Source organism: Streptomyces altiplanensis (genome assembly GCF_053591575.1).
The window spans coordinates 1-50,069 of the sequence record NZ_JBSFUB010000052.1; the positions used below are offsets into that span (position 1 = coordinate 1).

Annotated in this window: 44 protein-coding genes and 1 riboswitch; of the genes, 11 read left to right on the top strand and 33 right to left on the bottom strand. The window is 71.7% G+C overall.

The window, feature by feature from the left end; genetic code table 11:
- Nucleotides 1–72: 72 nt before the first annotated feature.
- The 12 genes from ACWD0Y_RS21955 to ACWD0Y_RS22010 form a co-directional block, all read right to left on the bottom strand.
- Nucleotides 73–831: a DUF3159 domain-containing protein gene (locus ACWD0Y_RS21955; protein ID WP_093798605.1), complete on the bottom strand. Its 759-nt coding sequence runs from the start codon at nt 829–831 to the stop codon at nt 73–75.
- Nucleotides 832–834: 3 nt separating this feature from the next.
- The gene (locus tag ACWD0Y_RS21960; RefSeq protein WP_450262011.1) at nt 835–1,233 is read right to left on the bottom strand and encodes an OB-fold nucleic acid binding domain-containing protein; all 399 of its coding nucleotides are present in this window, start codon (nt 1,231–1,233) and stop codon (nt 835–837) included.
- 97 nt (nt 1,234–1,330) lie between these two features.
- Nucleotides 1,331–2,017, bottom strand: coding sequence for a response regulator (locus tag ACWD0Y_RS21965; protein WP_450262012.1), 687 nt, complete (start codon nt 2,015–2,017; stop codon nt 1,331–1,333).
- A 49-nt stretch (nt 2,018–2,066) separates the two neighbouring features.
- The gene (locus ACWD0Y_RS21970) at nt 2,067–4,610 is read right to left on the bottom strand and encodes an ATP-binding protein (RefSeq protein WP_450262013.1); all 2,544 of its coding nucleotides are present in this window, start codon (nt 4,608–4,610) and stop codon (nt 2,067–2,069) included.
- Nucleotides 4,611–4,756: 146 nt separating this feature from the next.
- A complete protein-coding gene (locus ACWD0Y_RS21975; RefSeq protein WP_450262014.1) occupies nt 4,757–5,491 on the bottom strand; it encodes an ABC transporter ATP-binding protein in 735 nt (244 codons plus the stop codon).
- Between the two features lie 68 nt (nt 5,492–5,559).
- A complete protein-coding gene (locus tag ACWD0Y_RS21980; protein WP_450262015.1) occupies nt 5,560–6,237 on the bottom strand; it encodes a potassium-transporting ATPase subunit C in 678 nt (225 codons plus the stop codon).
- Nucleotides 6,238–6,241: 4 nt separating this feature from the next.
- Nucleotides 6,242–8,362, bottom strand: coding sequence for a potassium-transporting ATPase subunit KdpB (kdpB, locus tag ACWD0Y_RS21985; RefSeq protein WP_450262016.1), 2,121 nt, complete (start codon nt 8,360–8,362; stop codon nt 6,242–6,244).
- Nucleotides 8,359–10,038 carry a potassium-transporting ATPase subunit KdpA gene (kdpA, locus tag ACWD0Y_RS21990; RefSeq protein ID WP_450262017.1) on the bottom strand — a complete coding sequence of 560 codons (1,680 nt, stop codon included), beginning with the start codon at nt 10,036–10,038 and terminating at the stop codon, nt 8,359–8,361. Before kdpA ends, kdpB begins: the two co-directional genes overlap by 4 nt.
- Before the next feature lie 8 nt (nt 10,039–10,046).
- A complete protein-coding gene (gene kdpF, locus ACWD0Y_RS21995; RefSeq protein WP_450262018.1) occupies nt 10,047–10,136 on the bottom strand; it encodes a K(+)-transporting ATPase subunit F in 90 nt (29 codons plus the stop codon).
- Between the two features lie 294 nt (nt 10,137–10,430).
- The gene (locus ACWD0Y_RS22000) at nt 10,431–11,201 is read right to left on the bottom strand and encodes a DUF3710 domain-containing protein (RefSeq protein WP_450262019.1); all 771 of its coding nucleotides are present in this window, start codon (nt 11,199–11,201) and stop codon (nt 10,431–10,433) included.
- Nucleotide 11,202: 1 nt separating this feature from the next.
- Nucleotides 11,203–11,718, bottom strand: a complete 516-nt coding sequence (gene dut / locus ACWD0Y_RS22005; RefSeq protein ID WP_344490385.1) for a dUTP diphosphatase — start codon at nt 11,716–11,718, stop codon at nt 11,203–11,205.
- Nucleotides 11,715–12,257, bottom strand: a complete 543-nt coding sequence (locus tag ACWD0Y_RS22010; protein ID WP_093803255.1) for a PaaI family thioesterase — start codon at nt 12,255–12,257, stop codon at nt 11,715–11,717. The genes dut and ACWD0Y_RS22010 overlap by 4 nt, the downstream gene beginning before the upstream one ends.
- 124 nt (nt 12,258–12,381) lie before the next feature.
- On the opposite strand from ACWD0Y_RS22010, the gene ACWD0Y_RS22015 reads away from it, so the two are divergent.
- Nucleotides 12,382–12,840 (top strand): DUF3093 domain-containing protein, encoded by a 459-nt coding sequence (locus ACWD0Y_RS22015; RefSeq protein ID WP_450262020.1) that lies wholly within the window; start codon nt 12,382–12,384, stop codon nt 12,838–12,840.
- A gap of 9 nt (nt 12,841–12,849) precedes the next feature.
- On the opposite strand, the gene ACWD0Y_RS22020 is transcribed toward ACWD0Y_RS22015, so the two are convergent.
- The 4 genes from ACWD0Y_RS22020 to ACWD0Y_RS22035 form a co-directional block, all read right to left on the bottom strand.
- Nucleotides 12,850–13,704 carry a hypothetical protein gene (locus ACWD0Y_RS22020; RefSeq protein WP_450262021.1) on the bottom strand — a complete coding sequence of 285 codons (855 nt, stop codon included), beginning with the start codon at nt 13,702–13,704 and terminating at the stop codon, nt 12,850–12,852.
- 12 nt (nt 13,705–13,716) lie between these two features.
- Nucleotides 13,717–14,013 (bottom strand): DUF4193 domain-containing protein, encoded by a 297-nt coding sequence (locus ACWD0Y_RS22025; protein WP_028814145.1) that lies wholly within the window; start codon nt 14,011–14,013, stop codon nt 13,717–13,719.
- Between the two features lie 393 nt (nt 14,014–14,406).
- Nucleotides 14,407–15,645 carry a sensor histidine kinase gene (locus ACWD0Y_RS22030; RefSeq protein WP_450262022.1) on the bottom strand — a complete coding sequence of 413 codons (1,239 nt, stop codon included), beginning with the start codon at nt 15,643–15,645 and terminating at the stop codon, nt 14,407–14,409.
- A 6-nt stretch (nt 15,646–15,651) separates the two neighbouring features.
- Complete coding sequence (locus tag ACWD0Y_RS22035) at nt 15,652–16,305, bottom strand: response regulator transcription factor (protein ID WP_093798616.1); 654 nt, start codon at nt 16,303–16,305, stop codon at nt 15,652–15,654.
- A gap of 344 nt (nt 16,306–16,649) precedes the next feature.
- On the opposite strand from ACWD0Y_RS22035, the gene ACWD0Y_RS22040 reads away from it, so the two are divergent.
- Complete coding sequence (locus ACWD0Y_RS22040; protein WP_176709981.1) at nt 16,650–16,823, top strand: hypothetical protein; 174 nt, start codon at nt 16,650–16,652, stop codon at nt 16,821–16,823.
- Nucleotides 16,824–16,915: 92 nt separating this feature from the next.
- Here ACWD0Y_RS22040 and ACWD0Y_RS22045 read toward each other — a convergent pair whose 3' ends face one another.
- Nucleotides 16,916–17,716 carry an inositol monophosphatase family protein gene (locus tag ACWD0Y_RS22045; RefSeq protein WP_450262023.1) on the bottom strand — a complete coding sequence of 267 codons (801 nt, stop codon included), beginning with the start codon at nt 17,714–17,716 and terminating at the stop codon, nt 16,916–16,918.
- 44 nt (nt 17,717–17,760) lie between these two features.
- Nucleotides 17,761–18,900, bottom strand: a complete 1,140-nt coding sequence (locus ACWD0Y_RS22050; protein ID WP_450262024.1) for a ferrochelatase — start codon at nt 18,898–18,900, stop codon at nt 17,761–17,763.
- A gap of 108 nt (nt 18,901–19,008) precedes the next feature.
- Here ACWD0Y_RS22050 and ACWD0Y_RS22055 point away from each other — a divergent pair, with 108 nt between their 5' ends.
- Nucleotides 19,009–20,253 (top strand): MFS transporter, encoded by a 1,245-nt coding sequence (locus ACWD0Y_RS22055; protein WP_450262025.1) that lies wholly within the window; start codon nt 19,009–19,011, stop codon nt 20,251–20,253.
- The gene (locus ACWD0Y_RS22060) at nt 20,216–21,532 is read left to right on the top strand and encodes a D-arabinono-1,4-lactone oxidase (protein WP_450262026.1); all 1,317 of its coding nucleotides are present in this window, start codon (nt 20,216–20,218) and stop codon (nt 21,530–21,532) included. The genes ACWD0Y_RS22055 and ACWD0Y_RS22060 overlap by 38 nt, the downstream gene beginning before the upstream one ends.
- 36 nt (nt 21,533–21,568) lie before the next feature.
- Here ACWD0Y_RS22060 and ACWD0Y_RS22065 read toward each other — a convergent pair whose 3' ends face one another.
- Nucleotides 21,569–22,546, bottom strand: a complete 978-nt coding sequence (locus ACWD0Y_RS22065; RefSeq protein WP_450262043.1) for a hypothetical protein — start codon at nt 22,544–22,546, stop codon at nt 21,569–21,571.
- Nucleotides 22,547–22,985: 439 nt separating this feature from the next.
- On the opposite strand from ACWD0Y_RS22065, the gene sepH reads away from it, so the two are divergent.
- Nucleotides 22,986–24,059: a septation protein SepH gene (gene sepH, locus ACWD0Y_RS22070; RefSeq protein WP_450262027.1), complete on the top strand. Its 1,074-nt coding sequence runs from the start codon at nt 22,986–22,988 to the stop codon at nt 24,057–24,059.
- A 63-nt stretch (nt 24,060–24,122) separates the two neighbouring features.
- Here sepH and ACWD0Y_RS22075 read toward each other — a convergent pair whose 3' ends face one another.
- Nucleotides 24,123–24,950, bottom strand: a complete 828-nt coding sequence (locus ACWD0Y_RS22075) for a sulfurtransferase (protein WP_450262028.1) — start codon at nt 24,948–24,950, stop codon at nt 24,123–24,125.
- 251 nt (nt 24,951–25,201) lie between these two features.
- On the opposite strand from ACWD0Y_RS22075, the gene ACWD0Y_RS22080 reads away from it, so the two are divergent.
- Nucleotides 25,202–25,978 (top strand): VOC family protein, encoded by a 777-nt coding sequence (locus tag ACWD0Y_RS22080; RefSeq protein WP_450262029.1) that lies wholly within the window; start codon nt 25,202–25,204, stop codon nt 25,976–25,978.
- On the opposite strand, the gene ACWD0Y_RS22085 is transcribed toward ACWD0Y_RS22080, so the two are convergent.
- From ACWD0Y_RS22085 to ACWD0Y_RS22100, 4 genes are read right to left on the bottom strand one after another with little or no spacing between them, the layout of a single operon-like run.
- Nucleotides 25,953–26,639, bottom strand: coding sequence for a thymidine kinase (locus ACWD0Y_RS22085; protein ID WP_450262030.1), 687 nt, complete (start codon nt 26,637–26,639; stop codon nt 25,953–25,955). The genes ACWD0Y_RS22080 and ACWD0Y_RS22085 overlap by 26 nt on opposite strands.
- A gap of 44 nt (nt 26,640–26,683) precedes the next feature.
- Complete coding sequence (locus ACWD0Y_RS22090) at nt 26,684–27,871, bottom strand: alkaline phosphatase family protein (protein WP_450262031.1); 1,188 nt, start codon at nt 27,869–27,871, stop codon at nt 26,684–26,686.
- Nucleotides 27,871–28,458 (bottom strand): DUF5998 family protein, encoded by a 588-nt coding sequence (locus ACWD0Y_RS22095; protein WP_093803257.1) that lies wholly within the window; start codon nt 28,456–28,458, stop codon nt 27,871–27,873. The genes ACWD0Y_RS22090 and ACWD0Y_RS22095 overlap by 1 nt, the downstream gene beginning before the upstream one ends.
- Before the next feature lie 52 nt (nt 28,459–28,510).
- Complete coding sequence (locus tag ACWD0Y_RS22100) at nt 28,511–31,471, bottom strand: bifunctional acetate--CoA ligase family protein/GNAT family N-acetyltransferase (protein ID WP_450262032.1); 2,961 nt, start codon at nt 31,469–31,471, stop codon at nt 28,511–28,513.
- 145 nt (nt 31,472–31,616) lie between these two features.
- Here ACWD0Y_RS22100 and ACWD0Y_RS22105 point away from each other — a divergent pair, with 145 nt between their 5' ends.
- Nucleotides 31,617–31,898 carry an HPr family phosphocarrier protein gene (locus ACWD0Y_RS22105; protein ID WP_093803258.1) on the top strand — a complete coding sequence of 94 codons (282 nt, stop codon included), beginning with the start codon at nt 31,617–31,619 and terminating at the stop codon, nt 31,896–31,898.
- Nucleotides 31,899–32,051: 153 nt separating this feature from the next.
- Here the strand turns inward: ACWD0Y_RS22105 and ACWD0Y_RS22110 are convergent, their stop codons facing one another.
- The 4 genes from ACWD0Y_RS22110 to ACWD0Y_RS22125 form a co-directional block, all read right to left on the bottom strand.
- The gene (locus ACWD0Y_RS22110; protein WP_450262033.1) at nt 32,052–32,741 is read right to left on the bottom strand and encodes a GntR family transcriptional regulator; all 690 of its coding nucleotides are present in this window, start codon (nt 32,739–32,741) and stop codon (nt 32,052–32,054) included.
- A gap of 170 nt (nt 32,742–32,911) precedes the next feature.
- Nucleotides 32,912–33,751 (bottom strand): M23 family metallopeptidase, encoded by an 840-nt coding sequence (locus ACWD0Y_RS22115; protein WP_450262034.1) that lies wholly within the window; start codon nt 33,749–33,751, stop codon nt 32,912–32,914.
- Between the two features lie 13 nt (nt 33,752–33,764).
- A riboswitch (cyclic di-AMP (ydaO/yuaA leader) is annotated at nt 33,765–33,934 on the bottom strand.
- Between the two features lie 228 nt (nt 33,935–34,162).
- Entirely contained in the window at nt 34,163–35,530 is a 1,368-nt protein-coding gene (locus ACWD0Y_RS22120) for a M16 family metallopeptidase (protein ID WP_450262044.1), read from the bottom strand.
- A 20-nt stretch (nt 35,531–35,550) separates the two neighbouring features.
- The gene (locus tag ACWD0Y_RS22125) at nt 35,551–36,924 is read right to left on the bottom strand and encodes a M16 family metallopeptidase (RefSeq protein ID WP_450262035.1); all 1,374 of its coding nucleotides are present in this window, start codon (nt 36,922–36,924) and stop codon (nt 35,551–35,553) included.
- 215 nt (nt 36,925–37,139) lie between these two features.
- On the opposite strand from ACWD0Y_RS22125, the gene ACWD0Y_RS22130 reads away from it, so the two are divergent.
- Nucleotides 37,140–39,593 (top strand): DNA gyrase/topoisomerase IV subunit A, encoded by a 2,454-nt coding sequence (locus ACWD0Y_RS22130; protein ID WP_450262036.1) that lies wholly within the window; start codon nt 37,140–37,142, stop codon nt 39,591–39,593.
- Nucleotides 39,594–39,625: 32 nt separating this feature from the next.
- Here ACWD0Y_RS22130 and ACWD0Y_RS22135 read toward each other — a convergent pair whose 3' ends face one another.
- Nucleotides 39,626–40,681 (bottom strand): CobW family GTP-binding protein, encoded by a 1,056-nt coding sequence (locus ACWD0Y_RS22135; protein ID WP_450262037.1) that lies wholly within the window; start codon nt 40,679–40,681, stop codon nt 39,626–39,628.
- 139 nt (nt 40,682–40,820) lie between these two features.
- On the opposite strand from ACWD0Y_RS22135, the gene ACWD0Y_RS22140 reads away from it, so the two are divergent.
- Nucleotides 40,821–42,572 carry a sensor histidine kinase gene (locus tag ACWD0Y_RS22140; protein ID WP_450262038.1) on the top strand — a complete coding sequence of 584 codons (1,752 nt, stop codon included), beginning with the start codon at nt 40,821–40,823 and terminating at the stop codon, nt 42,570–42,572.
- On the top strand, nt 42,569–43,249 hold the full coding sequence (locus tag ACWD0Y_RS22145; protein WP_093798633.1) for a DUF7342 family protein: 681 nt from the start codon (nt 42,569–42,571) through the stop codon (nt 43,247–43,249). Before ACWD0Y_RS22140 ends, ACWD0Y_RS22145 begins: the two co-directional genes overlap by 4 nt.
- Before the next feature lie 60 nt (nt 43,250–43,309).
- Here ACWD0Y_RS22145 and ACWD0Y_RS22150 read toward each other — a convergent pair whose 3' ends face one another.
- The 3 genes from ACWD0Y_RS22150 to ACWD0Y_RS22160 form a co-directional block, all read right to left on the bottom strand.
- On the bottom strand, nt 43,310–44,902 hold the full coding sequence (locus tag ACWD0Y_RS22150; protein WP_450262039.1) for a solute symporter family protein: 1,593 nt from the start codon (nt 44,900–44,902) through the stop codon (nt 43,310–43,312).
- Between the two features lie 41 nt (nt 44,903–44,943).
- Nucleotides 44,944–45,441, bottom strand: a complete 498-nt coding sequence (locus ACWD0Y_RS22155; RefSeq protein ID WP_450262040.1) for a DUF485 domain-containing protein — start codon at nt 45,439–45,441, stop codon at nt 44,944–44,946.
- A 667-nt stretch (nt 45,442–46,108) separates the two neighbouring features.
- Complete coding sequence (locus ACWD0Y_RS22160) at nt 46,109–48,229, bottom strand: DNA gyrase/topoisomerase IV subunit B (protein WP_450262041.1); 2,121 nt, start codon at nt 48,227–48,229, stop codon at nt 46,109–46,111.
- Nucleotides 48,230–48,663: 434 nt separating this feature from the next.
- Between ACWD0Y_RS22160 and ACWD0Y_RS22165 the strand changes: the two genes are divergently transcribed.
- On the top strand, nt 48,664–48,894 hold the full coding sequence (locus ACWD0Y_RS22165) for a DUF7455 domain-containing protein (protein WP_344490462.1): 231 nt from the start codon (nt 48,664–48,666) through the stop codon (nt 48,892–48,894).
- 106 nt (nt 48,895–49,000) lie between these two features.
- On the opposite strand, the gene ACWD0Y_RS22170 is transcribed toward ACWD0Y_RS22165, so the two are convergent.
- Complete coding sequence (locus ACWD0Y_RS22170; RefSeq protein WP_450262042.1) at nt 49,001–49,831, bottom strand: S1 family peptidase; 831 nt, start codon at nt 49,829–49,831, stop codon at nt 49,001–49,003.
- Nucleotides 49,832–50,069 lie beyond the last annotated feature (238 nt).

Sequence of the window (50,069 nt, forward strand, 5' to 3'; positions counted from 1 at the left end):
TATCTTGGTTTCGTTTTCGTCGTTCCCTGCGCGTGCGGCCCCCGGGCCCCACTCACGTACGGACCGGGAGGATCAGGTCTCGTGCCGCGCCGCGGCGGCCGCGGCCGCCTTGCGCTCCTTCTCGGCCTTCTCCTGCGCCTCCATCTCGGCGAACACGTCGATGGGCGGCGGCGCCTTCGCCAGGAAGACCCAGGTCAGGTAGACGGCGAGCAGGAACGGCGGGATCTTCAGCGCGACCAGGACCCAGCCGAGCTGGGTGGTGTCCGCCCACCAGTACAGCGGGAAGAGGATCGCGCACTTGCCGAGCAGGATCAGGCCCCAGGCCCAGCTCGCCTTGGCGTACGCCTTCTTGCGCCCGGGGTTGCGCGTCCGCCAGGAGAGGTTCTCCTTGAAGATCGGGCCGAGGATCAGGCCGATCAGCGGGACGCCCGCGAGCGTGGTCACGATGTACGCGAGGGCGAGGCCCAGGGTGTAGATCATGCCCGGCAGGTAGAAGTCCTTGGCGTTGCCGGTCATCATCGCGAAGACGACACCGAAGGCGACTCCGAAGACCCCGCTGAAGGCGTGCTTGACGGTGTCCCGGCGGATCAGCCGTACGGCGACGAGCAGCAAGGACACCGTGAGGGCGGCGATGGCCGAGACGTGCAGGTCCTTGTTGATCGTGAAGATGGTCACGAACAGCAGGCCGGGGAGCACGGTCTCCACCATGCCCCTGAGGCCGCCGAAGGCCTCGAAGAGGGCGGCCTCCGTGACGGCCTTCGCGTCCTGGGCGTCCTGAGCGGCTGCTGCGCTGTCGTGATCCGTCGCGGTCGGCTTGTCGAGAGACGTCACCGGCTACTCCTGTCCGAGCGGTCGGAGTTCGTATTTGGGATTGAAGAGCACCCGGCGGCCGTGACTCATGGAGACCCGGCCCGAGGCGATGAGCCTGCGGCCCGGTTCTATGCCCACGATGGAACGGCGGCCCAGCCACACCACGTCCAGCGGCGCGGTGCCGTCGAACAGCTCCGCCTCCAGGGCGGGTACACCGGCGCGAGGGCGCAGGGTGACCGTGCGCAGGGTACCGGTCACCTTCACCACCTGGCGGTCGTCGCAGTCGCAGATGCGGGAGCACCCCGCGGCCTGGGCGTCCTCCTGCAGCTCCGCGGAGTGCAGGTCCTCCTGCGAGGTGGACAGCCGGTCGAGCATCCGGCGGAACCTGCCGGCCGGCTTCTCCGAACGTGGTACGGCACTCATACACGAAGCGTACCGGGGAGCGGGCCCGCCCGGATCACACCGGACCGGCCCCGCATCGCACCGGACCGGCCCCGGATGGCACCGGGCCGGCGCCGCCTCACCGCTCGAAGCGGTATCCCATGCCGGGTTCGGTGACGAAGTGCCTGGGGTGCGAGGGGTCCGCCTCCAGTTTGCGGCGCAGCTGCGCCATGTAGACCCGCAGGTAGTTGGTCTCGGTGCCGTACGAAGGGCCCCAGACCTCCTGGAGGAGCTGCTTCTGGCTGACCAGGCGGCCCGTGTTCCGTACGAGCACCTCCAGGAGGTGCCATTCGGTGGGCGTCAGCCGTACGTCCCTGCCGTCGCGGTGCACCTTCTTCGCGGCCAGGTCGACGGTGAAGTCGCCGCCCGCGTCGACGAGCACGTCGTCCTCGGTGGCGCCGGCCGGCTCGGCCCTGCGGACCGCGGCGCGGAGCCTGGCGAGCAGCTCGTCCATGCCGAAGGGCTTGGTGACGTAGTCGTCGGCCCCGGCGTCCAGCGCCTCCACCTTCTCGTCGGAGGTGTGGCGGGCGGAGAGCACCAGGATCGGTACGCGCGTCCAGCCGCGCAGCCCCCTGATCACCTCCACGCCGTCCATGTCGGGCAGGCCGAGGTCCAGGACGACCACGTCGGGGTGGCGGGCGGCCGCGAGCCGGAGCGCGGTCGCTCCGTCGGGGGCCGCGTCGACTTCGTACGTGCGCGCCTTCAGGTTGATCACGAGGGCGCGCACGATCTGCGGCTCGTCGTCGACCACGAGCACCCGGGTCATGGAATGCCTGCCTTTCTGCGGGACATGCGGAACAGCGTGGGCGCCCGGGTCATGAGGTGACCTGGGCGGGAAGACCGGGGCGTGCCGGGGAGTGTCCCGGGGCCGCCCTGAGGGTGAGGACCATCGTCATGCCGCCTCCGGGCGTGTCCTCGGCGGTCAGCGTGCCGCCCATGGACTCGACGAAGCCGCGGGCGACGGCGAGACCGAGGCCGACCCCGGCCCCGCGCGGGGCGTCGCCGTAGCGCTGGAACGGCTCGAAGATCCGCTCCTTGCCGTCGTCCGGCACGCCGGGTCCGCGGTCCGCGACGCGCAGCTCGACACGGTCGCCGAGCGCGCTCGCGGCGACGGAGACGGGGGTGCCGCCGGGACTGTATTTGACGGCGTTCTCGACGATGTTGGCGACGGCGCGTTCGAGGAGCCCCCGGTCGACGGCCACCATCGGCAGGGACTCCGGGATGTCGAGGCCGACGCTCTCGGCCGGCACGCCGACCAGGGCCATCGGAACGACCTCGTCGAGGTCGGTCTCGCGGAGGAGCGGGGTGACGGTGCCGGTCTGGAGCCTGGACATGTCGAGGAGGTTGCCGACGAGGTGGTCGAGGCGGTCCGCGCCCTCCTCGATGCTCGCGAGCAGTTCCGCCTCGTCGGCCTGCGACCAGGCCACGTCGTCGGAGCGCAGGGACGACACGGCGGCCTTGATCGCGGCCAGCGGTGTACGCAGGTCGTGGCTGACGGCGGCGAGCAGGGCGGTGCGGATGCGGTTGCCCTCGGCGAGCTTGCGCGCCCCCTCGGCCTCCCCGACCAGGCGCTGCCGGTCGAGTACGACGGCGGCCTGGGCGGCGAAGGCGCCGAGCACCCGGCGGTCCTCGGCGGGCAGCACGCGGCCGGAGAGCGCGAGCGCCATGTGGTCGCCGATGGGCATGTCCACGTCGGCGTCCTCGGGGCGGCCGAGCGGCCTGGGCCCGACGCCGGCGGCGCAGGTCCAGGGGTCGACGTCGCTCGCGCGTTCCAGCAGCGCCACGGACTCCATGGCGAAGGTCTCCCGGACCCGCTCCAGGAGGGCGTCCAGGGTCGTCTCGCCGCGCAGGACGCTGCCCGCGAGGAAGGAGAGGATCTCGGACTCGGCGCGCAGCCGGGCGGCCTGGTGGGTGCGGCGGGCGGCCAGGTCGACCACGGAGGCGACCGCGACGGCCACCGCGAAGAAGATCACTATGGCGACGATGTTCTTCGGGTTGCTGATCGTCAGGGTGTGGGTGGGCGGCGTGAAGTAGTAGTTCAGCAGGAGCGAGCCGACGGCGGCCGAGGCGAGCGCGGGCAGCAGTCCGCCGAGCAGGGCCGCGACGACGGTGAGGAAGAGGAAGAGCAGGACGTCGTTGGCGAGCCCGGGGCCGTTCTCCATGCTGGTGAGCAGCAGCGAGAGCAGGACGGGCGCGACGACGCCGACCAGCCAGCCGGAGACGATCCGGGCCCGGCCGAGGCGGGCGCCGCGGGCGACGGGCAGGCCCCGGCCCTTGGCGACGTGGTCGTGGGTGACGATGTGGACGTCCAGGTCGGGTCCGGACTCGCGGGCCACGGTGGCGCCGACGCCGGGGCCGAAGACGTACTGCCAGGTCTTGCGTCGGCTGGAGCCGAGCACGATCTGGGTGGCGTTGACACCGCGGGCGAACTCCAGCAGCGAGGAAGGGACGTCGTCGCCTATGACGTGGTGGAAGGTGCCGCCGAGGTCCTCGACGAGTGTGCGCTGTACGGCGAGTTCCTTGGGCGAGGCCGAGGTCAGCCCGTCGCTGCGGGCGACGTAGACGGCGAGGATCTCGCCGCCGGAGCCCTTGGCCGCCATGCGCGAGGCGCGGCGGATGAGCGTACGGCCCTCGGGTCCGCCGGTGAGGCCCACGACGATGCGCTCGCGCGCCTGCCAGGTGGAGCGGATGTTGTGCTCGCCGCGGTACTGCTGGAGGTACTCGTCGACGCGGTCGGCGACCCACAGGAGCGCCAGTTCGCGCAGCGCGGTGAGGTTGCCGGGGCGGAAGTAGTGGGACAGGGCGGCGTCGAGCTTGTCCGGCTTGTATATGTTGCCGTGGGCCATGCGGCGGCGCAGCGCCTGGGGCGACATGTCGACCAGCTCGATCTGGTCGGCGCGGCGGACGACCTCGTCGGGTACGGTCTCCCGCTGCCGTACGCCGGTTATCGACTCGACGACGTCGCCGAGGGACTCCAGGTGCTGGATGTTGACCGTGGAGATGACGTCGACGCCCGCCTGGAGCAGTTCCTCGACGTCCTGCCAGCGCTTGGCGTTGCGCGAACCGGGGACGTTGGTGTGGGCGAGTTCGTCGACGAGGGCGACGGCGGGACGGCGTTCGAGGACCGCGTCGACGTCCATCTCGGTGAAGACCGTGGAGCGGTACTCGATCGTGCGGCGCGGGATGTGCTCCAGACCGTGCAGCATCACTTCGGTGCGCGGCCGGTCGTGGTGCTCGACGAAGGCGACGACGCAGTCGGTGCCGCGCTCGACCCGGCGGTGGGCCTCGGAGAGCATGGCGTACGTCTTGCCGACACCCGGCGCCGCGCCGAGGTATATCCGAAGCTTGCCGCGTCCCATGGCCCCATTGTCTTCCAGCGAGGTGCTGCGGCCCGATGGGCCGGCTCTGGTGAAGCTACATCCCCGGAATACGACAAAACAGGCGGAGGGCGGGGATCAGGTGCGTATTGACACGACTCTGACGCCCGTCGGCGGCCCTCTCGGACTCAGACGTGCTCGACGAGGTGGCCGTCGCCGAGTTCGAGCACCCGGTCGGCGAGCCCCAGGAGCTGGGCGTCGTGCGTGGCGACCAGCGCGGTGACGCCCTCACTCCGTACGACCGCCCGCAGCAGCTCCATCACGGCGAGGCCGGTCTCCGCGTCGAGCTGGCCGGTGGGCTCGTCCGCGATCAGCAGCGCCGGCTTGTTGGCGAGCGCGCGGGCGATGGCGACACGCTGCTGCTGGCCGCCGGAGAGCTCGCCGGGGCGCTGCGCCGCGTGGTCGGCCAGGCCGACGAGGTCGAGCAGCAGCTCGACGCGCTCCTCGCGCGCCTTGGGGTCGGTCCTGCGCAGCCGCATGGGTACGCCGACGTTCTCGGCGGCGGTGAGGATGGGGATCAGGCCGAAGGACTGGAAGATGAAGCCGATGCGGTCGCGGCGCAGTGCGAGCAGGCCGTCCTCGCCGAGGCCCGCCAGTTCCGTGCCGTCGACGACGACGCGGCCCCGGTCGGCGGCGTCGAGGCCGCCGACCAGGTTGAGCAGGGTCGTCTTGCCGGAACCCGACCGGCCCTTGAACGCGACGAGCTCGCCGCGCGGCACGCGGAAGGAGACACCGCGCAGCGCGTGGACGGCCGCCGCCCCCGTGCCGTAGGAGCGGTGCAGGTCCGTCACCTCGACCATGGGCCCCGCGGCCGGATCCGCGGTCACGGCCGTGCCGACGCCGCCCCTGGTGCTCTCGCCCATACGTGCTCCCCCGTGCGGTGGTCCGGCCGGGCGCCAGTATGGTCACGCCGGGTCCGGACCCGCAACGGTCAGCGCCCGGCCACGAGTTCCCTGAGCGCGATGTTGAGCCCGAGGACGTTCACCCGGGGCTCCCCCATGAAGCCGAGGGTCCGTCCTTCGGTGTGGTCCTCGACCAGCTTCTCCACCTGCCGGGCGTCCAGGCCGTTCCTCTCGGCGACGCGGGGCACCTGGAGGGCGGCGTACCGGGGGGAGATGTGCGGGTCCAGTCCCGAGCCGGAGGAGGTGACGGCATCGGCCGGCACGTCCGCGGGCCCGACCCGGTGACCGGCTGTGGAGTTGTCCCTGATGACGGCGGCCCTGGCCTCCTTCACCCAGGCGATCAGCTCCTCGTTGTCGCCGGAGCGGTTGGTCGCGCCGGAGAGGAGGAGCTTGTACTGCGTGTTGACGGTATTGGCGCCCAGCCCGTTGGACGGGCGTGGCTGGAACCACTTCAGGTCGGGGGCAGGTGTCTCCTGGCCGGGCTCGAGGGGCAGGTCATAGCGCTGGCCGATGAGTTCGGAGCCGACGACCCTGCCTCCGGACCTGACTTCTGAGCCGTTGGCCCGGTGCGGGAAGAGGGCCTGCGCGGCGCCGGTGACGGCGAGCGGGTAGAGGACGCCGCAGAGGGCGGTGAGGACGAGCAGGGCCCGGAGCGCGGCGCCGAGCAGCCGTACGGAGTTTCCCGGGTTTCCCGGTGAGTTGTTCATGACGTCACCCGATGCCGGGGATGGAGGAGATGACCAGGTCGATGATCTTGATGCCGATGAACGGCGTGACCAGGCCGCCGAGGCCGTAGACGCCGAGATTGCGCCTGAGCATCCGGTCGGCGCTCATCGGCCGGTAGCGCACGCCCTTCAGGGCGAGCGGCACCAGCGCGACGATGACCAGCGCGTTGAACACGACCGCGGAGAGGATCGCGGACTCGGGCGAGGCCAGGCCCATGATGTTGAGCCTGTCCAGGCCCGGGTACACGGCCGCGAACATGGCCGGGATGATCGCGAAGTACTTCGCGACGTCGTTGGCGATCGAGAACGTCGTCAGCGCGCCGCGCGTGATGAGCAGCTGCTTGCCGATCCCGACGATCTCGATCAGTTTGGTCGGGTCCGAGTCCAGGTCCACCATGTTCCCGGCCTCCTTGGCGGCCGAGGTGCCGGTGTTCATCGCCACGCCCACGTCCGCCTGCGCGAGGGCCGGGGCGTCGTTGGTGCCGTCACCGGTCATCGCGACGAGCTTGCCGCCGGCCTGTTCCCGTCTGATGAGGGCCATCTTGTCCTCGGGGGTGGCCTCGGCGAGGAAGTCGTCGACACCGGCCTCCTCGGCGATGGCCCTGGCGGTCAGCGGGTTGTCACCCGTGACCATGACCGTCCTGATGCCCATCCGGCGCAGCTCGTCGAACCGCTCCCGCATGCCCTCCTTGACGACGTCCTTGAGGTGGACGACGCCCAGTACCCGGGCACCGTTCCCGTCCTCGCGGGCCACCAGCAGCGGCGTACCGCCGGCCTGGGAGATCCGGTCGGCGAGCGCCCGCGCGTCACCGGCCACCTCGCCGCCGTGTTCCTCGACCCAGGCCACGACCGCCCCGGTCGCGCCCTTGCGGACCCTGCGCCCGTCGACGTCCACACCCGACATCCGGGTCTGTGCGGTGAAGGGCACCCACGCGGCGCCCGTGAGCTCCCCCTGGTGGCGTTCGCGCAGTCCGTACTTCTCCTTGGCCAGTACGGTGATCGAACGCCCCTCGGGGGTCTCGTCGGCCAGCGAGGAGAGCTGTGCGGCGTCCGCGAGTTCGGCCTCGGCAACGCCCTTGACCGGCACGAACCCGGCGGCCTGCCGGTTTCCCAGCGTGATGGTGCCGGTCTTGTCGAGCAGCAGGGTCGACACATCGCCCGCCGCCTCGACCGCCCGCCCCGACATCGCCAGCACGTTGCGCTGTACGAGCCGGTCCATGCCGGCGATGCCGATCGCGGAGAGCAGCGCGCCGATGGTGGTCGGGATCAGGCAGACGAGCAGCGCGATCAGCACGGTCATCGGCTGCTCGGCGCCCGCGTGGGCCGCGAACGGCTGGAGTGTGACGACCGCGAGCAGGAAGACGACGGTCAGGGAGGCGAGCAGGATGTTCAGGGCGACTTCGTTGGGCGTCTTCTGCCGGGCCGCGCCCTCGACCAGGCCGATCATCCGGTCGACGAAGGTCTCGCCCGGCTTCGTCGTGACCCTGATGACGATGCGGTCGGAGAGGACCTTCGTACCGCCGGTGACGGCCGACCTGTCGCCGCCCGACTCCCGGATGACCGGGGCGGACTCGCCCGTGATCGCGGACTCGTCGACGGACGCGACCCCTTCGACGACATCGCCGTCGCCGGGGACGGTGTCGCCCGCCTCGCAGACCACCAGGTCGCCGACGCGCAGGCCGGTGCCCGGCACCCGCTCCTCGGCGGGGCCGTTCAGCCGTCGCGCCACCGTCTCGGTCCTGGCCCTGCGCAGGGTGTCGGCCTGCGCCTTGCCCCGGCCCTCGGCGACGGCCTCCGCGAGATTGGCGAAGACCGTGGTCAGCCACAGCCAGGCGGTGATCGCCCAGCCGAACCAGTCGGTGGGGTCGGCGAGGGCGAAGGCGGTGGTCAGTACCGATCCCACCCACACCACGAACATCACGGGTGACGTGACCATCACCCGCGGGTCGAGCTTCCTGATCGCGTCGGGGAAGGACGTGAGCAGTTGCCCCGGATCGAACAGACCTCCGCCGACACGGCCGCCGGCGGCATCGGGCCTGTGCCCGGCCGGCGCGTCCGGGTGCGGCGCGTCCTGGTGCGGCGCGCGGGCCGCGGTGTCGGTACTCATGACGCGAGCCCTTCGGCGAGCGGGCCCAGTGCGAGGGCCGGGAAGTAGGTCAGACCGGCGATGATCATGATGGTGGAGACCAGCACCCCGCTGAAGAGCGGCTTGTCGGTACGGAGGGTGCCCGCGGTCTCCGGCACCGGCCGCTGCTCGGCGAGCGAGCCCGCGAGTGCCAGGACGAACACCATCGGGAGGAAGCGGCCGAGCAGCATCGCGACACCGATGGTGCTGTTGAACCACTGCGTGTCGGCGTTCAGGCCGGCGAAGGCGCTGCCGTTGTTGCTGGCGCCCGAGGTGTAGGCGTAGAGGATCTCGGAGAAGCCGTGCGCGCCGGAGTTGGTCATCGAGCCGGCCGGGGTCGGCAGCGCCATCGCGGCCGCGGTGAAGGAGAGCACCAGCGCCGGGGTGATCAGGATGGAGCAGGCGGCGAACTTGATCTCGCGGACGCCGGTCTTCTTGCCCAGGTACTCGGGCGTACGGCCGACCATCAGCCCCGCGACGAACACCGCGACGACCGCCATGACCAGCATGCCGTAGAGGCCGGAGCCGACACCTCCGGGCGCGATCTCGCCCAGCTGCATGCCCAGCATGGTGATGCCGCCGCCGAAGCCGGTGTACGAGGAGTGGAAGGAGTTGACGGCGCCGGTCGAGGTGAGTGTGGTGGCCACCGCGAAGACCGACGAGCCGCCGATCCCGAAGCGGGTCTCCTTGCCCTCCGTCGCACCGCCCGCGAGGTCGAAGGCGGGGCCGCCGTGGTGGAACTCGGTCCACATCATCAGGGCGGTGAAGCCGAGCCAGATGGCCGCCGTCGCGGCGAGGATCGCGTAGCCCTGACGCAGGTTCCCGGTCATGCGGCCGAAGGTCCGGGTGAGCGCGAACGGGATGAGGAGGATCAGGAAGATCTCGAAGAGGTTCGAGAAGGGGGTCGGGTTCTCGAAGGGGTGGGCGGAGTTGGCGTTGAAATAACCGCCGCCGTTGGTGCCCAGCTCCTTGATGACCTCCTGCGACGCGACCGCGCCGCCGTTCCACTGCTGCGCACCGCCCGTGCTGTGCCCGTCCAGGAACTGCCCGACCTCATGGATCCCGGCGAAGTTCTGGATCGCGCCGCACGCCACCAGCACGAGCGCGCCGATCACCGAGAGGGGCAGCAGGACGCGGACCACTCCGCGCACGAGGTCGGCCCAGAAGTTGCCCAGCTCACCGGTGCGGGACCCGGCGAAGCCCCGTACGAGAGCCACCGCGACGGCCATGCCGACCGCCGCGGAGACGAAGTTCTGCACGGCGAGGCCGCCGGTCTGCACGACGTGGCCCATGGCCTGTTCGCCGTAGTACGACTGCCAGTTGGTGTTGGCGACGAAGGACGCGGCGGTGTTGAACGCCTGGTCCGGATCGATGGAGGAGAAACCGAGCGAGCCGGGGAGGGAGCCCTGGACGCGCTGGAGCAGATAGAGGAAGAGGACGCTCACCGCGGAGAAGGCGAGGACCCCGCGCAGGTACGCGGGCCAGCGCATCCGCGCGGTGGGGTCGGCGCCGACCGCCCGGTAGATCCACTTCTCCACCCGCAGATGGGCCGGAGAGGAGTAGACGCGGGCCATGTGGTCGCCGAGGGGCCGGTAGACCAGGCCGAGCGCCACGACGAGCGCGAGGAGCTGGAGCACGCCGGCGAGGACAGGACTCATGACGGGGCTCAGAACCTCTCCGGGTGCACGAGGGCGAGGACGAGGTAGCCCAGCAGGGAGACGGCCACGACCAGCCCGACGATGTTCTCGGCAGTCACAGCTTCGTCACCCCCTTGGCGACGAGTGCCACCAGCGCGAAGACCGCGAGTGTGGTGACGACGAAGGCCAGGTCGGCCATCGGGTGCTCCTGGATGAGGTACGGATTGTCTGACCTCCCGAGGAAACCCCCTCCCCCGCCGGACCGGGCCGTCCGTTGACACCTCCCATACGGCCGGGGGCGCCGCGTTGACGAGATCCATGCGGAACGCAGAAGCCGGTGGGCCGCACCCCCGGTTCGGGAGTACGGCCCACCGGCCTCTCTGCTGTGGTTCGGCTTCGCCGGACCAGGACGGTCAGCGCACCTCGGTGATCTCGGGACCACGCTGCAGCTGTCCCATCCCGCCGGAGAAGCGCGAGCCCTCCTGCTCCTCCTGCTGGACGCCCTCGGGCACCATCTGCGCGTCGTTCGGCAGCTTGAGGACGATCGGGTCACGCGGCGCCATCGGCCCCTCGCCCCGTACGACCACGGTGTCCTTGAAGACGTGCTCCAGCACGCCCGCGGCCTCCGGGTGCACCGCGCCCTGGCCGGAGATCACTCCGCGCAGGAACCAGCGCGGCCCGTCGACGCCGACGAAGCGCACCATCTGCACGCCGCCCGTGCCGTCCGGCAGCTGTACGGGCACCTGGGCCCGCAGCTCCCAGCCCAGCGGGCCCTCGACCTCGTCGATGACGCCGCCCTGCTGGGTGATGCCCGACGCGATCTCCTCGCGGACCTCGCCCCAGATGCCTTCCTTCTTGGGTGCCGCGAAGGCCTGGAGCTGGACGGCGCTGTCGCGCAGCACGACCGTCGCCGCGACGATCGCGTCACCCGCGACCTCGACCCGCAGTTCCATGCCCTCGACTCCGGGCACGAACATCCCGCCCAGGTCGACCCGGCCCTCGCCGGGCTCCATGACCTCGGACACGTCCCACGGACCGTCCGGGCGGGGCGCCGGCGGCAGGTTCACCCTGCGGGCCGACCCGTCGCCGTCGGCGGCCTCGTCAGGCTCGACGTCGTCGACGACCTGCTCGGCCTCGCCCGCCATGTCCTGGGCGGATTCGCTCTTCTTGCGACGTCCGAACACGTCACTGTCCTTCCCGGTCGGATACGACCGATGCGTATCGATTCCCACCCGTCCGGCCGTCCACGGCGGCATGACCGCCGGTGGAACCGAAGCCCCCCTCGGCCCGCGCCGATCCGGGAAGCTCCGCGACCTCGTGGAAGCGCACCTTCTCGACCTGCTGGACGACCAGTTGGGCAATCCGGTCGAAGCGCTCGAACCGCACACTTTCGCGCGGGTCGAGATTGACCACGATCACCTTGATTTCCCCACGGTACCCGGCATCCACCGTCCCCGGGGCATTCACGAGGGCGACTCCGCAGCGGGCGGCGAGACCGGACCGCGGGTGCACGAAGGCCGCGTACCCGTCGGGCAGCGCGACAGACACCCCGGTGGGGAGGACCGCGCGTTCGCCGGGAGCGAGTTCGGCGGCTTCCGTGGTGACCAGGTCGGCTCCCGCGTCGCCCGGATGTCCGTACGAGGGCAGCGGTACGTCGGGGTCGACCCGGCGGATCAGCACGTCGACAGGGTTACGGGTCACGGGTTCACCTCGAAGGCGCGGGCGCGCCGGGCCTGGTCGGGGTCGGCCATCGCCGCCCGGATCTCCTCCGGGCGGCCGTTCTCGATGAAGTGGTCGACCTTGACTTCGATGAAGAGGGCGTCGGCGCGGACGGCCACGGGCCCGTCGGGGCCGCCGATCCGTCCGGTCGCCGTGGAGTAGATCTTGCGACCGTGCACCGCGGTCACCTCGGCGTCGAGGTGCAGCACGGTGCCGACCGGCACGGGGCGTACGAAATCGGTCTCCAGCCGGCCGGTCACCGCGATCACCCGCAGCAGCCAGTTCAGCGAGCCGAGCGTCTCGTCGAGCGCCGTGGCCAGTACGCCGCCGTGCGCGAGCCCGGGAGCACCCTGGTGGGCGGCCTTGACCGTGAACTCGGCCGAGACCTGTACGCCTTCACCGGCGCGAGCCTGGAGGTGCAGCCCGTGGGGCTGGCCCCCGCCGCAGCCGAAGCAGTGCTCGTAGTGCGCGCCGAGGAGCTCTCCGGGCGGCGGTGCGTCGGGGTGCCTGACCGGGGCTATGGCGTCGGCCGGGGGGATCAGGGCCGCGGGCCCGGGGGCCGTCTCCCGGGGGTTCTCAGTACTCACAGGCGCAGACCTTACCCGCGCGGGTACGCGCAGGTCGCGCCGTGTCAAGCTTGGTTTCATGCAGCCTTCAGCCCCGCAGTACGCAGAACGTCTGACCGCACCCCGTTCCTGGTGGGTCATCGCCGGGCTCCTCGGCATCGCGGGCGGGCTGATGCTGCTGCCCCTGGGCGTGCTGCCGATGCTCGGCGGGCTGATCGGCGCCGGCGCGCTCGCCGCCGCGGGTGTGAGTGCGTACGGCTCCCAGCAGATCCGGGTCGTCGGGGACGCGCTGATCGCGGGCAACGCCCGCATCCCGGTCTCCGCGCTCGGCGAGGCCGAGGTGCTGGGCGCCGAGGAGGCCCGCGCCTGGCGGTCCCACAAGGCCGATACGCGCGCCCACATGCTGCTGCGCAGCTACATCCCGGGAGCGCTGCGCGTGGAGGTCACCGACCCGGCCGATCCGACGCCGTACCTGTACCTCTCGACCCGTGACCCCGAGGGCCTGGCCGCGGCTCTCGCGGCCGTACGGGCGGGCTGAGCGGGGCGGCTAGCCCTCCAGCTCCTTGCGGCCCCGACCGGGCTCGACCGGGGGCTGCTCCAGGGGCGGCAGCTCGGGCAGCGCGTCCCAGGGGATCTGGGTCCGGCGCAGGTCCGCGCGGACCCGTTCGGCGAGCTTCCTGGTGTCGCGCCGGTTCATCACGGCGCCGACGGCGGCGCCGACCATGAACGGCATGAGGTTCGGCAGGTTGCGGACCATGCGTTTCATGATCTGCTGCCGCAGCTGGCGCTTCATCTGGCTGCCGAGCGCGGTGTCGTACGTGGCCGGTCTGGTCACGTCGATGCCCCGCTCGTGGGACCAGGCGTTGAGGTAGGCGGTGGAGCGCTGGGCGAGGTTTCCGGGCGGCCGCATGCCGTAGACCTCGTGCAGCTCCGCGATGAGTTTCAGCTCTATCGCGGCGACGCCGGTGATCTCGGTAGCCAGCTCGGCCGGCATGGCGAGGGGTACGGGCAGCATGGCCGCCGCACCGACGCCCGCCCCCACGGTGGAGGTGCCGTTGGCCGCACCCGCCACCAGTCTGTCGGCGATCTGTTCCGGGCCGAGGCCCGGGAACTGCTTGCGCAGGGTCGGCAGGTCACGTACGGGAACGCGCGGCGCGTTCTCGATGATCCGGTCGGCGAGGAAGCCGATACCGGCCTTCGCGCTCTCGCCGCCCCTCCGTACGCCCTGCCTGACAGCCGCCAGGCGCCGGGCCCCGGCCGGGGACCCTTCCGCCACTTCGAGCGAGGCCGTCAGGCCCCGCTCGTCGTCACGTGCGCCGACGGCCGCGCTCACGTCTTGCTGCGCCTCCGGGGAATCCTTCCTCCGGAAGCGCTTCTTCCTGGACGGTGTCGCGCCTGCCACGGCCGGCCCGACCTAGTCGCAGTCGCGGCAGATCGGCTGACCGTTCTTCTCCCTGGCCAGCTGGGAACGGTGGTGCACGAGGAAGCAGCTCATGCAGGTGAACTCATCGGCCTGCTTGGGCAGGACACGCACGGCGAGCTCTTCGTTGGAAAGGTCGGCGCCGGGCAGTTCAAGCCCTTCCGCCGCCTCGAATTCGTCCACGTCAACGGCCGATGCCGTCTTGTCGCTCCGACGCGCCTTGAGCTCTTCAAGACTGTCGGAATCGACGTCGTCATCGGTCTTGCGTGGGGTGTCGTAATCCGTTGCCACTGTCGCTCTCCCCCTCTGGGTAGTTGCGGTGTCTCAGCGCACGTAACGCGTGAGAGGCCGGACTTGTGCCCGACCTGAGGCGGAGATTTTGCCTCACATCAAGGTCTGTTACTCAATCGACACCCAACCGGTCCCCTGCGGAGTGGTCGGTTTGGATGGCGATCGGGACCGTACACGGTCCGAATGTCGCACTTCACGGGCGCCACCCCGTGTACTTCCCGTGATGCCACCCCCAGGAAACCCGGACTTTTCCCTGCTTTCCGGGGGAGTTGGCGATCACGGAGTGTAGATGGCCGGAAATCCGAGCCTGTGATAGATCACACACAGAACCCTCCGGACCAGGTCTTGAAAATTCCGCTTAAAGCGAACGGATTGACGCCTGCGCGAAACGTCTCAGATCGGGAGGGTGACGCGCATCACCAGGCCGCCGCCCTCGCGGGGCTCCGCGATGATACGGCCTCCGTGGGCCCTCGCGACGCTCCGCGCGATGGACAGGCCCAGACCCACGCCCTTGTCGCTGCCGGTGCGCTCCGTACGCAGGCGTCTGAACGGCTCGAAGAGGTTGTCGATCTCGTACGCGGGAACCATTGGTCCCGTGTTCGAGACCACCAGGAGCGCCTGGCCGGGCCGGCTCTCGGTGGTGACCTCGACCCAGCCGTCCTCGGGGACGTTGTAGCGCACGGCGTTCTGCACCAGGTTGAGGGCGATCCGCTCCAGCAGTACGCCGTTGCCCTGCACGACGGCGGGCGCCCGCTCGCCGCGGATCTCCACACCCTTGGCCACCGCCTCGCCGTGCACTTGGTCGATGGCGCGTGAGGCGACCTCGGCCAGGTCCACCGGCTTGCGCTCGATGATCTGGTTCTCGCTGCGGGCGAGCAGCAGCAGGCCCTCCACGAGTTGCTCGCTGCGCTCGTTGGTGGCCAGGAGCGTCTTGCCGAGCTGCTGGAGCTCGGGGGGCGCCCCCGGATCGGACAGGTGGACCTCCAGCAGCGTCCTGTTGATCGCGAGCGGCGTGCGCAGCTCGTGCGACGCGTTGCCCACGAACCGCTGCTGGGCGGTGAACGCCCGCTCCAGGCGGTCGAGCATCTCGTCGAAGGTGTCGGCGAGCTCCTTCAGCTCGTCGTCGGGGCCGTCCAGCTCGATCCGCCGGGTCAGGTCCGTTCCGGCCACCCTGCGGGCCGTACGCGTGATCCTGCCGAGCGGGGACAGGACGCGTCCCGCCATCGCGTAACCGAAGGCGAAGGCGATGATGCTGAGTCCGAGCAGGGCGAGCAGCGAGCGGCTGAGCAGCTCGTCGAGCGCCTGCTGGCGCTGGTCGTTGACGCAGGCGTTCATGGCCGCGTTGAACTGCTCGGGCGAGGCGTTGTCGGGCAGGCCCAGTCCGCACACCGCGCTCTCGACCTTGCCGCTCACGATCTTGAAGGGGAGCTCACTGCCCACCGCGAGGGCCTGGGCCGCCAGCAGGTAGATGATCGAGAGCAGCAGGATGCCGGCGATCAGGAACATGCCGCCGTACAGCAGGGTGAGCCGTATCCGGATGGTGGGGCGCAGCCAGGGGAAGGAGGGCTCGTGCTCCCTCGGGTCCCAGGTCGGTTTCGGCGGCGCCACGGGCGGCGCCGGAGTCGATGCCATCACGCGTCAGATCCGGTAGCCGGAGCCGGGCACCGTCACGATGACCGGCGGCTCGCCGAGCTTGCGGCGCAGCGTCATCACCGTGACGCGCACGACGTTGGTGAACGGGTCGGTGTTCTCGTCCCAGGCCTTCTCCAGCAGCTGCTCGGCCGAGACGACGGCACCCTCGCTGCGCATCAGCACCTCCAGCACCGCGAACTCCTTCGGCGCCAGCTGGATCTCCTGGCCGTCGCGGAAGACCTCGCGGCGGTTCGGGTCGAGCTTGATGCCGGAGCGCTCCAGGACGGGCGGCAGCGCGACCGTCGTACGGCGCCCGAGGGCCCGTACCCGCGCGGTCAGCTCGCTGAAGGCGAAGGGCTTGGGGAGGTAGTCGTCCGCGCCGATCTCCAGGCCCTCGACGCGGTCGCTGACGTCACCGGAAGCGGTGAGCATCAGCACACGGGTGGGCATGCCGAGCTCGACGATCCTCCGGCAGACGTCGTCACCGTGGACCAGCGGGAGGTCACGGTCGAGCACGACGACGTCGTAGTCGTTGACCCCGATACGTTCCAGGGCGGCGGCGCCGTCGTACACGACGTCGACGGCCATGGCCTCCCGGCGCAGTCCGGTGGCCACCGCATCGGCGAGCAGCTGCTCGTCCTCGACGACGAGTACGCGCACGTCGCATTCCTTCCGCTGACTGCCCATGCGGGCAGGGGTGTGTCCCATTGGCTGTGTGCTGCCATCCTGCCCCTTTCGGCCATAAACCGGCGGTAAGGCGGTACGCCGGGGAAGAGCCCCCGGGGGTCCGCACGAGCGAACCCGGTCGGGCATGGGTGGGGATTTCCATGATTCCTGGGCCAGTTGAGGTTTTCCCGGGGCGGCCTGTGGGGAGGACGACTGCACACCCACGATCACGCCCTGTATGTGGCACGCCACAACCTGCTCTGTCCCCCTGACGGAGAGTGATCATCCCACCCCCGGCACACCCCCGTGCCACCGACCCATGACGAGGGGGCGCACCCATGGACGCTTTCACCGCAGGCCTGCTGCAGCGCATAAAGGCCACGGAATCAGACCTCACGATGGCTCGCGAGACGGGCGACGACTTCCTGGCGGAGGTGGAGCAGGCGGAGCTCGAGGACCTGCACCGCCTCGCCGCGGAGCACGGCGTGCAGGTGGGCGCCGTGAGCGCCTGACCCGTCGGCCGACCGTACGGAGCACGCGAAGGGCCCCGGCGCCAGGAAAGGCGCCGGGGCCTTTTCGTGTCCTGCCGGGGCTCCGCCGCTCCCTAGTCGTGCCAGGCGCCGAAGTCCTCCAGCAGGGCCTGGAGCGGCTCGAAGACGCCCGGCGGAGCCGCGATCGTCAGCTCCCCGGACGGGCGCTCACCGGGCCGCCCACCCGTCAGCGCGCCCGCCTCCCGGGCGATGAGGTCCCCCGCCGCCAGGTCCCACGGGCTGAGGCCGCGCTCGTAGTAGCCGTCCAGACGTCCCGCCGCCACATCGCTCAGGTCGATCGCCGCCGATCCGCCGCGACGGATGTCCCGCAGCCTCGGGATCAGCTTCTGGGCGATGTCCGCCTGGTGGCTGCGGACCGTGGCGACGTAGTTGAAGCCCGTCGAGACCAGGGCCTGGTCGAGCGGCGGCGCGGGCCGCACGCGCAGCGCGGCGCCGTTGGCGTACGCGCCGCCGCCGAGCACCGCGTGGTACGTCTCGCGGCGCATCGGCGCCTCCACGACGCCCACCAGGGTCTCGCCGTCGCGTTCGGCCGCGATGGACACCGCCCAGGTAGGCAGCCCGTACAGGTAGTTGACCGTGCCGTCGAGCGGGTCGATCACCCAGCGCACCCCGCTCGTGCCCTCGCTGCTCGCGCCCTCCTCGCCCAGGATCCCGTCGTCGGGGCGGTGTTCGGCGAGGAAGCCGGTGATCAGCTTCTCGGCGGCGATGTCCATCTCCGTGACGACGTCGATGGGGCTGGACTTGGTGGCGGCGACGCCCAGGTCCGCGGGCCGGCCGTCCCGCAGCAGTTCACCGGCGCGCCGGGCGGCCTCCAGGGCGAGTTCGAGCAGCTCGGACGTGAGGGGATCGGTCACGGCTCTCCTTTGTGCGCAGGGGTGCGGCAGGGATGCGGCAGGGGTTACGCGTACGGACTGTCGGCGCCCGCGGCTGCGGGCCTGGGGGACCTGGCCGGGCAGCAGCCGACCGGGCAGAGGTCGTGGCTCGGGCCCAGGGCTCCCAGCGCGCACCGCTCCACCGCGAGCCCCCGCTCGGCGGCCGCCCGCTCCAGCACCAGCTCACGCACCGCGGCGGCGAAGCGCGGATCGGCGCCGACGGTCGCGGACCGCCGGACGGGCAGGCCGAGTTCGGCGGCCTTGGCGGTGGCCTCGGTGTCGAGGTCGTACAGGACCTCCATGTGGTCCGAGACGAAACCGATCGGAACCATCACGACCGCGGGCACGCCCGCGCCGTGCCGCTCCTCCAGGTGGTCGCAGATGTCCGGCTCCAGCCACGGGATGTGCGGTGCCCCGCTGCGCGACTGGTAGACGAGCTGCCAGGGGTGCGCGACGCCGGTCTCCTCGCGCACCGCCTCGGCGATCACCCGGGCGACGTCCAGGTGCTCGGCGACGTACGCGCCGCCGTCACCGTGCCCCTCCACCGGGCCCGACGTGTCCGCCGCGGCGATCGGGATGGAGTGCGTCGTGAAGGCGAGGTGGGCCCCAGCCCGTACGTCGTCGTCCAGTTCCGCCAGGGACTCGAGGACCCCGTCGACCATGGGACGTACGAAACCCGGGTGGTTGAAGTAGTGGCGCAGTTTGTCGACGCGCGGCGGCTCGATTCCCTCGGCCTCCAGGGTGGCGAGCGCCTCGGCGAGGTTCTCGCGGTACTGGCGGCAGCCGGAGTACGAGGCGTACGCGCTCGTGGCGAGCACGGCGATGCGGCGGCGTCCGTCCGCGGCCATCTCGCGCAGGGTGTCGACGAGGTAAGGCGCCCAGTTGCGGTTGCCCCAGTAGACCGGCAGGCCGTCCGGGCCGCCCACGCCCTGCTCGGCGAAGTCCTTGCGCAGGGCGTCGAGGAGGGAGCGGTTCTGCTCGTTGATCGGGCTGACGCCGCCGAACAGGAAGTAGTGCTGTCCCACCTCCTTGAGCCTCTCCTTGGGGATGCCCCGGCCGCGGGTGACGTTCTCCAGGAAGGGGACCACGTCGTCCGGGCCTTCGGGGCCGCCGAAGGAGAGGAGCAGCAGGGCGTCGTAAGGGGCGGGATCGCGCTGATCGGGCATGGGTCCGATCCTGCCACTCGCACGCGGTGACGGTGAAACCGCCGTGCGGCACACCGCCCGGCGGACGTAAGCTGTGAATCCCATTTGTACGCCTTACCGGAGCATCCCTTGCCCAGTCCGTACCGCGCGATTTTCGCCGCCCCAGGCACCAAGGCGTTCTCCGCCGCCGGCTTCTTCGGCCGGATGCCGCTGTCCATGATGGGCATCGGCATCGTCACCATGATTTCCCAGCTCACAGGGGCGTACGGGCTCGCGGGCGCCCTCACCGCCACCCTCGCGACGGCGGCCGCCGTCCTGGGCCCGCAGATCTCCCGCCTCGTCGACCGGTACGGGCAGCGCCGCGTTCTGCGTCCCGCCACCCTGGTCGCGGTCGCGGCGGTCGCAGGGCTGCTGATCTGCGCCCAGCAGGGCGCCCCCGACTGGGCGCTGTTCGTGTTCGCGGCCGGCGCCGGCTGCGTGCCGAGCGTCGGCTCGATGGTCAGGGCGCGCTGGGCCGAGATCTACCGCGGCTCCCCGCGCGAACTCCACACGGCGTACTCCTGGGAGTCGATCGCCGACGAGGTCTGCTTCATCTTCGGCCCGATCATCTCCATCGGGCTCTCGACCGCGTGGTTCCCCGAGGCGGGCCCGCTGCTCGCCGCCGTCTTCCTGGTCGTCGGCGTCTTCTGGCTGACCGCCCAGCGCGCCACCGAGCCCGTCCCGCACCCGCGCGACGAGCACACCGGCGGCTCCGCGCTGCGCTCCCCCGGGCTCCAGGTCCTGGTGGCCACCTTCGTGGCGACCGGCGCGATCTTCGGGTCGGTCGACGTGGTGACGGTGGCGTTCGCGGAGGAGCAGGGGCACAAGGCCGCGGCCAGCCTCGTCCTCGCCGTGTACGCGCTCGGTTCCTGCCTCGCGGGAGCGGTCTTCGGGCTGCTGCACCTCAAGGGCGAGGCGTCCACCAGGTGGCTGGTGGGGGTCTGCGCGATGGCCGTGAGTATGATCCCCCTCCTACTGGCCGGGAACCTGCCGTTCCTGGCCGTGGCGCTCTTTGTTGCGGGCCTTGCCATCGCGCCGACGATGGTGACCACCATGGCTCTCATCGAGCAGCACGTACCGCGCGCCAAACTGACCGAGGGCATGACCTGGACGGGAACCGGGCTCGCCGTCGGTATCGCTCTCGGTTCCTCGGCCGCAGGCTGGGTGGTCGACGCGGCGGGGGCGGAGTCGGGGTACGCGGTGCCCGTCGCGGCGGGAGCGCTCGCGGCCGTGGTGGCGTTCCTGGGGTTCCGCCGGCTCCGCAGGCCGGCACAGAAGCGGGGAGGGTACGGGGCAGATGGCCACCACATCCAGGACGGCGAGCACGTGGCGTAACTGGGCCGGGAACGTCACCGTCCGTCCGGTACGGGAAGTGACCCCCGCCTCGGCCGGGGAGCTCGCCGAAGCCGTGCGCAGGGCCGCCGAGGACGGCCTGAAGGTGAAGCCGGTCGGCACGGGCCACTCGTTCACGGCGGCCGCCGCGACCGACGGTGTGCTGATCCGGCCCGACCTGCTGACCGGCATCCGCGACATCGACCGCGTGGCCGGGACCGTGACCGTGGAGGCCGGCACCCCGCTCAAGCGCCTGAACGTGGCCCTGGCCAGGGAGGGCCTGTCGCTCACGAACATGGGCGACATCATGGAGCAGACGGTGGCCGGCGCGACCAGCACCGGCACGCACGGCACCGGCCGCGACTCGGCCTCGACGTCCGCGCAGATCCGCGCCCTTGAACTCGTCACGGCCGACGGCTCGTTGCTGACGTGCTCCGCGGAGGAGAACGCCGACGTCTTCGCGGCCGCCAGGCTCGGGCTCGGCGCGCTGGGCGTCGTCACCGCGATCACCTTCGCCGTGGAGCCCCTCTTCCTGCTGAGGGCCCGCGAGGAACCGATGACCTTCGACCGGGTCACCGCCGACTTCGAAGCGCTGCACGCGGAGAACGAGCACTTCGAGTTCTACTGGTTCCCGCACACCGGCAACTGCAACACCAAGCGCAACAACCGCAGCGCGGGCCCCACGGCCCCGCCCGGCAGGATCAGCGGCTGGGTCGAGGACGAGCTCCTGTCCAACGGCGCCTTCCAGGTGGCCTGTTCGGTCGGCCGGGCCGTTCCCGCGGCCATACCCGTGATCGCCAGGCTCTCCAGCCGCGCGCTCTCCGCGCGTACGTACACGGACATCCCGTACAAGGTCTTCACCAGCCCGCGCCGCGTGCGCTTCATGGAGATGGAGTACGCCGTCGCGCGCGAGGCCGCGGTGGAGGCGCTGCGCGAGGTGAAGGCGCTGGTCGAGCGCTCGCCGCTGCGCGTGAGCTTCCCGGTGGAGGTACGGACGGCCCCGGCGGACGACATCACGCTGTCCACGGCGTACGGCAGGGACACGGCGTACATCGCGGTGCACCTGTACCGGGGCACCCCGTACCAGGCCTACTTCACCGCGGTCGAGCGGATCATGACCGCGCACGGCGGCCGGCCGCACTGGGGCAAGGTGCACACGCGCGACGCCGCGTACCTGGCCGAGGTCTACCCGCGCTTCGCCGAGTTCACGGCGGTGCGCGACCGGCTGGACCCGCAGCGGCTCTTCGCCAACGACTATCTGCGGCGGATCCTGGGCGACTAGGGCGGCCGGTCCTGCGGGCCCGTTCCCCTCCCGGCCCTACGGGGCGGGGGTACCGGCCTGCGCGCCGCTGTCCGCCGTGGTGCCGCCGCCGTCGCTGTCGCCGCCCGCCGCCGGGTCCTCGTCGGCGCCGTCGCTCGCGCCGCCGCCCTCGTCGCCGCCCTCACCACCGGTGGTTCCGGACGGCGTCGGGGTCGGAGTGGGCGTCGGGGTCGCTTCGCCCGTCCCGCCCGTCGAACCGCCGTCCGTCGTCGTGGGTGGCGTCCTGCCGGGGCCGGTCGAGGCACCGCCGTCGCCGTCGCCCCCCGCGCCGGTACCGGTGCCGGTGTCGCCGGAGTCCTGGCCGGGGCTTTGGCCGTCGCCGGTCCCGGTGCCGGGCGTCGCGGAGCCGCTGCCCGGAGTCTCCTCGGGGGCCTGCGACGGCGGGGCCTCCTTCTGGCGCTGGTGCTGCTCGCCGCCGCCGCCGCGGAAGACGGTGCCGACGGTGCTGCCCCTGCCGCCGCCGAGGCCGTCGCCCGTGATCAGCTCGTACGCCGTGATACCGCCCATCGCCACGACGAACACGGCGACGGCCGCGACGACGGAACGCTTCCAGCCCCGCACCCGCGTGCCGTGCGTGGTGGCCTCGCTGAACTCCTCGTCCGGGAGACCGGCGTTCGAGAGGTCCGTCGGCACCGTGACGGTGCGCAGCACCCGCGTCCGCGTCGCGTCCCCGTCCTCCTGCCCGTGCCCGCGCGGGTCATGCGCCGGTACTTGACGGGCCTTCGGCTTCGCATGGACCGTGACCTCGCGGATCTGCTCCCCGGTGCGCCGGAAGAGGTGCTGGAAGACCGTGCCGCCGCTGGTCGCGACGACACTGACCACTCCCGCGCCGATGATCGTCCCGTACACACCGAGCTGGGAGGCCAGTACCGCCGCCACCACGGCGGCCACCGCGCTTCCCGCCACCTGAGCGACACTCAGGTCCAATCGCGGATTTTTCGGTTCATCACTGTTGTTTTCCGGCCTACCGCCCATGCCCAGCCTCTGCTTGCCCATCTCACCCATCTGGTCCACCTTGCAACATGAAGGGACATTTGGGCGAAGTGGATAGTTCCGCTTCAAGCGATTCTGTGAAACAGGCCACTACAGAGGCCCTGCGGCAACGGACCGGCGCCCTCAACTCCCGCACGCGTGGAGAACTTCGGTGGCGCGCCGGTCCACCCTCATGGTCCGAATGGAGTACTGTGGCGAGCCCTGGGTCCGGCCTCCATCACGGGCACCGAATGCTCACAGTGACGAGTCGGTCACTATGAGTGGCGAAATGGTAACCGTGCCATAACGGCGATCCAGGGCTGATGCCCGACACGCCGGGCAACTGGGCAAGGTTGTGGCAGGCTGCACCCGGGCAGGCCACACTCGACTAGCGGAAGCAGCGACGCACGTGACGTCGGCAGGCACCACCCGGGAGGTTCCCATGCCCGAACTGCGTGTCGTGGCCGTCTCGAATGACGGCACACGACTGGTGCTGAAGGCTGCTGACAGCACGGAGTACACACTTCCGATCGACGAGCGGCTGCGTGCCGCGGTGCGCAACGACCGCGCCCGCCTCGGCCAGATCGAGATCGAGGTGGAGAGCCATCTCCGCCCTCGCGACATCCAGGCCCGGATACGGGCCGGTGCCTCCGCCGAGGAGGTCGCTCAGCACGCGGGCATCCCGGTGGACCGGGTCCGCCGTTTCGAAGGCCCCGTACTGGCCGAACGCGCCTTCATGGCCGAGCGCGCCCGGAAGACCCCGGTGCGCCGTCCCGGCGAGAACACCGGGACCGGGCCCCAGCTCGGCGAGGCGGTGCAGGAGCGGCTGCTGCTGCGCGGCGCCGACAAGGAAACCGTTCTGTGGGACTCCTGGCGGCGCGACGACGGCACGTGGGAAGTGCTCCTGGTCTACCGCGTCGCGGGCGAGCCCCACTCCGCGAGCTGGACGTACGACCCGCCCCGGCGGCTCGTACAGGCCGTGGACGACGAGGCGCGCGCGCTGATCGGCGAGACGGACGACACCACCATGGTGGCCGCGCCGGAGCCGAGCTTCCCCTTCGTGCCGCGGATCGCGCGACTGCCCCGGGACCGGCCGCTGGACCGTGCGCTCGACCGGCAGCTGGAGCGGCCCGCCGTACCGTTGCCCGCGCCCGAGCCGCAGCAGGAGGGCGCCGGCGGTGAGCGGGATTCGCTGACCAGTCTGCTGGAGGCGGTGCCGAGCTTCCGCGGTGACATGGTGGTGCCCGAGCGGCCCGCTCCGCCCGCGGAGCCGACGACCGAGCCCGACGCCGCGCAGGAGCCGGAGGCCGAGGAGACCGCCGCGTCCGCCGCGTCCGGAGCCGGGGCGGCGTACGCCGATGTGCTCATGCCGCGCGCCGTCGCCGGCCACCGGGACCGGCTCACCGGCACGACGGACCGTCAGGCCGAGGCCGACGGGGTCCGGCCCGGACGACGGGCGGCCGTACCGAGCTGGGACGAGATCGTCTTCGGCACGCGCCGCAAGAAGCAGGAATAGACGCCGGACGCCTTGGGGCGAGGGGCCCGTACGGATCGCGTACGGGCCCCTCGGCCTGCGCGGTTACCGGGGGTCGGGTCCGGTGGCCACGGGGCGGGACGCGTCGGCGCACCACTCGGACCACGACCCCACGTACAGCGCCGCCGGAATGCCCGCGACCTCCAGGGCCAGCACCTGCTGTGCCGCGGAGACGCCCGAGCCGCAGTAGACGCCGACCGCCCGCGCTTCGCCGGCGCCCAGCGACGTGAAGCGGGCGGCCAGTTCGGGGGCGGGGAGAAGGCGGCCGTCGGGTCCGACGTTCTCCATGGTCGGGGCGGAGACCGCGCCCGGGATGTGGCCGGCGACCGGGTCGATCGGCTCCACCTCGCCCCGGTAGCGCTCGGCCGCCCGCGCGTCGAGCAGCAGGCCGGTACGGGCGAGCTCGGCGGCGCCGTCCGCGTCGAGGAGCGCCACGGCGCCGGGGGCCGGCCGGAAATCACCGGCGGCCGGGGCCGGGACCTCCGATTCGACCGGACCCGTCCACGCCGCGAGGCCGCCGTCCAGCACCCTGACATCCTGGTGGCCCGCCCAGCGCAGCATCCACCAGGCGCGTGCCGCGGCCCAGCCCTGCCCGCCGTCGTACACCACGACCGGGGTGTCGTGACGGACGCCCGCGCGGCGCATGACCGCGCCGAAGTCCTCGACGTCCGGGAGCGGGTGGCGGCCGCCGGAGCCGGGCGGGCCGGCGAGTTCCGCATCGAGGTCGACGAAGACGGCTCCGGGGATGTGTCCCGCCTCGTACGCGGCGCGGCCGTGCGGCCCGCCCATCTGGTAACGGACGTCCAGGAGGACCGGCGGCCGCTCTCCCGTGGTCTCGCTCGCGAGTTCGGCTGCGGTGATGATGGCATTCATAGGTGCCATCCTCGCGCAGCCTCCGGTACGGCCGACACCGTACGACGGCGGCGCCGAACCGGACGGGAGGCGCCGAATCAGGCATTCTCTTGCGGGAACCCGCAGAAAGCGGCGCGGCCGGGACGCGTCGTACGCCAGGTGGTGCAAGCATCTGCACGGGCGCTTCCCTTCATCCCTTCACCGCTTCACCGCTTCACAACGGAGCGCCCGTTCCCGCACGACCACCACGATGGTCCGAGGAGAGAGTGACGATGACGGAGGCAGCGACCCGGCGGCACACGCCCGGTGAGCCCTGCTGGGTGAGTCTGATGGTGCACGGCCTGGCCACCACCCGGGAATTCTACGGAGCGCTGTTCGGCTGGGAGTTCCGGCCCGGACCGCAGCAGCTCGGCCCGTACGTACGGGCCGAGCTCGACGGCAAGGAGATCGCGGGCGTCGGGCAGCTGCCGCCCGACCGGCATCTGCCCATCGCCTGGACGCCGTACCTCGCCACCGACGACGCCGGTGTCACGGCCGAGTCCGTCAGGAGCCACGGCGGCACGGTCGGGGTCGGTCCGGTCGACGCGGGCGACGCGGGCCGGATGGCGATCTGCTCCGACCCCGCCGGCGCGGTCTTCGGCCTCTGGCAGGCCGCGGCCCATCCGGGGACGGCCCTCGCCGGTACCCACGGCACTCCGGTCTGGAACGAGCTGGTGACGCGCGAGACGTCGGTGGTCGGCAAGTTCTACGCGGCGGTCTTCGGCTACGAGGCGGAGACGGACGTCGGTGCCGACCTCGACCGGCTGACGCTGCGCCTCGACGGCCGCCCGGTGGCGTCCGTGCGCGGCGTGGGCGCCGCCCTGCCGCGTGACAGGGGGCCGCACTGGATGACGTACTTCGAGGTCGGGGACACCGACGGGTCGGCCCGTCTGCTGGAGGAGCTCGGCGGGCATGTGCTGCAACCGCCCCGGGACGACGCGCGAGGAAGGTCGGCGGTCGTCTCGGACCCGGAGGGAGCTGTGTTCACGATCGTGACGACGGCCGGCTGACGGAGTCGGCGAGGGACGGGTCGACGGGCAGCACGTCGGGCGACAGGGCCGCGGCGTGCGCGGCCGCGGCCGTCGTCCGGCGCCTGTGGTGGCGGCGGCACAGCACCTCGTAACCGACCTCGTCCGGCGACTGGTTGACGTCGCCGACGACGACCTGGGCGCCCTCGACGACCATCTCGCCGCCGATCGTACGGGCGTTGTGCGTGGCCCTCGCGCCGCACCAGCACAGCGCCTCGACCTGGAGCACCTCCACCCGGTCGGCGAGTTCGACCAGGCGCTGCGAGCCGGGGAAGAGCTTGGAGCGGAAGTCGGTGGTGATCCCGAAGGCGAAGACGTCGAGCTCCAGGTCGTCGACGACGCGGGCCAGTTGGTCGATCTGCTCGCCTGCGAGGAACTGGGCCTCGTCCACGATCACGTAGTCGGCGCGGTTGCCCTGGGAGAGGTGGGCGACGAGGTACGCGTAGAAGTCGAAGCCCTCTGCGGCCTCGACGGCGTCGGTGACCAGGCCGAGGCGGGAGGAGAGCTTGCCCTCGCCCGCCCGGTCGTCACGCGTGAAGATCATGCCCTGGAGGCCGCGCGCGGACCGGTTGTGCTCGATCTGAAGAGCCAGGGTGCTCTTTCCGCAGTCCATCGTTCCGGAGAAGAACACCAGCTCGGGCATGAGGGGTTGAGGGCCTTTCAGGTCAGTGCGTGGGAGTGCGGGGGTTACGAGCGGACTTCGAGGAGCGGGACGAGCTGCTCGGCGGGCGTCATGGAGCCGTGCATGCCCACCATCGCGGACTCGTGCGGCTCCCGGCGCGACGCGGTGACCACGACGTCGTCGTGGGCCGCGGCGACGACGTCGCCGATGCGTCCGTACACCCGCTCGTCGACCGCCGGGCCGAACCAGCCGGCCGCGATCGCCTCGTCCCTGCTCGCCACCCAGAACTGTTCGCCGAGCACCTCGCGCCAGACGGTCAGCACATCGTTCTCGGCGCCCGGGACGGCGTACACATGACGGGCCCGGCCCTCGCCGCCCAGCAGGGCGACGCCGGCGCCCAGCTCCCAGTCCTCGTCGAAGTCGATGCGCGACTCCTCGTCGAAGGGGATGTCGATCATTCCGTGGTCGGCGGTGATGTACAGCGCCGCGCGGGGCGGCAGTTGTTCGGCGAGGCGCTGGGCGAGCCGGTCGACGTACATCAGCTGGCCGCGCCAGGCGTCGGAGTCCATGCCGAAGCGGTGGCCCTTGCCGTCGACCTCGCTGTAGTACGTGTAGACCAGCGAACGGTCGCCCGCCGCCAGCTGCTCGGCGGCGAGGTCCATGCGGTCCTCGCCGGTGAGCTTGCCGCGGAACGTGCCGCCGCTCAGCGCGATCTTGGTGAGCGGGGTGTGCTGGAAGTCCGGGGACGACACCTGCGCGGTGTGCACGCCCGCGGCGTCGGCGAGCTGGAAGACCGTGGGGTACGGCTGCCAGACGTGCGGGTCGGTCCACGGCTTCCAGCGCAGCTGGTTCATCAGCGCGCCGGTGTCCGGGTCGCGGACGGTGTAGCCGGGCAGGCCGTGCGCGCCGGGCGGCAGTCCGGTGCCGACGGAGGCGAGCGAGGTCGCGGTGGTGGCGGGGAAGCCGGCCGTGAGCGGGCGTCCGGTGCCGCCGCGCGAACTGCCGAGGAGGGAGTGGAGGTACGGGGCCTCGTCCGGGTGGGCCTTGATCTGCTCCCAGCCGAGACCGTCGATCAGGAACACGCAGTTCCGGTCGGCGGGCGTGAGTTCGGGGATCGCGGCGGTCGCCCCGGGGACGTCCATGCCCGCCGCGAGGGTCGGCAGGAGGTCGGCGAGCGAGCCGCTGCCGTACTCGGGGGCGGGCGCGGTGCCCAGGGCGAGCGGAACCGGGTCGGACCAGACGGGCTGCGCCATCAGCGGTCGGCCGCGGCGGTCGCTTCGGAGAGCGCCTGGGCGAACGCGAGCGTCTGGCGGACGGCGTCCGGTCCGTCGCCGGCCTCGCTGACGCGCAGGCTGAGGTCGTCGGCGGTGGTGCTGCCGGTGTAGCCGTGGTCCGCGTCACAGTTGGGGTCGCCGCAGGCGGCGGGCTCCAGGTCGATGCGGGAGACCGCGCCCCAGCCGATGGTCAGGACGACCTCGCGGGGCAGGGTGCCCGGAACGTACTTCTCCGGGTTGGCGACGACGCGGCTGACCACGACCGACGAGATCCGGTCGAGCTTGACCGACTCGGTGGAGGTGGTGGCGTACGGCGCCGGGGAGGTGGCGTCGGCGGCCTGCTCGTCGGTGTGGCTGACGATGAAGCGGTTGCCGGTCAGGACGAGCACCGTGACGTGGCGGCGGACCTCGTTGGAGTCGAAGGTCGTCTCCTGGTGCACCAGGTATGAGGAGACCGGCTCGCCGCCGACAGCGGCCTCCACCGCTTCGGCCACGAGGGCCGGGTAGTAGCCGCTGCGCTCGATGGCCGCGCGCAGCCCCTTGGTCGTCGTACCGGTCTTCGCCATGCCCTCCATCCTACGGGGCTCCGGGGGACGCGATGCCGGGCCTGTGGACGGCTCAGTAGCTCGGGAGGCGGCGGGGGCCGAGGTCGTCGCGGGCGGGCGGGGACGCGAGGCGCACGGAGGCGCCGAGCACGGACAGGCCGTGCGGGGCGACGACCACGGGTTCCAGGGAGACCCCGACCACCTCGGGGTGGTCGTCGACCAGGCGCGAGACGCGCAGCAGCAGCTCTTCGAGCGCGGCGGTGTCGACGGGGTCCGAGCCGCGCCAGCCGAAGAGGAGCGGGGCGGTGCGGATCGACCTGATGAGTTCGGCGGCGTCCCGGTCGGTGGCCGGGACCAGCCGGTGTCCGATGTCACCGAGCAGCTCGGAGGCGGCTCCGGCCAGCCCGAAGGAGAGCACGGCGCCGGCCGCGGCGTCGATGGAGGCCCGTACGACGGTGTCCACGCCGCGGGGGGCCATGGCCTGGACGACGGGCTGGAGCTCCTCGGGTTTGCCGAGCGCGTCGGTCAGCTCGCTGTAGGCCCGGCGCAGTTCCTGCTCGTCACCGAGGTCGAGGCGTACGCCGCCGAGGTCGGGGCGGTGGCGCAGGTGCGGGGCGGTGGTCTTGAGGGCGACGGGGTAGCCGAGCCGCCGGGCCGCCGCGACGGCGGCGTCGGGCCTCGGCGCGGGCAGGGCCGGCCGTACGTCGATGCCGTACCGCGCGAGGAGCTCCCGGGCCGCGCCGTCCCCGAGGGACATCCCTCCGGGGGCGGCGCCGCCCTCGCTCAGCAGCGCGGCGATCCGGCCGGCGGCCCCGGCCTCGTCGATGTCGTCGTACTCGGGCACCCGCCCGGGATCGGCGGCCTGCCGCCGCCACTGCGCGTACTTGACGGCCTCCGCGAGTGCGCGCACGGCGCGTTCGGCGGCGGGGTAGGCGGGGATCCGCCGCCCGTCGCCCGCGCCGTCCGCCCCGGAGCGGCCTTCGGGTGCGTCCCCGGGCGCAGGCAGACCCGGCCCGTCCGGCGTTCGGCGGCCGGGGTCCGGGGCAGCGCCCCGGACCGGGGAGGGGTGGGCCGGGGAGGAGTCCCGCGCGGCGGCCCCCGCCCCCGGGCCACCCGGAGGCATCGGCTCCGGCGCCGGACGGGCCGTGCTCGTCGCCGCGGCGAGCGCGTCCGCCAGGGCCCCCATCTCCACGTGCACGACCGCCACCGGCTTCGCCTCCCCCGTCGCCGCCGCCTCCCGCAGCGCCGCCGCCAGGACCTCCCCGTCGCCGGATTCCGTCGCACCGTTCTCGCCGACCCACGGGATCGCCGTGACCACGACCGCGTCGCACATCCCGTCCGCCAGCGCCCGGGCCAGCGCCGCGCGGAAGTCCGCCGGGGTCGCGGCCGTCGTCAGGTCGAGCGGCCGCAGCGGCCGCAGCCCTTCGGCGAGGCAGGCGTCGTACGTCAGGAGGCCCAGGGACTCGGAATTGCCGAGGATGGCGACGCGCGGCCCGGCCGGCAGCGGCTGCCCGGCGAGCAGCAGTCCCGCGTCGACGAGTTCGGTGACGGTGTCGACGCGGATGACCCCCGCCTGCCGCAGCAGCGCGGAGACCGTCGCGTCGGGGATGCGCGTGGCGGGCACCGCGTGCCCCGGCGGCGTACTGCCGCTGTGGCGCGCGCCCTTGACCACGACGACCGGCTTCGCCGCCGCCGTGCGCCGGGCGAGGCGCGTGAACTTGCGCGGGTTGCCGATGGACTCCAGATAGAGGAGGACGACGTCGGTGTCGGGGTCCTCGTGGCCGTACTGGAGGAAGTCGTTGCCGGACACGTCCGCCCGGTTGCCGGCGGAGATGAACGAGGACAGGCCGGCGCCCCGCCGGTAGAGCCCCGACAGGAGCGCGATGCCGATCGCTCCGGACTGCGTGAACAGGCCGATGCGGCCGCGCGCGGGCGGCTCCGGCGCGAGGGAGGCGTTGAGGCGCACCGCCTCGGAGGTGTTGATGATCCCGAAGGCGTTGGGCCCGATGATGCGCATGCCGTACGAACGGGCCTGGCGCACCAGTTCGCGCTGGCGCGCCCGGCCCGCGGCCCCGCTCTCGGCGTATCCGGCGGAGAGGACGACCAGCCCCTGCACGCCGCTCTCGCCGCAGTCCGCGACCACCTCCGGCACCCGTTCGGCCGGTACGGCGACGACGGCGAGGTCGACGGCCTCGCCGATCCCGGCGACGGAGCGGTGCGCGGGGACGCCGTCCAGCTCGGTGAGGTCGTCCGGGAAGGCCCGGTTCACGGCGTACGTACGGCCCGTGTATCCGGCGGCGAGCAGGTTGCGCAAGGCCGTGCGCCCCACCCCGCCCGGCGCGCGCCCGGCCCCGACGACCGCGACGGAGCCGGGGGCGAGGAGGCGCTGCACGGAGCGGGACTCCGCGCGGTGCTCGCGGGCGCGCTGGACGGCGACGGAGCGGTCGGTCGGCTCCAGGCCGAATTCGAGGTGGACGACGCCGTCCTCGAAGCTGCGCTCCTGGGTGTAGCCGGCGTCCGTGAAGACCTTGATCATCTTGGAGTTGGCGGGGAGCACCTCCGCCATGAAGCGCCGGATTCCGCGCTCGCGCGCGACCGCGCCGATGTGTTCGAGGAGGGCGGAGGCGACCCCGCGCCCCTGATGGGCGTCCTGGACCAGGAAGGCGACTTCGGCCAGGTCGGCGTCGGGGCCGGACGAGGGGCGCCCCTGCGCGTTGATGCGGTCGTACCGGACCGTGGCGATGAACTCGCCGCCCACCGTCGCCGCGAGGCCTACCCTGTCCACGTAGTCGTGGTGGGTGAAGCGGTGGACGTCCTTGTCGGAGAGGCGGGGGTACGGCGCGAAGAAGCGGTAGTACTTCGACTCGTCCGACACCTGCTCGTAGAAGCTGACCAGGCGCTGCGCGTCGTCGGGGGTGATGGGGCGGATCCGTGCCGTACCCCCGTCGCGCAGCACCACGTCGGCTTCCCAGTGGGCCGGGTACGCGTGGTGCCCGTTGCGATCCGGCGGGGTCTGCTCCATCGGAGGCTGCATGACGAAAGCCTACGGGTCGCGGGCCCGCTCGGGGCGAGGCAGGCTGGGGCCGCCGCGCGCGGCCGGTGCAGGGCGACGGGCACGGCTCCCCCGCACGACATGAGAGACTGGTCTAGACAACCGTTAGAACATGAAGGGCAACACCATGGTTGAGCGCCGTGTCACCGTCGGCTGGGCCGAAGGCCTGCACGCCCGGCCCGCCTCCATCTTCGTTCGCGCAGCGACCGCCTCGGGCGTCCCCGTGACGATCGCCAAGGCCGACGGCAAGCCGGTCAACGCGGCCTCCATGCTCGCGGTGCTCGGCCTGGGCGCGCAGGGCGGCGAAGAGATCGTGCTCGCTTCCGAGGCCGACGGCTCCGACGCCGCCCTCGACCGCCTGGCGAAGCTGGTCTCCGAGGGCCTGGACGAGCTTCCCGAGACCGTCTGACCACTCGGACGGGCGCATTCTCACGAAGGAGCCGCGGCACCCCGAATTCGGGGCGTCGCGGCTTCTTCGTTTTTATGCGGAGACATGCGTCAGGAATTCCGGGCAGCAGGAAAAGACCCCGCCGATTCGCTTTCTTTGTATACGGCACGTCTGTTAATTGTGTCCGCCCCCGGTGTTTACGGCATGTTGCGAAGTCCTCACGCGCTCCTGCCGTGGGCCGGGGCGCCGCAACCGGTGCGCGGCCACCGCCCGTTCGGCGTGCAGGGCCGTCAGCGCCCGGGCCCGCCGCGCGTCGCCGCGCGCCACGGCGTCGACGATCGCACCGTGTTCGGCCCAGGACTCGACGGGACGGGCGGGCTGCTCGACGGCGTACATCCAGGTGATCTTGTGCCTGAGCTGGGTGAGCAGGGCCGTGAGGCCGGGGCTGCCGGACGCCTGGGCGAGCGTCTCGTGGAACCAGCCGCCCAGGGAGCTCAGGTCCTCGCCCTCGCCCCGGCGGGCCCGCTCCTGACCCAGCCTGACCAGGCCGCGCAACACCTTGAGGTGCGCCTCGGTGCGCCGCTGGGCGGCGCGGGCCGCTCCCAGCGGCTCCAGCAGCATCCTGACCTCCAGGAGGTCCGCGGCCTCCTGCTCGGTGGGTTCGGCCACGCAGGCGCCCGCGTGCCGGCGGGTGGTGACGAACCCCTCGGACTCCAGCGTGCGCAGGGCCTCGCGGACCGGGACGCGCGAGACGCCGTAACGGCGCGCCAGCAGCTCTTCGGTGAGCCGGCTGCCCCGCTCGAAGACGCCGGAGACGATGTCGTCACGGATCGCCGTGCATACCGATTGCGCGGGAATGCGCATGAGCGGACCTCCGCCTTGTCCCCCGCGAAACGCGGTCGATTGACACCTGTTCGGCGACTCTATTGCAGCGGTGCGCAATTTCCGACGGGCGGCGGGAATTCATGGATATCTTTTGGCCAACGCCGAAGGCCCCGGCGGGAAGCCGGGGCCTTCGGGAAAACCGGGGTGCGTCAGACGTTCACGCCGTGCGCGCGCAGGTACGCGACCGGGTCCATGTCGGAGCCGTACTCGGGAGACGTACGGGCCTCGAAGTGCAGGTGCGGGCCCGTCGAGTTGCCGGTCGAACCCGAGATGCCTATCTGCTGGCCCGGGGCGACGGCCTGGCCGACGGAGACGCCGATGGACGACAGGTGGCCGTACTGCGTGTACGTGCCGTCGTTCATCCTGATGACGATGTTGTTGCCGTACGCCCCGCCCCAGCCGGCCTCGACGACGGTGCCCGCACCGACGGCCACGACGGAACTGCCGGACGCGGCGCGGAAGTCGATGCCGGAGTGGCTGCCGGAGGACCAGAGCGAGCCGCCGCTCTGGTAGCCGGTGGTCACGACGGAACCGGCGACCGGAAGGGTGTAGGCGGTGAGGCGCTCGCGCTCCGCCGCACGGGCGGCACGCTCCTCGGCCTCGCGCTCCTCGCGTTCCTCGCGCTCCTTCTCGGCCTTCGCCTCGGCCCTGGCTTCCGCCTTGCGCCTGGCTTCCGCCTTGCGCTCCGCCTCGGCCTTGCGCTCGGCCTCCGCCTTGTCGGCGGCGTGCTGCTGCGCCTCGGCCTGGGCGGCGATCCGGTCGGCGAGGGAGTCGCCGATGACGAGGGCCTCGGTCAGGCCGGTCGCCTCGACGGAGTGGGCCGCGTCGGCGCCGGCACCGGAGCCGGCGGCGAGGGCCGGAGAGGCCAGGCTCCCGATGGCGCCGGTCGTCGCGAGGGTGGCAACGCCCGCGAGGTTCGCGCTCCTGCGCGTCAGACGGCCCGGACGGCTCGGACGACGGTGCTTCCCGGTGGCACGGGTGAACGCCATGGAGTGGCTGGTCCTTTCCTTCCTTCTCGCCTACCGGGTTAGCTGACGGGTTCGGAGCAGGAAGGTCTCCTACGGACCCCTCTCCGTACGTGCGCACGGAAGGACGTCCGATTCACCCCAGGGACGGTTTGGGTCCCCGGCTCCCCAGGCTCGCGCCTGACGGGGACTCGGCGATGACTGCCCGGTGCCGCGGATGCGGCTCACTGCTGACGGACAGCCGGACCGACGCTAAACGGGAGATCTTTCAATCACCAAAAAGACATCGCACTTTGTAACGCACCCCACAGACCAGAAAGGCAACTCCGCAACAAAACGGACATACACAAAGGACCCCGGCGGCCTGTCGGCCACCGAGGTCCCTCTACCTCCCGTTTTGAGGGAGTTGCGCAATCGGCTCGGACGGGCGGACCGTCAGCCGGCGACCACCGTCACGTCACCGATGCCGAGCGCCCTGACGGGCTCCTCGATCTGCGACGCGTCCCCGACGAGGACCGTGACCAGACGGTCCTCGGGGAAGGCGCTGACGACCGCCGCGGTGGCCTCCACCGTGCCCGTCCCGGCGAGGCGGGCGTACAGCTGGGCCTGGAAGTCGTCCGGCAGGTGCTGCTCGACCTGGTCGGCGAGCGTGCCGGCGACGGCGGCCGCCGTCTCGTACTTGAGCGGTGCGACACCCACCAGGTTCTGCACGGCGACGTCGCGCTCGGCGTCGGTGAGGCCCTCGGCCGCGAGGGTGCGCAGCACCTTCCAGAGGTCTTCGAGCGCCGGCCCCGTGGACTCCGTGTCCACCGAGCCGCTGATCGCCAGCATCGACGCGCCCGACCCGTCCGGCGCGGAGCGCAGCACCTGGCCGAAGGCGCGCACGCCGTACGTGTAGCCCTTCTCCTCGCGCAGGACGCGGTCCAGGCGGGAGGTGAGCGTGCCGCCCAGGCAGTACGTGCCGAGGACCTGGGCCGGCCAGACGCGGTCGTGCCGGTCGGGGCCGATCCGGCCGATGAGCAGCTGCGTCTGGACCGCGCCGGGGCGGTCCACGATGACCACACGGCCCGTGTCGTCGGCCGTCACCGGCGGTACGGGGCGGGGCTCGGCGGTGTCGCCCTTCCACGCCCCCAGGGTGTCGGCCAGTACGGCGTCCAGGTCGGTGCCGTCGAGGTCGCCGACGATCACGGCGGTGGCGGTCGCGGGACGCACGTGCGCCGCGTAGAAGCCCTTCACGGCGGCGGCGTCGATGCGCTTCACCGTCTCCTCGGTGCCCTGGCGCGGCCGCGACATGCGCGAGGTGGCCGGGAACAGCTCCTTGGAGAGCTGCTTGGCGGCGCGGCGGGACGGGTTGGCCGTCTCGTGCGGGATCTCGTCGAGCCGGTTGGCCACCAGCCGCTCGATCTCGCCGTCCGCGAAGGCGGGCGCGCGCAGCGCGTCGGCGAGCAGGCCGAGCGCCTTGGGCAGCCGGGAGACCGGGACCTCCAGGGAGACCCGGACGCCCGGATGGTCGGCGTACGCGTCGAGCGTGGCGCCGCAGCGCTCCAGCTCGGCGGCGAACTCCTCGGCGGAGTGCTTGTCGGTGCCCTCGGAGAGGGCCCGCGACATGATCGTGGCCACGCCGTCGAGGCCCTCGGGCTCGGCCTCCAGGGGGGCGGCGAGGAAGACCTCGACCGCCATGACCTGCTGGCCGGGGCGGTGGCAGCGCAGGACGGTCAGGCCATTGGGCAGGGAGCCGCGCTCGGGGGCGGGGAACGCCCACGGCGTGGGGGTGCCCGCCTGCGGCCGGGGGTGGAATTCCATGCTCACGGCTGCGGTGTCGGTCACTTGTCCGCCCCTTCCTGCGTACCGGCCGCACCGGCGGCGTCTGCGGTGTCGTCGGCTGCGTCCGCCGCGTGTGTCGGTTCGTACACCAGGACCGCCCTGTTGTCCGGGCGCAGGCGGGCCCTGGCCGCCGCCCGGACCTCCTCCGCCGTGATCTCCAGGACGCGCTGGACGGCGGTCAGCGCGAGCTGGGGGTCGCCGAACAGGACGGCGTACCGGCAGAGTTCGTCGGCGCGGCCCGCGACCGTACCGAGCCGGTCGAGCCACTCGCGCTCCAGCTGGGCCTGCGCGCGCTCCATCTCCTCGGGCGTGGGGCCCTCGGCGGCGAAGCGGGCCAGTTCCTCGTCGACGGCGCGCTCGATGTCGGGCACCTCGACGCCGGCCGACGTCTTGACGTCCAGCCAGCCGAGCGAGGGGGCGCCGGCGAGGCGCAGCAGCCCGAAACCGGCGGCGACGGCCGTCCGGTCGCGGCGGACCAGGCGGTTGTGCAGCCGGGAGGACTCGCCGCCGCCGAGGACGGTGAGGGCCAGGTCGGCGGCGTCGGCCTCACGGGTGCCGTCGTGCGGCAGCCGGTAGGCCGCCATCAGCGCGCGGGCCGGGACCTCTTCGTGGAGCTCCTCGCGGAGCTCCTCGCCGATGATGTCGGGCAGCGTCCCGTCGCGCGGCGGCTGCTTGCCGTCGTGGGACGGGATGGAGCCGAAGTACTTCTCGATCCAGGCGAGCGTCTGCTCCGGGTCGATGTCGCCGACGACCGAGAGCACCGCGTTGTTGGGCGCGTAGTACGTACGGAAGAAGGCGCGCGCGTCCTCGAGGGTCGCGGCGTCCAGGTCGGCCATCGACCCGATCGGCGTGTGGTGGTACGGGTGGCCCTCCGGGTAGGAGAGGGCGGTCAGCTTCTCGAACGCGGTGCCGTACGGAACGTTGTCGTACCGCTGGCGGCGCTCGTTCTTGACGACGTCGCGCTGGTTCTCCATGGACTCCTCGTCGAGCGCGGAGAGCAGCGAGCCCATCCGGTCGGCTTCCAGCCACAGAGCCAGCTCCACCTGGTGGGCGGGCATCGTCTCGAAGTAGTTGGTGCGCTCGAAGCTGGTCGTGCCGTTGAGCGAACCGCCCGCACCCTGCACCAGCTCGAAGTGGCCGTTGCCCTTGACCTGTGCCGAGCCCTGGAACATCAGGTGCTCGAAAAGGTGAGCAAGACCGGTACGGCCCTTGACCTCGTGGCGCGAGCCCACGTCGTACCAGAGGCAGACCGCGGCGACCGGGGTCAGGTGGTCCTCGGAGAGCACCACGCGCAGGCCATTGGCCAGCCGGTGCTCGGTCGCTGTCAGGCCGCCGGAACCGGCCTGCGCTGTGGCCGTGTGACCCATGGGCATGTACGTCCCTTCGATCGCGATATGGAGAAGTCCTGCCACTGTATGCAAGCGCACTGACGCCTGGCGAAGTTCCCGGCCGGTGTACACCCTCAGGGAACGCCCGGGCAGGCGCTACGGACGGGTCGGGGTCGGCGTTGTCAGTGGACCGGTCCACAATGGTCGGCATCAGACCCAAGAAACCACCCCGACAGAACCGCGAAGGAGCCGCAGCCGCGATGGCCCGCCGCAGCACGAAGACCCCGCCGCCGGACGATGCGTTCGAGGAGAAGATCCTCGATGTCGACGTCGTCGACGAAATGCAGGGCTCCTTCCTCGAGTACGCGTACTCGGTGATCTACTCGCGAGCGCTGCCCGACGCCCGCGACGGCATGAAGCCGGTGCACCGACGCATCGTCTACCAGATGAACGAGATGGGGCTGCGGCCCGACCGCGGCTACGTGAAGTGCGCCCGCGTCGTCGGCGAGGTGATGGGAAAGCTGCACCCGCACGGTGACGCCTCGATCTACGACGCGCTCGTACGGATGGCCCAGCCCTTCTCCATGCGCCTGCCCCTGGTCGACGGGCACGGCAACTTCGGCTCCCTCGGCAACGACGACCCGCCGGCCGCCATGCGGTACACGGAATGCCGGATGGCCGACGCCACGTCGCTGATGACGGAGTCCATCAACGAGGACACGGTCGACTTCAACCCGAACTACGACGGGCAGGAGCGGGAGCCGGTCGCGCTTCCCGCGGCGTACCCGAACCTGCTGGTCAACGGCGCCTCCGGGATCGCCGTCGGCATGGCGACGAACATGCCGCCGCACAACCTGGGCGAGGTCGTCGCCGCCGCCCGGCACCTGATCAGGCACCCCGGCGCGGATCTTGAGACGCTGATGCGTTTCGTGCCCGGGCCCGACCTGCCGACCGGCGGCCGCATCGTCGGCCTCGGCGGCATCAAGGACGCGTACGAGAAGGGGCGCGGCACCTTCAAGATCCGCGCGACGGCCACCGTGGAGAACGTGACGGCGCGCCGCAAGGGCCTGGTCGTCACCGAACTGCCGTTCACGGTCGGTCCGGAGAAGGTGATCGCCAAGATCAAGGACCTGGTCTCGTCGAAGAAGCTCCAGGGCATCGCGGACGTCAAGGACCTCACGGACCGCATGCACGGTCTGCGTCTGGTCATCGAGATCAAGAACGGCTTCGTCCCCGAGGCCGTCCTGGAGCAGCTCTACAAGCTGACGCCGATGGAGGAGACCTTCGGCATCAACAACGTGGCGCTGGTGGACGGCCAGCCGCTGACGCTGGGGCTCAAGGAGCTGCTGGAGGTCTATCTCGACCACCGCTTCGAGGTCGTACGCCGCCGCAGCGAGTTCCGCCGCACCAAGCGGCGCGACCGGCTGCACCTGGTCGAGGGCCTGCTCGTCGCGCTGCTCGACATCGACGAGGTCATCCGCCTCATCCGCTCCAGCGACAACTCGGGGCAGGCGAAGGAGCGGCTGATCGAGCACTTCTCGCTGAGCGAGATCCAGACGCAGTACATCCTGGACACGCCGCTGCGCCGGCTCACCAAGTTCGACCGGATCGAGCTGGAGAGCGAGCGCGACCGGCTGAACGGCGAGATCGACGAGCTGACCGGGATCCTGGAGTCGGACGCCGAGCTGCGCAAGCTGGTCTCGGCGGAACTGGCGGCGGTGGCGAAGAAGTTCGGCACCGACCGGCGCACGGTACTGCTGGAGTCCGGGAGTTCGCCGGTCGCCGCGGTGCCGCTGGAGGTCGCGGACGACCCCTGCCGCGTCCTCCTGTCGTCGACCGGGCTGCTGGCCCGTACGGCCAGTGGCGAGCCTCTCGCCATGGACGACGCCCGGCGCGCCAAGCACGACGTGATCGTCTCCGCGGTGCCCGCCACGGCGCGCGGTGACGTGGGCGCGGTGACCTCGGCCGGGCGGCTGCTGCGGCTGTCGGTGATCGACCTGCCCCAGCTGCCGGACACGGCGTCCGCGCCGAACCTCTCGGGCGGGGCGCCGGTCGCGGAGTTCCTGTCCCTGGAGCCGGACGAGTCGCTGATCTGCCTCACCACGCTCGACGAGTCCTCGCCGGGGCTCGCACTCGGCACCGAGCAGGGCGTGGTGAAGCGGGTCGTCCCGGACTATCCCGCGAACAAGGACGAGCTGGAGGTCATCACTCTCAAGCAGGGTGACCGGATCGTCGGCGGGGCCGAGCTGCGCACCGGCGAGGAGGACCTGGTCTTCATCACGGACGACGCCCAGCTGCTGCGCTATCCGGCGGGGCAGGTGCGGCCGCAGGGCCGTGCGGCGGGCGGTATGGCGGGCATCAAGCTCGCCGACGGCGCCAAGGTGATCTCCTTCACCGCGGTCGACCCGGCGGCGGACGCCGTGGTCTTCACGGTGGCCGGCACGGCCGGCACGCTGCTCGGCGACTCCGAGACGTCGGCGAAGCTGACGCCGTTCGACCAGTACCCGCGCAAGGGCCGGGCCACGGGCGGCGTGCGCTGCCAGCGGTTCCTCAAGGGCGAGGACACGCTGGTCCTGGCCTGGGCGGGCGCGGCTCCGGCGCGCGCCGCCGCGAAGAACGGCACGCCGGTGGAGCTGCCCGAGCAGGACCCGCGCCGCGACGGCTCGGGCACGCCGCTGACGACGGCGGTGGCGGCCCTGGCGGGCCCGGTCTAGCCCCTGGGCCCCCGGCCCCGGCTTCCCCCCGGTCAGCCCTCGCCCTGTACGTACCGCAGGACGCCCCACATGCTGTGCTCGTCGGCAGCGGCGGGGGCGTCCCGCGGGCCGTCCGCCCGGCAGGACGCCAGTTCCTTGCCCAGCGCCCCGGCGTCCGTCCCGGATCCGATGAGCACGAGCTGGGTGAGTCTCGGCTCCTCGCCTCCCCAGGGCTCGGGGTAGAAGCGCAGGAAGCGGCCGACGGCGTGCACCCCGTACCGGTTGCGGGCATCGGCCGCACCGAAGTCGACGTACCCCTTGATCCGGTAGAGCCCCTCCGGCCTGGTGTCGAGGAACTCCATGAGCCGGCGCGGGTCCATGGGCACGTCGGAGGTGAAGGAGACGCTCTCGTACGCGGCGTGCAGGTGATCGTCGTGACCGTCCTCGGAGTCCTCGCTCCGCAGGTCGTCGAACGACAGCTGCCGCGCCTTCTCCTCGCCGTCCGGCCGTACCGCCGGGTCGAAGAGCAGCTGCGGATCGATCCGCCCGTACGACGCGCGGACCACGGCGGCACAGCCGCTGAGGGCACCGACGGTGTCGAGGACGCGCGCGAGCCGCTCCTCCCCCACCCGGTCCGTCTTGTTCAGCACGACGAGGTCGGCGAGGGCGAGATGGCGGTCGATCTCGGGATGACGCTCCCGGGTCGCGTCGAACTCGGCCGCGTCGACGACCTCGGCGAGCCCCCCGTACACGATCCGCTCGTTCTCACTGGCCAGGATCATCCGGACGAGTTCCTGCGGCTCGGCGAGACCGCTCGCCTCGATGACGATCACATCGAGGCGGGCGGCGGGGCGGGTCAGCCTCTCCAGGTACGCGTCGAGCTCACTGGCGTCGACGGCGCAGCACAGGCAGCCGTTGCCGAGCGAGACGGTGGAGTCCCCGAGCTGCCCGGCGACCGCCATGGCGTCGATCTCGATGGCCCCGAAGTCATTGACGATCGCACCGATCCTGGTGCCCCTGCTCTGCCTCAGCAGATGGTTGAGCAAGGTGGTCTTGCCGGATCCCAGGAAGCCCGTGAGGACGATGACCGGGATCTGCTTCTTGCTCACCAGGAGGCCTTTCTCGTAGCGCGGGGACCGGCCGCCCCAGGATATTGGCGCTCCGGCCGGCCCTGCGAGCCGCCCAAGGGGCGAGCGCGCGGCCACGGGATTTCGGAAAGGCGAGCCCGGCGCTCTACCGTTCGTAGACATGAGCGCCGCACCGACCGCCCCCGCCAGACGTTTCCGTCTGGGCTGGCCCCAGCGCGTCTTCTCGCAGGTCCTCCTGATGCAGCTGGCCATCGCCGGCGGCGTCGCCGTGCTCGCCACCGGCCTCTTCCTCGCCCCGCTCAGCGATCAGCTCGACCACGAGGCGATGCGGCGCGCGCTCGCGATCGCGCAGACCACCGCGGCCCAGCCGCAGCTGGCCGACACGCTCGCCGGCTCCCGGCCCGCCGCCGAAGGGCCCGTACAGGCCGGGGCCGACCGCATCAGACGCTCCACCGGCGCCGAGTACGTCGTGGTCATGGACGAGCGCGGCGTCCGCTGGTCCCACACCGACACCGGCCAGATCGGCAAGGTCGTCTCCACCGACCCCAGCGAAGCGCTCGCAGGCCACGAGGTCATGGAGATCGACGAGGGTACGCTCGGCCGCTCCGCCCGCGGCAAGGTCCCGCTGCGCGACGCCGGCGGCGAGATCGTCGGCGCGGTGTCGGTCGGCATCGAGTACGACAGCGTCCGCGCCCGGCTGCTGGGGGCGATCCCCGGGCTGCTGGCGTACGCGGGCGGAGCCCTGGCCGTCGGCGCGGTGGCGGCGTACCTCATCTCCCGCAGGCTCCAGCGGCAGACCCATGACCTCGCCTTCTCCGACATCTCCGCGCTGCTGGCCGAGCGCGAGGCGATGCTGCACGGCATCCGCGAAGGTGTCGTCGCCCTCGACGCCGAGGGCAGGATCCGGCTGATGAACGACGAGGCCCAGCGGCTGCTCGGGCTCGGCCCCGAGGTCACCGGGCGGCCGCTCGACGAGGCCCTGGGCGAGGGGCGTACGGCGGATGTGCTGGCGGGGCGGGTGACCGGCGAGGACCTGCTGACCGTGCGCGGTCAGCGCGTGCTGGTCACCAACCGGATGCCGACGGACGACGGGGGCGCCGTGGCGACCCTGCGCGACCGTACGGAGCTGGAGCGGCTCGGCCGTGAGCTGGATTCGACCCGCGGCCTGATCGACGCCCTGCGCGCCCAGGACCACGAGCACGCCAACCGGATGCATACGCTCCTGGGGCTGCTGGAGCTGGGCATGCACGAGGAGGCGGTGGAGTTCGTGACGGAGGTCGCGGCGGTGCACCGCGCCACCGCCGAGCAGATCACCGAGAAGATCCATGATCCGCTGCTGGCGGCGCTGCTGGTCGGCAAGGCCACGGTCGCCGCGGAGCGCGGGGTCGCGCTGCGGCTCTCGGACGCGACGCTGCTGCCCGACCGTCTGGTGGACCCGCGCGGTCTGGTCACGGTGGTCGGCAACCTGGTGGACAACGCGCTGGACGCCTCGGCCGGTTCCCCGGACGCCCGCGTCGAGGTCGAGCTGAGGGCGCGGGGGCGCACGGCCGTGCTGCGGGTGGCCGACACCGGGCCGGGGATCCCCGCTGAGCAGCGGGAGCTGGTCTTCACGGAGGGGTGGTCGACCAAGGAGCTGCCCGCACACGGCAAGCGCGGCCTCGGCCTCGCGATGGTGCGCCGGCTGGCGGAGCGGCAGGGCGGCAGCGCCCGGGCCGGCGAGGGGGCAAAGGGCGGTGCCGAATTCACCGTCGTACTGCCGGAGGCACTGACGGACGCCGGACCGGCCGGCGCCGTGCCGACCGGCGCGGAACCGGACGGCACGGGGGTGGGCGGCACGGGGGTGGGCGCAGCAGGACTGATCGGCGGCGGGCCGGACACGGTGGCGCCGGACACGGCAGGAGAGACGCGATGATCGACGTTCTGGTGGTGGACGACGACGTCCGGGTCGCGGAGATCAACGCCGCCTACGTGGCCAAGGTGGCGGGCTTCCGCGTCGTCGGCCGGGCGCACTCCGCCGCCGACGCACTGGCACAGCTGCGCGCGCACCACGTCGACCTGGTGCTCCTGGACCACTATCTGCCGGACGGGAACGGGCTCGCGCTCGTACGGGAGCTGCGCGGGCTCGGCCTCCAGACCGACGTGATCATGGTGACGGCGGCGCGCGACATCGGGACCGTACAGGCGGCGATGCGCCAGGGAGCCCTCCAGTACCTGGTGAAACCCTTCAACTTCGCCGGGCTGCGCACCAAGCTGGAGGCGTACGCCGGGCTGCGCCGGACCCTCGACGGGGGCGGCGAGGCGGAACAGGCCGAGGTCGACCGTATCTTCGGGGCACTGTCCGTGACCGGCTCCCCCGACCTTCCCAAGGGGCACTCGCCGACCACCGCGGAGCTGGTCCGCCAGGTGCTGCTGGCCGCCGGGGGCCCGCTGTCCGCCCAGGAGATCGCGGAGCGGGCGGGCATGAGCCGGCAGACCGCGCAGCGCTATCTGAAACTGCTGGAGCGGTCGGGACGGGTGCGCCTCAGCCTCAAGTACGGCGAGACGGGCCGCCCGGAGCACCGGTACGCGTGGACGGCCGGCAGCCGCTGAGCGCGTGCGGGCCCCGCCGCCCTGCCGTCCGCCTCCCGTCTCCTGCCTCCCGCCGCCCGGTCAGGCCGCGCCCGCCCCCGTCAGTGAGCGCACCTCTGCCTCCGCGTACCTGGCCTCGTCCGGCGGACCGGTCGACAGCGCCGTACCGGCCCAGCCCGCGAGGAAGCCCAGCGGGATCGAGACCAGGCCCGGATTCTGCAACGGGAAGAGCTGGAAGTCGACGCCCGGGAAGAGCGCCTCGGGGCTGCCGGAGACGACCGGCGAGAGCAGCACGAGCAGCACGGCCGGGACCAGGCCGCCGTACACCGACCAGACCGCGCCGCGGGTGGTGAACTTCCGCCAGAACAGCGAGTAGAGCAGCACCGGCAGATTGGCGGACGCGGCGACCGCGAAGGCCAGGCCGACGAGGAAGGCGACGTTCAGGTCGCGGGCGAGCAGGCCGAGGCCGATGGCCACGGCCCCGACACCGGCCGCCGCGACACGGGCCACCGCGACCTCGCTGTGCTGCCTGGCGTGGCGGCGCCTGAGCGAGGCGTACAGATCGTGGGCGACGGAGGCGGAGGACGCCAGCGTGATGCCGGCCACGACCGCCAGGATGGTGGCGAAGGCGACGGCCGCGACGACGGCGAAGAGAACCGCCCCTCCGGTGGAGCCGGCGCCGCCGCCCAGGTCGAGCGCCAGCAGGGGAACCGCCGTGTTCCCGGCGGCGTTCGACGCCCGGACCTCGTCGGATCCGACCACCGCCGCCGCGCCGAAGCCGAGCACGATCGTCATCAGGTAGAAGCTGCCGATGAGGCCGACGGACCAGACGACCGAGCGGCGGGCGGCGCGCGCGGTCGGCACGGTGTAGAAGCGGGACAGGATGTGCGGCAGCCCGGCCGTACCGAGGACGAGCGCGAGACCGAGGCTGATGAAGTCGAAGCGGGCCGTCCAGTCGCCGCCGTACCGCAGGCCGGGTGCCAGGAAGTCCGTGCCGTGACCGCTGCGCTCCGCGGCGGAGAGCAGCAGCTGGTTGAAGTCGCCGTGGAAGCGCACCAGGACGAGCACGGTGAGCGCGACCGTACCTGCCATCAGCAGCACTGCCTTGACGATCTGGATCCAGGTGGTGGCCCGCATCCCTCCCAGCGACACGTAGATCACCATCAGCGCGCCCACGCCGATGACCGTCCAGGAACGCGCGGCCTCGCTGTCCCCGCCCAGCAGCAGCGCGACCAGGCTGCCCGCTCCCACCATCTGCGCCACCAGATAGAGAACGGACACGGTGACCGAGGAAGTTCCCGCCGCGATACGGACGGGGCGCTCGCTCATCCGCGCGGCGATGACGTCGGCGAGGGTGAACCGGCCGCAGTTGCGGACGAGTTCGGCGACGAGCAGCAGGACGACGAGCCACGCGACGAGGAAGCCCACGGAGTAGAGCATGCCGTCGTAACCGTAGAGGGCGATCAGACCCGAGATGCCGAGGAAGGAGGCGGCGGACATGTAGTCGCCCGCGATGGCGAAACCATTCTCCATGGGGGAGAACAGCCGTCCCCCCGCGTAGAACTCCTCAGCGGAGCCGTGCCGGTTGCGGCCCGCCCAGGTCGTGATCGCCAGCGTCACCGCGACGAACGCGCAGAACAGCAGCAGCGCGAGCGTCTGGTGCTGCGTGGTCATGGCCGGGCCTGTCGTCGCTGAGCCCGTCACCGCCGTGCTTGTCACCGGTCGGCCCCCCGCGTCAGTTCCTGGGTGTCCCAGCGGAGATCGAGCGCCGCGCGGTCCCTGCGCAGCCGCGCGTGACGTGCGTACGCCCAGGTCAGCAGGAAGGTGGTGAAGAACTGTCCGAGCCCGGCGACCATCGCGACGTTCACCGCGCCCACGACGGGGCGGGCCATCAGGTCGTGCGCGGTGGTCGCCGCGACGACGTAGGCGAGGTACCAGGTGAAGAACGCAAGGGACGCGGGAACGACGAACCGCCGGTAGCGGCTGCGCACTTCCTGGAAGGCGGCGCTGCGCTGCACCTCCAGGTAGATCTCGGCCGCGCTGTGGCCGGGCCCCGGGCCGCCGGGCGCGGGCGGCGCGACCGGCGTGGGGGCTCCCGTACCGTCCAGCTCGCCCCACCCGGAGGCAAGCGCGTCGTACCAGGGATCGTCGAACCGCACCGCTGCGGTCTCGCGCCCTTCGTGCTTCTCCACCGAACAGTTCTCCTTGTCCACGCACGGATTGTCCGCGTGCCAAGGATGGACAGAGTGGGAAGATCCAGGACTCTTCAATCCTTTCTCTTCACCCCTTCAGGTGACGGATGTCCCGGGCGGCTGTGCGAGTCCGTGCCGGTGGGCATACCGCGCCGCCTGTGCCCGGTCGCGCCCTCCCGCCTTGGCGAAGAGGCCCGACCTGGATCCGGGCGGCCCCAGGTGCACCACCGGTGCGGAGAGGCGGGGTGCCAGGACGCCGTGGATCTCCCGGGCGATACGGGCCCGCTCGGCCGGGGCCACGGGCCTGCCGCGCCGAGGCACAGGGAGTACCCGACGAGCGCGATCCCCAGCCCGGGCAGGGCGGGAACCACGGTCCGGCCGCCGGGACGACGGCCGCGACGCCCCGGAAGGCTTCCGGGCCGTACGCCGTACGCCGTACGCCGTACGCCGTACGCCGTACGCCGTCCAGAGGATCCAGGTGGTCGTCGCGACCCGGACCAGGACGTCGGTGACCATGCGCACCCGTGGCGCACCCAGCCGTGACGGGACCTCCGGGGACGGCCGCGCGGTCCAGCCGCCGCTCGCCTGCGATGTCGTGGAACGGCCCTGCGGACCGGAGGCCCGCAGGGATCGGAGCGTGGGTGGAGCTGTGCGCTCCACCCACGGGTGGTCTCCGTCCGGCGCCGGCTCAGGCGTCGATGCGCGAGCGGTCCAGGGTCGCCGCCGAGCTGGTGATGAACTCCTTGCGGGGCGCCACCTCGTTGCCCATCAGCAGGTCGAAGACCTGCTCGGAGGACTCCAGGTCACCGATGTTGATCCGGCGCAGCGTGCGGTGGCGCGGGTCCATCGTGGTTTCCGCCAGCTGGTCGGCATCCATCTCGCCCAGGCCCTTGTAGCGCTGGATGGAGTCCTTGAAGCGCACGTTCTTGCGCTGGAACTCCAGCAGCTTCTGCCGCAGCTCGCTGTCCGAGTACGTGTAGATGTACTTGTCCTGGCCCTTCTTCGGCTGGACGAGCTCGATCCGGTGCAGCGGCGGCACGGCGGCGAAGACGCGCCCCGCCTCCACCATCGGCCGCATGTAGCGCTGGAAGAGGGTCAGCAGCAGGCAGCGGATGTGCGCGCCGTCGACATCGGCGTCCACGAGCAGCACGATCTTGCCGTAGCGCGCGGCGTCCAGGTCGAAGGTCCGCCCGGAACCCGCTCCTATGACCTGGATGATGGCGCCGCACTCGGCGTTCTTGAGCATGTCCGAGACGGAAGACTTCTGGACGTTGAGGATCTTGCCCCGGATGGGCAGCAGCGCCTGGAACTCGGAGTTCCGGGCGAGCTTGGCCGTACCGAGCGCGGAGTCCCCCTCGACGATGAAGAGCTCGCTGCGCTCCACGTCGTCGCTGCGGCAGTCGGCGAGCTTGGCCGGCAGCGAGGAGGACTCCAGCGCGGTCTTGCGACGCTGCGCCTCCTTGTGCTGGCGGGCCGCGATGCGCGTCCGCGCGGCGGCGACGGCCTTCTCCATGACCGAGCGCGCCTGCTGCTTGGCGTCCCGCTTGGTGGAGGTCAGGAACGTCTTGAGTTCCTTGGCGACGACATTGCCGACGATCCGCGCGGCCGCCGAGGTGCCGAGGATCTCCTTCGTCTGGCCCTCGAACTGCGGCTCCGCCAGCCGCACCGTGACGACCGCGGTGAGACCCTCCATGACGTCGTCCTTGACGACGTCGTCCTCGGCGACGCGCAGCAGCTTGGCCGAGCGCAGCGCCTCGTTGACGGTCTTGGTGAGGGACCGCTCGAAGCCGGAGATGTGGGTGCCGCCCTTGGGGGTGGCGATGATGTTGACGAAGGACCTGACGGTGGTGTCGTACCCCGTGCCCCAGCGCAGCGCGATGTCCACGCCGAGCTCGCGGGTGACCTCGGTGGCCGTCATGTGCCCGCGGTCGTCGAGGACCGGCACGGTCTCCTTGAAGGTGCCCTGCCCGGACAGCCGCAGAACGTCGCAGATGGCCTTGTCCTGCGCGAGGTACTCGCAGAACTCGCTGATGCCGCCGTCGAAGCGGAAGATCTCCTCGGTCTTGCCCTCGCCCTCCAGGGCGCGCTCGTCGCGTACGACGATGGTCAGGCCGGGGACGAGGAAGGCCGTCTGGCGGGCGCGCTGGTACAGCGTCTCCAGGCCGAGCTTGGCGTCCTTGAGGAAGATCTGCTGGTCGGCCCAGTAGCGCACACGCGTGCCGGTACGCGTCTTGGGGACCCGCTTGACCTTGCGCAGACCGTTCGCCGGGTCGAAGGGGGAGTCGGGGCCCGACCCGGTGAACATGCCGGGGACGCCTCGCCGGAAGCTGATGGCGTGCGTCGCGCTGTTGCGGTCGACCTCGACGTCCAGGCGGGCGGAGAGGGCGTTGACGACGGAGGCGCCGACGCCGTGCAGACCACCGGAGGCCGCGTACGAGCCACCGCCGAACTTGCCGCCGGCGTGCAGCTTGGTCATCACGACCTCGACGCCGGACAGGCCCGTCTTGGGCTCCACGTCGACCGGGATGCCGCGGCCGTTGTCCTGGACCTCCACCGAGCCGTCCTCGTGCAGGACGACCTCGATGTGGTCGCAGTAACCGCCGAGGGCTTCGTCGACGGAGTTGTCGATGATCTCCCAGAGGCAGTGCATGAGGCCGCGGCTGTCGGTGGACCCGATGTACATGCCAGGGCGTTTGCGGACGGCCTCGAGCCCCTCGAGTACGAGCAGGTGCCGCGCGGTGTAGTTGGAGCCGTCACGGTCTGCACCGGTCAGAAGCGCAGTGGACGGCACGGACGTCTCGGCGGTCACGCGGTTCGCTCCTCGCTGAATTTCAAATGTGTCCCGATGGGGTACGGGCCCGGCGTGGGTCGCCGGTCAGAGGGTACCGAGGCCTGGTAGAGCCGATGTAACGCCACCCTCAGGAAAACTCATGCTAGTCCAGAGTCGTATGCACGTTCGATCCCTCGAAGGGGTGACGTGGACATCACGTTCCCTTCTAGGCATGAACCATTTAGGCTCCGGGCACGTCCTCATGAACAACCGGCAAGCCAGCCGGGAGGGCAGACCACCCAATAACCGACGCGAAACCGTAGAGCGACGCAATACGGCTCCTTCGCCGCTAACCGGCAGCAGACAGCCACCTTCGGAAGAATTTTCAAGGAAAAGCCACGAGCGGGAACGTTTTCGGCCTGGTTGGATGTTGACCCTGGTACGACAGCTCGTCGAGCTAGAGAAGAGGCGACGTGACTACTGTTCTGACCCCCGCGACCCCCCTGACGGCCGCTGACCGATGCGACCGATGCGGCGCCCAGGCCTACCTGCGCGTTGTCCTGGCCAGCGGCGGCGAACTGCTCTTCTGCGCCCACCACGGTCGCAAGTTCGAGCCGGAACTCAAGAAGATCGCCGCGGAAATACAGGACGAGACAGACCGGCTGACCCCCGTGCCGCCGTCCCCGGAAGACGAGGAACGCTGATACCTCGCCATTACGACGAGCCAAGGGCCGGTTACAGACCGGTCGACGGGCGGTCCCCCCGGAAACCCCGGGGAAGGCCGCCCGTTCTCGTACGCTGCAAGCGTAATCAGCCTCTGGTGGTCCATGCTCCGGGGGCCGCCGAGAGGCGTGCGTACACCCCGGGGCTCTGGGCCTGACCGCAGCCGCTCCCCCAGGAGACGAGCCCGATCAGCCGGCCGTCGGCCACCAGCGGCCCACCGCTGTCCCCCTGGCACGCGTCGTGGCCCCCCTCCGGGTCCCCGGCGCACAGCATCGTGTCCGCGCTGTACGTCCCGTAGGTGCTTTTCGGGTAGGCGCTCTCACAGGTGCTGTCGGGCAGCACCTCCACCGGCGCGGCATGCAGCTCGGACGCGTAGATTCCGGTGCCGGTCGTGTCCCCCCAGCCGTAGACGACCGCGCTCGTGCCCGGGGTGTACGCCGCGTCTCCCGGCCCCGCGGCCTTGATGGCGTGATGCGCGGGAAGCGAGACCGACAGCGTGAGCATTGCGAAGTCTCCCGTGTTCGTCCCGGCGTCGTACTCCGGATCGATCTGCGCGTCACTCACCGCGATCTCCTGGCCCCCCGAACCCGCCAGCTCACTGCGGCCCGCGACGACCTTCAGGTCGCGCACCTGGCCGAGCGGTACGCCGAGGACCTCCTTGCTCACGCAGTGCGCCGCCGTCATCACCTTGTCCGGCGCCACCAGCACTCCCCCGCAGAATTGCCCCGCCCGCGTACCTCCGAACCGGTCACGGCTGGCCAGTGCCACCACCCAGGGCGTCTCGGAGACCTGTACCGGCCGGCCCCCGATCACCACGCCGTCGGCGGCGGCGGTACCGCCCGAGACGTGCGGCGTTATGAGGGCCGTGGCCGCCAGGGCCACCACCCCTGTCAGAGATCCGGTAGAAGAGCGACGCATTCGTCCTCCTGGTTCGGCGCTGCAATGACATCCCCAGCGTCGGCCGGACGGCGGTGCGCCGCACCCGTGAAAGCCGAGGGCCCGGAGTCTCGCGTACGAGGCTCCGGGCCCTCGGTCCGGGCGGTGAACGACCAGGTACGGCCTAGTCGAGGTAGTCGCGCAGGACCTGCGAGCGCGACGGGTGGCGCAGCTTCGACATGGTCTTGGACTCGATCTGGCGGATGCGCTCACGCGTGAC

What these genes read in the sequence shown, in the direction of transcription:
- ACWD0Y_RS22150 (WP_450262039.1), bottom strand. Translation starts at nt 44,902, where the DNA reads ATGACCACGCAGCACCAGACGCTCGCGCTGCTGCTGTTCTGCGCGTTC.
- ACWD0Y_RS22050 (WP_450262024.1), bottom strand. Translation starts at nt 18,900, where the DNA reads ATGCCCGATCAGCGCGATCCCGCCCCTTACGACGCCCTGCTGCTCCTC.
- ACWD0Y_RS22100 (WP_450262032.1), bottom strand. Translation starts at nt 31,471, where the DNA reads ATGCAGCCTCCGATGGAGCAGACCCCGCCGGATCGCAACGGGCACCAC.
- ACWD0Y_RS22040 (WP_176709981.1), top strand. Translation starts at nt 16,650, where the DNA reads ATGGACGCTTTCACCGCAGGCCTGCTGCAGCGCATAAAGGCCACGGAA.
- ACWD0Y_RS22115 (WP_450262034.1), bottom strand. Translation starts at nt 33,751, where the DNA reads ATGGCGTTCACCCGTGCCACCGGGAAGCACCGTCGTCCGAGCCGTCCG.
- ACWD0Y_RS21970 (WP_450262013.1), bottom strand. Translation starts at nt 4,610, where the DNA reads ATGGGACGCGGCAAGCTTCGGATATACCTCGGCGCGGCGCCGGGTGTC.
- ACWD0Y_RS22090 (WP_450262031.1), bottom strand. Translation starts at nt 27,871, where the DNA reads ATGGCGCAGCCCGTCTGGTCCGACCCGGTTCCGCTCGCCCTGGGCACC.
- ACWD0Y_RS22085 (WP_450262030.1), bottom strand. Translation starts at nt 26,639, where the DNA reads ATGCCCGAGCTGGTGTTCTTCTCCGGAACGATGGACTGCGGAAAGAGC.
- ACWD0Y_RS22030 (WP_450262022.1), bottom strand. Translation starts at nt 15,645, where the DNA reads ATGGCATCGACTCCGGCGCCGCCCGTGGCGCCGCCGAAACCGACCTGG.
- ACWD0Y_RS22110 (WP_450262033.1), bottom strand. Translation starts at nt 32,741, where the DNA reads ATGCGCATTCCCGCGCAATCGGTATGCACGGCGATCCGTGACGACATC.
- ACWD0Y_RS22080 (WP_450262029.1), top strand. Translation starts at nt 25,202, where the DNA reads ATGACGGAGGCAGCGACCCGGCGGCACACGCCCGGTGAGCCCTGCTGG.
- ACWD0Y_RS22145 (WP_093798633.1), top strand. Translation starts at nt 42,569, where the DNA reads ATGATCGACGTTCTGGTGGTGGACGACGACGTCCGGGTCGCGGAGATC.
- ACWD0Y_RS22130 (WP_450262036.1), top strand. Translation starts at nt 37,140, where the DNA reads ATGGCCCGCCGCAGCACGAAGACCCCGCCGCCGGACGATGCGTTCGAG.
- ACWD0Y_RS21980 (WP_450262015.1), bottom strand. Translation starts at nt 6,237, where the DNA reads ATGAACAACTCACCGGGAAACCCGGGAAACTCCGTACGGCTGCTCGGC.
- ACWD0Y_RS22075 (WP_450262028.1), bottom strand. Translation starts at nt 24,950, where the DNA reads ATGAATGCCATCATCACCGCAGCCGAACTCGCGAGCGAGACCACGGGA.
- ACWD0Y_RS22015 (WP_450262020.1), top strand. Translation starts at nt 12,382, where the DNA reads ATGCAGCCTTCAGCCCCGCAGTACGCAGAACGTCTGACCGCACCCCGT.
- ACWD0Y_RS22065 (WP_450262043.1), bottom strand. Translation starts at nt 22,546, where the DNA reads ATGGGCGGTAGGCCGGAAAACAACAGTGATGAACCGAAAAATCCGCGA.
- ACWD0Y_RS22095 (WP_093803257.1), bottom strand. Translation starts at nt 28,458, where the DNA reads ATGGCGAAGACCGGTACGACGACCAAGGGGCTGCGCGCGGCCATCGAG.
- ACWD0Y_RS21975 (WP_450262014.1), bottom strand. Translation starts at nt 5,491, where the DNA reads ATGGGCGAGAGCACCAGGGGCGGCGTCGGCACGGCCGTGACCGCGGAT.
- kdpB (WP_450262016.1), bottom strand. Translation starts at nt 8,362, where the DNA reads ATGAGTACCGACACCGCGGCCCGCGCGCCGCACCAGGACGCGCCGCAC.
- ACWD0Y_RS21960 (WP_450262011.1), bottom strand. Translation starts at nt 1,233, where the DNA reads ATGAGTGCCGTACCACGTTCGGAGAAGCCGGCCGGCAGGTTCCGCCGG.
- ACWD0Y_RS22105 (WP_093803258.1), top strand. Translation starts at nt 31,617, where the DNA reads ATGGTTGAGCGCCGTGTCACCGTCGGCTGGGCCGAAGGCCTGCACGCC.
- ACWD0Y_RS22140 (WP_450262038.1), top strand. Translation starts at nt 40,821, where the DNA reads ATGAGCGCCGCACCGACCGCCCCCGCCAGACGTTTCCGTCTGGGCTGG.
- ACWD0Y_RS21965 (WP_450262012.1), bottom strand. Translation starts at nt 2,017, where the DNA reads ATGACCCGGGTGCTCGTGGTCGACGACGAGCCGCAGATCGTGCGCGCC.
- ACWD0Y_RS22060 (WP_450262026.1), top strand. Translation starts at nt 20,216, where the DNA reads ATGGCCACCACATCCAGGACGGCGAGCACGTGGCGTAACTGGGCCGGG.
- kdpA (WP_450262017.1), bottom strand. Translation starts at nt 10,038, where the DNA reads ATGAGTCCTGTCCTCGCCGGCGTGCTCCAGCTCCTCGCGCTCGTCGTG.
- ACWD0Y_RS22125 (WP_450262035.1), bottom strand. Translation starts at nt 36,924, where the DNA reads ATGCCCATGGGTCACACGGCCACAGCGCAGGCCGGTTCCGGCGGCCTG.
- ACWD0Y_RS22170 (WP_450262042.1), bottom strand. Translation starts at nt 49,831, where the DNA reads ATGCGTCGCTCTTCTACCGGATCTCTGACAGGGGTGGTGGCCCTGGCG.
- ACWD0Y_RS22120 (WP_450262044.1), bottom strand. Translation starts at nt 35,530, where the DNA reads ATGGAATTCCACCCCCGGCCGCAGGCGGGCACCCCCACGCCGTGGGCG.
- sepH (WP_450262027.1), top strand. Translation starts at nt 22,986, where the DNA reads ATGCCCGAACTGCGTGTCGTGGCCGTCTCGAATGACGGCACACGACTG.